The 57,671-nt window shown below is 41.3% G+C and carries 54 protein-coding genes (2 of these 54 only partly in view); 2 read left to right on the forward strand and 52 right to left on the reverse strand.

Going from position 1 to position 57,671, the window contains the following annotated elements:
* Together hutU and ACSSWA_RS04215 are read left to right on the forward strand one after the other, a co-directional pair.
* Positions 1 to 119, forward strand: the 3' end of a protein-coding gene (gene hutU / locus ACSSWA_RS04210; RefSeq protein ID WP_437355315.1) for a urocanate hydratase. 1,540 nt of this gene lie to the left of the window's left edge; 119 of the gene's 1,659 nt are visible here — the last part of the coding sequence; its start codon lies beyond the left edge, outside the window; it ends in the stop codon at positions 117 to 119.
* 28 nt (positions 120 to 147) lie between these two features.
* Positions 148 to 1,335, forward strand: coding sequence for an NAD(P)-dependent oxidoreductase (locus ACSSWA_RS04215; protein ID WP_437355316.1), 1,188 nt, complete (start codon positions 148 to 150; stop codon positions 1,333 to 1,335).
* 56 nt (positions 1,336 to 1,391) lie between these two features.
* Here the strand turns inward: ACSSWA_RS04215 and ACSSWA_RS04220 are convergent, their stop codons facing one another.
* The 52 genes from ACSSWA_RS04220 to murD form a co-directional block, all read right to left on the reverse strand.
* Positions 1,392 to 2,150, reverse strand: a complete 759-nt coding sequence (locus ACSSWA_RS04220) for a hypothetical protein (protein WP_437355317.1) — start codon at positions 2,148 to 2,150, stop codon at positions 1,392 to 1,394.
* A 49-nt stretch (positions 2,151 to 2,199) separates the two neighbouring features.
* Positions 2,200 to 2,547, reverse strand: a complete 348-nt coding sequence (gene rplS, locus ACSSWA_RS04225) for a 50S ribosomal protein L19 (protein WP_437355318.1) — start codon at positions 2,545 to 2,547, stop codon at positions 2,200 to 2,202.
* Between the two features lie 2 nt (positions 2,548 to 2,549).
* Complete coding sequence (gene trmD, locus ACSSWA_RS04230; protein WP_437355402.1) at positions 2,550 to 3,230, reverse strand: tRNA (guanosine(37)-N1)-methyltransferase TrmD; 681 nt, start codon at positions 3,228 to 3,230, stop codon at positions 2,550 to 2,552.
* Positions 3,220 to 3,753, reverse strand: a complete 534-nt coding sequence (gene rimM, locus ACSSWA_RS04235) for a ribosome maturation factor RimM (protein WP_437355319.1) — start codon at positions 3,751 to 3,753, stop codon at positions 3,220 to 3,222. Before rimM ends, trmD begins: the two co-directional genes overlap by 11 nt.
* Positions 3,754 to 3,767: 14 nt before the next feature.
* Positions 3,768 to 4,001, reverse strand: coding sequence for a KH domain-containing protein (locus ACSSWA_RS04240; RefSeq protein WP_014854949.1), 234 nt, complete (start codon positions 3,999 to 4,001; stop codon positions 3,768 to 3,770).
* A 69-nt stretch (positions 4,002 to 4,070) separates the two neighbouring features.
* On the reverse strand, positions 4,071 to 4,514 hold the full coding sequence (rpsP, locus tag ACSSWA_RS04245; protein ID WP_437355320.1) for a 30S ribosomal protein S16: 444 nt from the start codon (positions 4,512 to 4,514) through the stop codon (positions 4,071 to 4,073).
* A 22-nt stretch (positions 4,515 to 4,536) separates the two neighbouring features.
* Positions 4,537 to 5,871, reverse strand: coding sequence for a signal recognition particle protein (ffh, locus tag ACSSWA_RS04250; RefSeq protein WP_437355321.1), 1,335 nt, complete (start codon positions 5,869 to 5,871; stop codon positions 4,537 to 4,539).
* A 79-nt stretch (positions 5,872 to 5,950) separates the two neighbouring features.
* Positions 5,951 to 6,832, reverse strand: a complete 882-nt coding sequence (atpG, locus tag ACSSWA_RS04255) for an ATP synthase F1 subunit gamma (RefSeq protein ID WP_437355322.1) — start codon at positions 6,830 to 6,832, stop codon at positions 5,951 to 5,953.
* Between the two features lie 9 nt (positions 6,833 to 6,841).
* Positions 6,842 to 8,389, reverse strand: coding sequence for a F0F1 ATP synthase subunit alpha (gene atpA, locus ACSSWA_RS04260; protein WP_437355323.1), 1,548 nt, complete (start codon positions 8,387 to 8,389; stop codon positions 6,842 to 6,844).
* A 9-nt stretch (positions 8,390 to 8,398) separates the two neighbouring features.
* Positions 8,399 to 8,971 carry an ATP synthase F1 subunit delta gene (gene atpH, locus ACSSWA_RS04265; protein WP_437355324.1) on the reverse strand — a complete coding sequence of 191 codons (573 nt, stop codon included), beginning with the start codon at positions 8,969 to 8,971 and terminating at the stop codon, positions 8,399 to 8,401.
* A gap of 1 nt (position 8,972) precedes the next feature.
* Positions 8,973 to 9,518, reverse strand: a complete 546-nt coding sequence (gene atpF / locus ACSSWA_RS04270) for a F0F1 ATP synthase subunit B (RefSeq protein WP_437355325.1) — start codon at positions 9,516 to 9,518, stop codon at positions 8,973 to 8,975.
* Positions 9,519 to 9,551: 33 nt separating this feature from the next.
* Positions 9,552 to 9,770: an ATP synthase F0 subunit C gene (atpE, locus tag ACSSWA_RS04275; protein WP_014854956.1), complete on the reverse strand. Its 219-nt coding sequence runs from the start codon at positions 9,768 to 9,770 to the stop codon at positions 9,552 to 9,554.
* 29 nt (positions 9,771 to 9,799) lie between these two features.
* Positions 9,800 to 10,639 (reverse strand): F0F1 ATP synthase subunit A, encoded by an 840-nt coding sequence (gene atpB / locus ACSSWA_RS04280; protein WP_437355326.1) that lies wholly within the window; start codon positions 10,637 to 10,639, stop codon positions 9,800 to 9,802.
* Between the two features lie 6 nt (positions 10,640 to 10,645).
* Positions 10,646 to 11,029, reverse strand: a complete 384-nt coding sequence (locus ACSSWA_RS04285; RefSeq protein ID WP_437355327.1) for a hypothetical protein — start codon at positions 11,027 to 11,029, stop codon at positions 10,646 to 10,648.
* A complete protein-coding gene (locus tag ACSSWA_RS04290) occupies positions 11,022 to 11,261 on the reverse strand; it encodes an AtpZ/AtpI family protein (protein WP_437355328.1) in 240 nt (79 codons plus the stop codon). The genes ACSSWA_RS04285 and ACSSWA_RS04290 overlap by 8 nt, the downstream gene beginning before the upstream one ends.
* Positions 11,245 to 11,613, reverse strand: coding sequence for a bactofilin family protein (locus tag ACSSWA_RS04295; RefSeq protein WP_437355329.1), 369 nt, complete (start codon positions 11,611 to 11,613; stop codon positions 11,245 to 11,247). The genes ACSSWA_RS04290 and ACSSWA_RS04295 overlap by 17 nt, the downstream gene beginning before the upstream one ends.
* Before the next feature lie 8 nt (positions 11,614 to 11,621).
* Positions 11,622 to 12,467, reverse strand: a complete 846-nt coding sequence (locus ACSSWA_RS04300) for a M23 family metallopeptidase (RefSeq protein ID WP_437355330.1) — start codon at positions 12,465 to 12,467, stop codon at positions 11,622 to 11,624.
* Between the two features lie 37 nt (positions 12,468 to 12,504).
* Positions 12,505 to 13,545, reverse strand: a complete 1,041-nt coding sequence (locus ACSSWA_RS04305; protein WP_437355331.1) for a glycosyltransferase family 9 protein — start codon at positions 13,543 to 13,545, stop codon at positions 12,505 to 12,507.
* Positions 13,533 to 14,408 (reverse strand): lysophospholipid acyltransferase family protein, encoded by an 876-nt coding sequence (locus ACSSWA_RS04310; protein WP_437355332.1) that lies wholly within the window; start codon positions 14,406 to 14,408, stop codon positions 13,533 to 13,535. Before ACSSWA_RS04310 ends, ACSSWA_RS04305 begins: the two co-directional genes overlap by 13 nt.
* A 2-nt stretch (positions 14,409 to 14,410) precedes the next feature.
* The gene (locus ACSSWA_RS04315; RefSeq protein ID WP_437355333.1) at positions 14,411 to 15,769 is read right to left on the reverse strand and encodes a GWxTD domain-containing protein; all 1,359 of its coding nucleotides are present in this window, start codon (positions 15,767 to 15,769) and stop codon (positions 14,411 to 14,413) included.
* 135 nt (positions 15,770 to 15,904) lie between these two features.
* Positions 15,905 to 16,933 (reverse strand): PorV/PorQ family protein, encoded by a 1,029-nt coding sequence (locus ACSSWA_RS04320; RefSeq protein ID WP_437355334.1) that lies wholly within the window; start codon positions 16,931 to 16,933, stop codon positions 15,905 to 15,907.
* A 20-nt stretch (positions 16,934 to 16,953) separates the two neighbouring features.
* Positions 16,954 to 20,235: a T9SS type A sorting domain-containing protein gene (locus ACSSWA_RS04325; RefSeq protein ID WP_437355335.1), complete on the reverse strand. Its 3,282-nt coding sequence runs from the start codon at positions 20,233 to 20,235 to the stop codon at positions 16,954 to 16,956.
* Between the two features lie 31 nt (positions 20,236 to 20,266).
* Entirely contained in the window at positions 20,267 to 23,275 is a 3,009-nt protein-coding gene (locus ACSSWA_RS04330) for a TonB-dependent receptor (protein ID WP_437355336.1), read from the reverse strand.
* A 390-nt stretch (positions 23,276 to 23,665) separates the two neighbouring features.
* A complete protein-coding gene (trxA, locus tag ACSSWA_RS04335; RefSeq protein ID WP_437355337.1) occupies positions 23,666 to 23,989 on the reverse strand; it encodes a thioredoxin in 324 nt (107 codons plus the stop codon).
* Positions 23,990 to 24,001: 12 nt separating this feature from the next.
* A complete protein-coding gene (locus ACSSWA_RS04340) occupies positions 24,002 to 25,144 on the reverse strand; it encodes an acyl-CoA dehydrogenase family protein (protein WP_437355338.1) in 1,143 nt (380 codons plus the stop codon).
* A gap of 15 nt (positions 25,145 to 25,159) precedes the next feature.
* Positions 25,160 to 25,981 (reverse strand): enoyl-ACP reductase FabI, encoded by an 822-nt coding sequence (locus ACSSWA_RS04345; protein WP_437355339.1) that lies wholly within the window; start codon positions 25,979 to 25,981, stop codon positions 25,160 to 25,162.
* A gap of 84 nt (positions 25,982 to 26,065) precedes the next feature.
* Positions 26,066 to 29,527, reverse strand: a complete 3,462-nt coding sequence (dnaE, locus tag ACSSWA_RS04350) for a DNA polymerase III subunit alpha (RefSeq protein WP_437355340.1) — start codon at positions 29,525 to 29,527, stop codon at positions 26,066 to 26,068.
* 14 nt (positions 29,528 to 29,541) lie between these two features.
* Positions 29,542 to 29,997 (reverse strand): dUTP diphosphatase, encoded by a 456-nt coding sequence (gene dut / locus ACSSWA_RS04355; protein WP_437355341.1) that lies wholly within the window; start codon positions 29,995 to 29,997, stop codon positions 29,542 to 29,544.
* 93 nt (positions 29,998 to 30,090) lie between these two features.
* Positions 30,091 to 31,554 carry a lipopolysaccharide biosynthesis protein gene (locus ACSSWA_RS04360; protein ID WP_437355342.1) on the reverse strand — a complete coding sequence of 488 codons (1,464 nt, stop codon included), beginning with the start codon at positions 31,552 to 31,554 and terminating at the stop codon, positions 30,091 to 30,093.
* 185 nt (positions 31,555 to 31,739) lie between these two features.
* Entirely contained in the window at positions 31,740 to 32,150 is a 411-nt protein-coding gene (locus ACSSWA_RS04365; RefSeq protein ID WP_437355343.1) for an acyl-CoA thioesterase, read from the reverse strand.
* Between the two features lie 26 nt (positions 32,151 to 32,176).
* Positions 32,177 to 33,127, reverse strand: a complete 951-nt coding sequence (locus tag ACSSWA_RS04370) for an acetyl-CoA carboxylase carboxyltransferase subunit alpha (protein WP_437355344.1) — start codon at positions 33,125 to 33,127, stop codon at positions 32,177 to 32,179.
* A gap of 7 nt (positions 33,128 to 33,134) precedes the next feature.
* Positions 33,135 to 35,135 (reverse strand): glycosyltransferase, encoded by a 2,001-nt coding sequence (locus ACSSWA_RS04375; RefSeq protein WP_437355345.1) that lies wholly within the window; start codon positions 35,133 to 35,135, stop codon positions 33,135 to 33,137.
* Between the two features lies 1 nt (position 35,136).
* Positions 35,137 to 35,853: a polyprenol monophosphomannose synthase gene (locus ACSSWA_RS04380; protein ID WP_437355346.1), complete on the reverse strand. Its 717-nt coding sequence runs from the start codon at positions 35,851 to 35,853 to the stop codon at positions 35,137 to 35,139.
* A 16-nt stretch (positions 35,854 to 35,869) separates the two neighbouring features.
* Complete coding sequence (locus ACSSWA_RS04385) at positions 35,870 to 37,273, reverse strand: sugar transferase (RefSeq protein ID WP_437355347.1); 1,404 nt, start codon at positions 37,271 to 37,273, stop codon at positions 35,870 to 35,872.
* Between the two features lie 17 nt (positions 37,274 to 37,290).
* Entirely contained in the window at positions 37,291 to 38,478 is a 1,188-nt protein-coding gene (lhgO, locus tag ACSSWA_RS04390; protein ID WP_437355348.1) for an L-2-hydroxyglutarate oxidase, read from the reverse strand.
* Between the two features lie 4 nt (positions 38,479 to 38,482).
* Positions 38,483 to 39,616 carry a glycosyltransferase gene (locus tag ACSSWA_RS04395; RefSeq protein ID WP_437355349.1) on the reverse strand — a complete coding sequence of 378 codons (1,134 nt, stop codon included), beginning with the start codon at positions 39,614 to 39,616 and terminating at the stop codon, positions 38,483 to 38,485.
* A complete protein-coding gene (locus ACSSWA_RS04400; protein ID WP_437355350.1) occupies positions 39,616 to 40,719 on the reverse strand; it encodes a glycosyltransferase family 4 protein in 1,104 nt (367 codons plus the stop codon). The genes ACSSWA_RS04395 and ACSSWA_RS04400 overlap by 1 nt, the downstream gene beginning before the upstream one ends.
* 2 nt (positions 40,720 to 40,721) lie before the next feature.
* Complete coding sequence (locus ACSSWA_RS04405) at positions 40,722 to 41,963, reverse strand: O-antigen polymerase (RefSeq protein ID WP_437355351.1); 1,242 nt, start codon at positions 41,961 to 41,963, stop codon at positions 40,722 to 40,724.
* 12 nt (positions 41,964 to 41,975) lie between these two features.
* On the reverse strand, positions 41,976 to 43,409 hold the full coding sequence (locus ACSSWA_RS04410) for an oligosaccharide flippase family protein (RefSeq protein WP_437355352.1): 1,434 nt from the start codon (positions 43,407 to 43,409) through the stop codon (positions 41,976 to 41,978).
* An 11-nt stretch (positions 43,410 to 43,420) separates the two neighbouring features.
* Positions 43,421 to 44,485, reverse strand: coding sequence for a glycosyltransferase family 4 protein (locus ACSSWA_RS04415; RefSeq protein ID WP_437355353.1), 1,065 nt, complete (start codon positions 44,483 to 44,485; stop codon positions 43,421 to 43,423).
* A gap of 31 nt (positions 44,486 to 44,516) precedes the next feature.
* Positions 44,517 to 45,752, reverse strand: coding sequence for a GumC family protein (locus tag ACSSWA_RS04420; RefSeq protein WP_437355354.1), 1,236 nt, complete (start codon positions 45,750 to 45,752; stop codon positions 44,517 to 44,519).
* A gap of 14 nt (positions 45,753 to 45,766) precedes the next feature.
* On the reverse strand, positions 45,767 to 47,230 hold the full coding sequence (locus ACSSWA_RS04425; protein WP_437355355.1) for an SLBB domain-containing protein: 1,464 nt from the start codon (positions 47,228 to 47,230) through the stop codon (positions 45,767 to 45,769).
* Between the two features lie 88 nt (positions 47,231 to 47,318).
* The gene (locus ACSSWA_RS04430) at positions 47,319 to 48,518 is read right to left on the reverse strand and encodes a glycosyltransferase family 4 protein (protein ID WP_437355356.1); all 1,200 of its coding nucleotides are present in this window, start codon (positions 48,516 to 48,518) and stop codon (positions 47,319 to 47,321) included.
* A gap of 15 nt (positions 48,519 to 48,533) precedes the next feature.
* Positions 48,534 to 49,553, reverse strand: a complete 1,020-nt coding sequence (rfbB, locus tag ACSSWA_RS04435; RefSeq protein ID WP_437355357.1) for a dTDP-glucose 4,6-dehydratase — start codon at positions 49,551 to 49,553, stop codon at positions 48,534 to 48,536.
* 12 nt (positions 49,554 to 49,565) lie between these two features.
* Positions 49,566 to 50,294 (reverse strand): hypothetical protein, encoded by a 729-nt coding sequence (locus ACSSWA_RS04440; RefSeq protein ID WP_437355358.1) that lies wholly within the window; start codon positions 50,292 to 50,294, stop codon positions 49,566 to 49,568.
* A gap of 252 nt (positions 50,295 to 50,546) precedes the next feature.
* The gene (ftsZ, locus tag ACSSWA_RS04445) at positions 50,547 to 51,848 is read right to left on the reverse strand and encodes a cell division protein FtsZ (RefSeq protein ID WP_437355359.1); all 1,302 of its coding nucleotides are present in this window, start codon (positions 51,846 to 51,848) and stop codon (positions 50,547 to 50,549) included.
* 23 nt (positions 51,849 to 51,871) lie between these two features.
* Entirely contained in the window at positions 51,872 to 53,113 is a 1,242-nt protein-coding gene (ftsA, locus tag ACSSWA_RS04450; RefSeq protein WP_437355360.1) for a cell division protein FtsA, read from the reverse strand.
* Entirely contained in the window at positions 53,110 to 53,883 is a 774-nt protein-coding gene (locus tag ACSSWA_RS04455) for a cell division protein FtsQ/DivIB (protein WP_437355361.1), read from the reverse strand. Before ACSSWA_RS04455 ends, ftsA begins: the two co-directional genes overlap by 4 nt.
* Positions 53,880 to 55,259 (reverse strand): UDP-N-acetylmuramate--L-alanine ligase, encoded by a 1,380-nt coding sequence (murC, locus tag ACSSWA_RS04460; RefSeq protein WP_437355403.1) that lies wholly within the window; start codon positions 55,257 to 55,259, stop codon positions 53,880 to 53,882. Before murC ends, ACSSWA_RS04455 begins: the two co-directional genes overlap by 4 nt.
* Positions 55,260 to 55,276: 17 nt before the next feature.
* Positions 55,277 to 56,380 (reverse strand): undecaprenyldiphospho-muramoylpentapeptide beta-N-acetylglucosaminyltransferase, encoded by a 1,104-nt coding sequence (murG, locus tag ACSSWA_RS04465; protein WP_437355362.1) that lies wholly within the window; start codon positions 56,378 to 56,380, stop codon positions 55,277 to 55,279.
* Positions 56,377 to 57,489 carry an FtsW/RodA/SpoVE family cell cycle protein gene (locus tag ACSSWA_RS04470; protein WP_437355363.1) on the reverse strand — a complete coding sequence of 371 codons (1,113 nt, stop codon included), beginning with the start codon at positions 57,487 to 57,489 and terminating at the stop codon, positions 56,377 to 56,379. The genes murG and ACSSWA_RS04470 overlap by 4 nt, the downstream gene beginning before the upstream one ends.
* Positions 57,490 to 57,671, reverse strand: partial view of a UDP-N-acetylmuramoyl-L-alanine--D-glutamate ligase gene (gene murD, locus ACSSWA_RS04475; protein ID WP_437355364.1) — the 3' portion only. Its footprint extends 1,165 nt past the window's final position; the window shows 182 of its 1,347 coding nt (coding positions 1,166–1,347); the start codon falls outside the window, past its right edge; its stop codon occupies positions 57,490 to 57,492.

Raw genomic sequence — 57,671 nt, forward strand, 5'->3', positions numbered from 1 at the left:
GGGTTTTAACTTACGACCCCGGCATGGGAATTGTCCGCCATGCAGACGCCGGTTACGACAGGGCAATTGAAAACGCTTTGAAATTTAATATTAATATTCCGATGATTAATAAAAGGTAATCATTAACAAATACAGGATAAATCTAAAATGAAAGTATTAATTGCCGACAAATTTCCCGAACAGTACATTAAAAAACTCGAGGAAGCCGGAATTGAAGTGATCTACAATCCGAATCTGGGAGAAAAAGACCTTCCGGAAGCCGCCAGGGAAGTAGATTGCCTTGTAGTGCGTTCAACAGTAGTCAGCGCCGAGACAATCGAAAAATCGCAGAATCTGAATTTAATCGTTCGGGCAGGCGCAGGCGTAAACAATATCAATATTCCCGCGGCAAACAAAAAAGGAATCTATGTGGCAAATTGCCCCGGCAAAAACGCCATAGCGGTAGCCGAACTTGCAATCGGATTAATGATTGCATGCGACAGACGTATACCTAATAACGTTATCGATTTCAGAGAAGGAAAATGGAACAAAGCCGAATATTCGAAAGCTAAGGGATTGCACGGCAGAACGCTTGCAATCGTCGGTTACGGGCATATTGGCAAGGAAGTAGCAAAACGCGCTCAAGCCCTCGGTATGAACATCTACGCTAAAGATATTTCGAGAATAGAAGGCTACGGAGTTAAAGACTTTTCCGAATTCGATAAAGTTTTGCCGATTGCCGACGTAGTTTCGGTGCACCTTCCGTCAACTCCGGAAACAAAAGGACTCTTCAACGAAAAAATGTTTAATATGATGAAAGACGGCGCGATTTTTATTAATACATCAAGGGCAGACGTTGTAGACGAAGAAGCTCTGATCAAAGCCGTCAAAGAAAAAAATCTACGCGTAGGTCTGGACGTTTTCAAAGACGAACCCGAAGACAAAAAAGGAAGCGTTTCTTCAAAACTTCAGGAACTCGAGAATGTTTATGTAACGCATCATATAGGAGCGTCCACGGAACAAGCTCAGAACGCGGTAGCCGAAGAAACAGTAAATATAATACTGGGCTATATTAAAAGCGGAGTAATTGCCCACTGGGTAAACAAAGCTAAAGCGCCCGACACTCACTATCAGTTAGTGGTTAAGCATTACGACAAACCCGGCGTGCTGGCTTCGGTGCTCGATATTATTAAAGACGGTGACATTAACATCGAAGAGATCGAAAACATAATTTTCGACGGCGGTCTGGTAGCATGTTGTACGATGAAACTTAAAGCTCCTCTCAGCAACGAAATGCTCGAAAAAATCAGAGAAAATCCGAACGTGATAACTTATTCTCACGTTATGCTCGATTAAAAAAAAAAGCTGCCCGCGCGGCAGCTTTTTTTAATAAATTTTTTCAGAAGAGCGCTTTAAACATATTTCACGTCAAAAATATCGTCGATTATACCGTGATAGTAAACTAGCTTTATAAGTTCCTGAACAGCCTCGGTCTCGTTGGGAGTCAATTCGTAATAAATCGAATTAAAATTGTCCGTCAGGAAATTTTTCACTTCATCGTTTAATTCGAGCGCGTTGATAATATCCTCAATATTGTCTTCAATCAACGTGTCTATTTTCTTAAAAGTATTATTGAACTCCTCGAGTTTCTCCCTGTTTTCAGAAACCAACAGATAGTTGACATAGGGCAAGTTAAGAAGGTCGGATATTTCATCCGCCAGGCTGAGTCCTATTTTGAATTTACCGTCGAGGAAATTTTCGTCGCCTGCTATAAGATAATCTTTATCAGGGTCAAGCTCCCGGGATGTATCCAGAATAATTTCAGGGTCTACCGAATAACGTTCCTCGAACAGCATCTTTGAAATCAACGCTTCGTTAACGGATATATCGCCTCGAAGATGAATTTTATCGACAGTTCTTTCGCCTTTTACAAAATAGAGATAAGCCGAAGACAATATGCCGTCGAATGATATTCCGATTTTAGAAGACACAAAGAGTTCTTTATTGTTAATTAAATCGAGCGTGGGAACGAGTCCGATACTATCTTTGTCATTCAGAATATTTTTTACCACCATCGGCGAAGGAGAAGAAATGACATTATAATTCTGTTTAACCGAGGGTTCGTTCGAAAAAATCTGAATAAAGATATTATTTGGCGCGTATAAGTTCATAGCATAGATAAAAAAAGCCGCTCATCAAGCGGCTTTTCTTTTTTTAATATTATCTGACATTCTTGCTTTTAATTTTAGCGGCTTTACCCGACAAATTGCGCAGGTAGTAAAGTTTTGCGCGTCTTACCCTGCCTTGTCGAATTACTTCGATTTTGGCAATTCTGGGCGAGTTGACGGCGAAGATTCTTTCGACGCCAACGCCGCTTGCAATTTTGCGCACCGTAAAAGTTTTAGCGGCGCCGGAGCCGCGTACGTTGATAACGTCTCCTTCGAAAGGCTGAATTCTTTCTTTGTCGCCTTCAATAACTCTTACGTGCACTTTAATTCGGTCTCCGCTTCTGAATTCGGGTATGTCGGTACGTAACTGTTCAGCTGTCAGTTCTTTTATCTTATCCATTGTTACTCCATATTATTTATTTTTTTCCATTTTTCCGTTAATATTTTCGACTGCTCTTCTTTCCACGTCTTAATTTTTTTTTCGTTGCCCGAGCGCAATACTTCGGGTACCTCCATTCCTTTATAGACTGCCGGACGCGTATAGTAAGGAGCTTCGATTATGTCTCCGTCCATGAGCGAGTCGTTCAATGCCGATTCGCTGTCGTTTAATACTCCCGGAATTAAACGCACAACCGAATCGATTATGACTAACGCCGCAATTTCGCCGCCCGTCAAAACATAATTGCCGATTGAAATTTCGTCCGTGGCAAATTTTTGTCTTACGCGGTCGTCAATTCCTTTATAATGACCGGCGATAATCATAATATTTTTTGCCAGCGAAAATTTATTGGCAAGCTTCTGGTTATAAAACTTGCCGCCGGGAGTAGGAAATATGATATGGTCATATTTTCGCTGGTTCAATAATTCTTCAATGCATTCAAAGAACGGTTCCGGTTTAAGAAGCATACCGGGTCCGCCGCCAAAGGGCTTATCGTCTATCTGTTTATGCTTGTCGTAAGCATAATCGCGCAGATTATGGACGTAAATTTCAACTTTTTTTCTATCCTGTGCGCGCTTCAGAATACTCGTATTCAAAGGACTCGTAAGAGAATCGGGCACAGCCGATATAACGTCAATCCTCATTGTCATAGAGCAAATCGCTGTCGTCTGTTAAGTCGAGTCTTTTATTTACAGCGTCAAATTTTTTAATGTAATCTTTAAGCGCCGGAAGAAGAATTTCTTTTCCGTCATTGTCTTTAATTACATAAACGTCATTAGATTTAAGAACCCATACGTCTTGAATAACTCCTACCAAAAGACCCGCACGGTAGACTTTACTACCAATCAAGTCATGAATGAAGAAAGTTAACTCGTCGAGTTCAACTTTGTTTTCTTCATCGACGTATAAACTCTTGCCAATAAACAATGCTGCGTCCTCTGCCGTATCGAAGCCTTTTAATTTCAGCAAGACACGGTCATCCTCAACCACACAGTCTTCGACATCGAAACGTTTAACGTTGCCGAAGAATTCGACATAAACGTACTCGAGGTCGAAAAATCTCTCACTAAAATCGGAATAGGAATCTACCGCAAAAAATCCTTGCTCGTCAGCAACGGATTTAACAACAGCAATTAAGATTAAATCATTTACCGAAGGATGTTGCATCCCGCAGCAAACGATTAATCCAAGATTTTCAATATAGCGCGTTTTCCTTCTTTAGCAGCGATAGCTGTCAGCAATGTGCGCATTGCCTGAGCAGTTTTTCCCTGTTTTCCGATTACCTTACCGACATCTTCGGCGCCGACTTTAAGAGTAAGCTCGATGGTCTTTTCGTCGGGAGTGGATTCTTCCAACTGTACAGTATCGGGATTATCCACAAGGTGCTTTGCGATAAATTCAATAAATTCCTTCATGAGAGTACCTATAATATTGGTAAATAACGGGTACCTAATTTAGAGCGCCTGTTTCCGGCTTTACCGGATTCAGGCTTCATCGGAAGCAGTACCCTGTGCTTCCTGCGAATCTTCGGATTTAACTTCTTCCGGCTTTTTCTCTTCTTTTTTCGATTTAGCAGCTTTCTTGCTCAGTTTGGCTTCCAAACTAGCTTGTTTCATTTTTTTCCATTCTTCGAGTTTGGCTTCGATTTCCTGATCGGACAAGCCTTTTTTCTGGAGCTGTCTTTTCAGGAAAATTCCCTGAGCTGAAAGCAAATTGCGAACAGTCGTAGTCGGTTGCGCTCCGACATTCAGCCAGTAGAGAGCGCGTTCTTCTTTTATTTCAACTGCAGCCGGCTCAGTTTTGGGATTATAAGTTCCAATAGCTTCGATAAATTTACCGTCTCTCGGTGATCTCGAATCGGCAGCAACAACTTTATAGATTGGCTGCCTCTTTTTTCCCATTCGTTTCAGTCTTAATTTAACCGCCAATTTATTTATTCCTCCTTTATGTTTAATTTAATCCAAATTTTTTCAAATTCAACATACCCCTGCCGCCGCCTTGTTTATTGATCATCTTGATCATTTTCTGCATTTCGTTAAACTGTTTTATCAGCCGATTGACATCCTGAATTGTATTGCCGCTTCCCCTGGCAATTCTTTTCCGGCGGCTGCCGTTGAGAATATTAGGATTGCTTCGCTCTTCTTTAGTCATCGACTGAATTATCGATTCGACTTTTACCAATTGTTTATCGTCGATATCCGCATTTTTAATTGCCGAACCGACGCCGGGTATCATTGAAATTATCGATTTCAAAGAACCCATTTTTTTTAGCATCTTAATTTGTTTCAAAAAATCGTCGAAGTCAAATTTATTTGCCATTAATTTTTTCTGCAGCTCTTCGGCTTCCTTTTCGTCGACCTGCTGCTGAGCCTTTTCGACGAGAGAAACAATATCCCCTTTACCGAGAATTCTGGAAGCCAGCCTGTCCGGATAAAAGACTTCGATCGAATCGAGCTTTTCGCCGGCGCTGACAAATTTTACCGGGCGATCGACGACCGCGCGAATCGAAAGGACGCATCCGCCTCTCGAATCGCCGTCCAGCTTCGTAATTACTATACCGTCAAAATCGACTTTTTCATGAAAAGCCTTGGCGGAATTTACCGCATCCTGACCGGTCATAGAATCGACGACAAAAAGAGTTTCGGTCGGATTGACCTTTTCTTTAATGGCGGCCGCTTCGCGCATCATTTCTTCGTCAATATGCAGTCTACCGGCCGTGTCGATAATAACGGTATTCAGTTTATTCTGTTTGGCATAATCAACCGCTTCTTCGGCAATTTTTACCGGATCCTTGCTGCCATCAATCGAAAAGACCGGAACGTCGATTTGTTTTCCGAGTATTTTCAATTGATTGACAGCCGCAGGACGATAAACGTCGGCAGCAACTAAAAGAACATCGCGTTTTTTGCTTTTCAATAACCTGGCTAACTTGGCGCTGAAAGTCGTTTTACCGCATCCCTGAAGACCTATCAGCATTATTGTCGTAATGCCGGAGGGATTAATTCTAATTTCCGCTCCGCTGCCTCCAAGCAGCCTTGTTAATTCATCATATATAATTTTGGTTATAAGCTGACCGGGAGTAATTGAAGCAAGAACTTCTTTCCCGAGCGCTTTAACCTTGACATCTTCGATAAATTGTTTTGCAACTTTATAATTTACGTCAGCATCCAAAAGAACACGACGGATTTCCCGAAGAGTTTCGGATATGTTTTCTTCGGTCAAGCGTCCCTGTCCTGTAACTTTCTTTAATACCCGTTCGAATTTTTCAGTCAGTTCTTCGAGCATAATCTATCAACTCTCGTTAAGATAATAAAAAGGTAATGAATATCAAACTATTTCGGTTCCGGCATCTATTCTAACGGGTTTATCCTTCTTTAAGCGCATTAGCTCCGGATACAATTTCAATTATCTCTCGCGTAATAGTAGCCTGTCGTTCCTTGTTGTATGTAATCTGTAAATTCCTAATCAATTCTTTAGCATTTTCTGTAGCCATATCCATTGCCGTCATTCTGGCGCCCAATTCCGCCGCATATGATTCGAGCAGCGCTCTCCACATTTGCGAATTGAGGTGTTTGGGCAGCAATGAATTGATAATGCCCGATTTATCCGGTTCGTATATATATTCAGCCGCTTTAACTTCGTGGTTTTCTTCGGCAAAAGGCGTAATGGGCAGCAATTGTTCAATAACCGTTTTTTGCTGAATTATCGATCTGAACTCGTTGTAAACAACGACGACCCTGTCGATTTGCCCGTTAATAAATTTATGAGTCAATTCTTTGACCAAGCCGGATGCAAATTCAAATTTCAAGCGTGAAAAAATTCCGGGGTGAGCTCCAGCCACATTGTAATTCCGCTTTTTGAAATAATCGAGTCCTTTCTTGCCCACGCAATAAAGTTCCAATTTCCCTTCGTCATTGTATTTTTTATAATCATCGCGGATCAAGTCCTCGGCGGTACGGATTACATTCATATTAAAACTGCCGCAAAGCCCTCTGTCGGACGTAACTACTACAAACGCCACATTCTCGACTTTACGCTCGGTCAATAACGGGTGGCTGAAATTCTTTTCGATATTTAAGAGGTGCGACAACACTTCGGAAATTTTGCGCGAATAAGGGCGCGCGTTTATAATATTCTCCTGAGCGCGCCGGAGTCGCGCAGCGGCAACCATTTTCATTGCTTTGGTTATCTGCTGCGTGCTTTTTACGCCTACAATTCTTCTTTTTATGTCCCTAAGCGTTGCCATTCTTTACAATCAGGATTTATTGAATTTTTGTAAAAATTCGTCGGCTGCTTTTTTAAGCAGTTCGACCGTGTCTTCTTTAAGTTCTTTTGTGGAACGAATATTTTCATAGATCTGGGGATATTTCAATTCCACATATTCATGAAATTCTTTTTCGAATCTTTTTATGTCTTTAACTTCGATAGTTTCGAGATAATCGTTGGTTCCGATAAAAACGCTTACAATCTGTTTTTCAACCGGCAGCGGCGCATATTGTCCTTGCTTCAACAATTCGACAAGGCGTTCGCCTTTAGCCAGCGTTCTTTGAGTGGCTCTGTCGAGGTCGGAGCCGAATTTAGCAAAAGCTTCCAATTCGCGGTACTGAGCCAAATCGAGTTTAAGCGAGCCGGCAACTTTTTTCATAGCTTTGATTTGAGCGTTGCCGCCCACGCGGGATACCGATATACCGACGTTGATAGCGGGACGAACTCCGGCGTTAAACAAATTCGGTTCGAGATAAATCTGACCGTCCGTAATCGAAATAACGTTCGTCGGGATATACGCAGAAACGTCTCCCTGCTGAGTTTCGATAACCGGCAAAGCCGTAAGACTTCCGCCGCCGAGGTCTTCGCTCAATTTCGAAGCGCGTTCCAACAAACGGGAATGGAGATAGAAAACGTCTCCCGGATAAGCCTCGCGTCCCGGCGGTCTTCTCAGAAGAAGCGACAATTCTCTGTAAGCCGCGGCTTGCTTCGATAAGTCGTCGTATATTACAAGCGCATGCCGTCCCGTATCTCTGAAGTATTCGCCCAGCGCCGTGCCTGCATACGGAGCAATATATTGCAGAGGAGCAGGCGTTGAAGCCGGAGCCGAAACGACCGTCGTATATTCCATTGCGCCGTTTTCTTCGAGCTTAGCCACTACCTGAGCGACCGTTGAATTTTTCTGCCCGATAGCTACATAAATACAATAGACGGGTTTAATGCCGTATTTTTTGGCTTCTTCCGTATGAGTATATTTTTGATTAATAATTGTGTCAATTGCAATGGCAGTTTTACCAGTCTGACGATCTCCGATAATCAACTCTCTCTGTCCGCGTCCGATCGGAATCATCGAATCGATAGCGGTAATACCCGTTTGGAGCGGTTCTTTAACCGGCTGACGTTGAATAACGCCGAGAGCCTTTCTTTCGATCGGAGCGTATTTTTCGAACTGAATAGCTCCTTTGCCGTCGAGCGGCTGACCGAGAGGGTCGACTACTCTGCCGAGAAGTTTATCGCCAACGGGAAAAGAAGCAACGCGTTTTGTTCTTTTAACCGTATCGCCTTCTTTGATTAAGCTCGACTCGCCGAAGAGAACGCAGCCAACGCTGTCTTCTTCGAGGTTGAGCACCATTCCGATAACGTTGTTGGGAAATTCAACCAATTCGCTCGCCATTACTTTCGACAATCCGTAAATGCGCGCAATACCGTCGCCTACCTGCAATACCGTTCCGACGTCATAAACTTCAACTTCGTTATCGTAGCCGGCAAGTTGTTTTCTTAAAATTGCCGATACTTCGTCAGGTCTGATTTCTACCATTTTTCTTTCCTAATTGTTCGATAAACTAATATCTTCGGATAATTTTTTTCTGAGGCGTTCCAATTGGCTCTTTACCGACGCGTCGATAATAGTATCGCCGTACTGAGCCTGGAATCCTCCCAATATTTTTTCGTCAACACTGTAAGAAGGAATTACATTTTTACGAGTGACCCTTTCGAGATTTTCTTTCAACTGGTTTTTCAAATCCTCGGGAATTTCCACTGCGGTAGTCACTCGCGTTCTAAGAATTCCTTTTTTCTCGTCGTAGAGAGAAAGGAATTCGCGCATAATTTCTTTGAGAATATCCTGCCTGTTTTTTTCAAGAACAAAATCGATAAAATCGATAATGAGCTTCTGAGTTTTATTTTCGAAGATCGAATGCAGAATCGCTTTTTTATCGGAATGTTTGACAACGGGATTTTTCAGAATCGCTCTTAGTTCTTTGGAAGCTTCAAGCGTATTATAAACCAAACTTACATTTGAAGCCGCTTCGTCGAGCAAAGCCTCGTTGTCTTTAGCTTTTTCGAGCAACAGTCCGAAAAGCGAATTAGCATAACGATATGCAACTCTGTAAACGCTCATATCAGTTCTTCGACAGGTCTTCCAGATACTTGGCTATAATTTTCATTTGTTTTTCTTTATCGAGATTCTCTCTTAAAATCTTTTCTGCCGCCGAAACGGCAATATCGGCAACCTGGTCTTTCAATTTGGAAAAAGCCTCCGCATTTTTACGTTCAATTTCCTGAGCCGCTTCTTCGATCATTCTTTTTGCCTGTTGTTTGCTGTCTTCGAGAATTTGTTCTCTCAATTTATCGGCATACTGGCGTCCCTGCTCAATAATTTTTTGAGCTTCGGCTTCGGCTTTTTTGAGATTTTCTTTGTTTTGCTCGAAGAGTTTTTCAGCTTCGATTCTTGCTTTTTCCGCTTTTTCGAGAGATTCCCGAATAAAATTTTCCCTTTCATTTAAGGAATTAAGAATCGGTTTCCAAGCGAGCTTCTTTAAAATAATCAACAACAGAGCTACGGTTACGAGCGTCCAGATAATTAGTCCGGGATTAACGTCAAGAGGACTGCCCGGAGCTTCGCCGGCGCTGAAGAGAAGCAAACCTAAAGTCTTTCCAAGTATCATTATAAATATTCCTTAAATAAAAAGAGCAAAGAATTATTTAAGCGCCAGAAGAATACAGATAACCAGCGCAAAAAGCGAAATACCTTCGATTAATGCGGCTGCAATAATCATAGAAGTTCTGATGTCGCCTGCCGCTTCGGGTTGACGACCGCTGGCTTCCATTGCGGAGCTGGCTAATTTACCGATGCCGAATGCACCGCCGATAACTGTTAAAGCTGCTCCGAAACCGGCTGCTAAGTATGCGAAATCCATTTAATTCCTCCTTTAATATCTGTTATTAATTAATGTTCCTGATGATATGCCATCCCGATAAACAAGGATGAAAGCATAGTAAAAATATACGCCTGTATTAAAGCGACCAGAATTTCCAGCAAATAGATAAAGAGAGCAAAGGCAACCGATACAGGCACAACGATATATGTTTTAAGAATAAAAATTAGTCCCAATAACGCCAGAATCACAATATGTCCCGCAGTCATGTTGGCAAAAAGACGAATAGCCAATGCAAACGGTTTTGTAAACAATCCCAATATTTCCACAACAAACATAATCGGTATCAGCCAGAACGGAATACCGTGCGGGATAAGCCCTTTAAAATAACCGAAAACGCCGTTTTTAATCATGCCGCCGACCTGAATTACAATAAACGACATTGTAGCCAGAGTAGCAGTTACGGCTATATTGCTTGTGGCAGTGGCGGCATAGGGCACCAGCCCCAGAAAATTACAAGTAAGTATAAAGAAAAAGACGGTTAACAGATACGGTAAGAATCTCTCGTATCCGCTTCCGATCGTGGGACGCGCAATTTCATCGCGTACGAAAACGACCAGAACTTCCATCAAATTTGAAATTCCGTGCGGCACTTTCGATTTGCGGTAGGCTTTCGAAACTTTCCAGAAGATCAAAATCAACAGCAACGCGGCAAGCCACATAAATACTACGTGTTTCGTAATCGACAGATCGATACCGAAAAGATGGATTTCCGGCAGATGGATAACGCCAAAAGGCTCGAAATCGAGTTCCCTTGAATCGAGTATATGGTGCATTATCCAGCCGGAATCATTTCCTCCCGATTCCGCCGCTTTTAAAGTGTCCGTTACTGCAGAGGTATTATACCACATAATGAATCATTTGCCTTTTATTGCGTCCGCTTTCGCCTTTACGGCTTTTATCTCTACTATCAAAAACAAAATATACCATATAAAGAATGCAAATATAAACCCATATTTATCAATTTTCAAGAATTTTAAAGAAAGAAAAATCAGGAGCAAAACAAAAACCATCCTGAAAACCATTCCTCCGAGGTTATAAAGAAGGAAATTTTTGTTAGATTTACCGTCCGATTTTTTATATAAAATCGAGAAAATAATAAAATTTGCCAAAACGATTCCGCTGGGCGTCATAATTGAGATAAAAAGACCCGTATCAATCGTATCCGTAAGGAAGAGAACAATTACCGCCAGATTCAAAATTAGATAGAGAATCAATATATTTTTTGTCGATTTAATCATTATTTTTTTTCTTGTTCAGAGTCATAACAGCTTTAATAAAATTATAAACGCCGGCAAATCCCCCGAAAAACGAAAAAATTATCGTCAGCCAGGGATGTAAATCGAATTTTTTGTCGAGCCATCTACCCAAAAAGAACATTAAAATAATAGTGGCAGCCAGTTGCGTACCCAATCCGAGATACGGACTGACATTTTTATAGGTCTCGGTCAGTTTATTATTGTTTTTTTTCATCCGTTTGTTTTGAGGCATTCATACTGCTGTTGCCGTCGAAAACCGCTCCTTCTTCCACAATCAACACTCTGGAGACAATATCGCCTTTGACTACTGCTTTCGACTCCAGGCGTAATTTTTCGGCAGCCATTATTTTGCCTTCCACCTTTCCGTTTGTAATAACGTTACGGGCTTTAATTTCCCCGATAACCTGCGCTTGTTCGCCCATAGTTAAGTTTCCGTTAACGGAGAGATTCCCTTTAACTATTCCGTCAATTCTTACATTCCCCTCGCTGTTAATATTGCCTTCTATTTTCACTCCGTTACTTATAATGCTTACTTCTTCTTCATGAATTTCCTTTTTCAATGCCATAGGGTCTCCTATTTTATTTGAATATATTTTTCCGGGTCGACCGGTTTGCCTTTGAACCAGAGTTCAAAATGGAGGTGCGGTCCCGTAGTCTTCGTGCCGGAGTTTCCGCTTAGAGCGATTAATTCGCCGGCGACCACATATTGTTGCGGTTTCTTCAAAAGAGCTGCGCAATGCTTGTACATTGAAATATAATCGTCGTCGTGTTGAATAATCATTGTGTATCCGTATTCTATCGTATAATCGGCAAAGACTACCAATCCGCCAGCGGCGGCATAAACCGGCGTTCCTTCCTTTAAACCCAAATCGAGTCCCAAATGCCCTTCGGCGGGATTGAATTTATTCGTAATAACGCCTCTTGCAGGCGCGAAAAAAGAAATCGATTTGTCGGTATCCGTCTTCTCTTCTATAAATTTAGAGTATAATAACGAAAGCGCTTTCAGAATATTGCCTCCCGGCTCGATTTTTCTTTTAATATTCTTCCTGAGGGAATCGTAAAGAGCCCGCGTTGTATCGGAAGAATCGGCGTTTGCCAGCATCATGGCATATTTTAATTTATCGTTCGTCGACGCTATCTTTTCAAGTTGAGACGTAAGAAAATTTACTTTACCCTGAAGTTCGTTTATCTTTTCGCGCTGTAATTTAAGTTCCTGATTGTCCAGAACAAACATAAAATTTTTGAGAGGAGTTACAGAAAGTATAAAAATCAGAAAGAACCAGGCTACGACGGTATAAATAAAAACATACGCGCTTGCGCGGAGTAAACTGAGCTTGTAGGTCTTTGTGCCCGAATCGGGAATGTTCGGGGTAAGCAGGAAAAAAATTTTTTTCAGTTTTTTAAAGTTAAGCCAGTTCATCAATAGTTCCGTATAAACACGTTCTTAAAATAACAATTTAGATCGATTTTTGCTTTTGAATCAGAAGACGTTCCGTTTCGTTAATAATTAATTCCGGATCGAGCAGATGTCCGCAATCGAACGTTTTAATGGGGCACGACTTATGCCCGTGGATGCCGCACGGTTTGCATTCGAGTCCGTCGTAAGAAACAACCGAACTGAAACGCGTGTAAGGATAAAAACCGAAATCGGGTATTGTAGAACAATAGACGTCAACAACGGGCGTATCGGTTGCCATTGCCATATGCACCGGAGCGCTGTCGTTTGATATCAGAGCGTGGCAGTTCATCAGCAACGCAACGCTTTCAACCACAGTTAATTTTCCCGCCAATGAAATTAGATCCGATTCCCCGTAACCCTCGCTCAGTCTTTCACAAAGCGGAACGTCTTCCCCGCCGCCAATCAAAATGACAAAATAATCTTCTTCAATTAGCATTTTTATCACTTCGTCGAAGCGCGGATATCTTTTGGTAAACCAGACCGAACCCGGCGCTATACAAATTACTTTCCTTTCCGAAGAAGGCAAATATGATTTTATTTTTACAAATACTTTTTCCTCAATTGAAAATTCCGGAAATATTTTCCAGGAATCGTCTCTATTATCAAAACCGGCAAGTCTGAGATTCCTTTGAACTTCGTGAACAGCTTCAGCGTATTGAGCTTGGTAATTATATACAAAGCTCATTACGGCTTTATCGAATCCCGACCTGAATCTTATTCCCGACATCAATGCAATTAGCGACGAACGAAAAGAACGGTGAGGCGAATAGAGTCGTGTATACTTCCTGTTTCGTATTTCTTTAACTACTCGAAACAAAGCTTTCAACGACCTGTCCCTTCTTTTATCGTATAAAATAAGGTCGTTCACATATGGCGAGCTTTCAAAAATTTGTTTTGATTGTGGAATTGTAAGAACGTCAATAACGCTTTCGGGAAAAGTATCTTTTAATTTCTGAATCAGGGGGAGCGTCAGGATTGAATCGCCCAGAAAAGCGGTTTGAATAACCAGTATTTTTTCGTTCCCGTTCAGTATTTCCATATTTTATGCATCCAGAAATACTGGGAAGGATATTTTCTCACGTAGCATTCGAGAAAAGATATGTAATTTTGAGTTATGGCAATTACCTTATCGTCGTAACTTCCTGTCAGCGCATCGTAATCCATTCTATTGGCGTAGATTTTATATTTGAAATCCGGCTGGCGAACGGCAACAAGCAACAGGATATCGCAGCCGGTTTTTAGCGCGAAAGCTGCGGCGCCCGTATTCAAAGCCGTCTGCACATTAAAGAATCGGAATCTGGGCGCGTCTGCCGGTCCTCGCTGGTCGCCGGCAATACCAACCACTTCGCCGTTTTTCAAAGCGCTGAAAATTTGCTTTACCGAAAGCCCCACGGGAATAACCTTTGCGTTGCCTCGCTTTCGCGTGCGTTCGAGCCATTCGGTTATATAGATATTCCTCTGAGGTTTAACAAGGACATTATAAACGGCTTGAATATTTACCGCCAACGCCGACATAATTACTTCCCAATTTCCGAAGTGACCGGTCAATAAAATCGTTCCTTTATCGTTTTTAATTACTTCCTCGATGTGCGATCTGTCGTCAAAGACAATTTCGTTTTTTATTTCGGAATCTTCGAGTGAGGGTAAAATCATCAACTCGGCAAATGTAATCGACATGTGAAGATAGTTTTGCCTGGCTATTTTATGAATTTCTTTTTCGGATTTTTCAGGGAAAGCCTTGCGTAAATTGTTCAGAACCGTCGATTTCCTGACGGGTATAAGATAATAAAACAGATAGCCGATTAACCGCGCCAATTTTCTGGTACGAATAAGACCTATATTATTAAAAAGCGTTACCAGACTTCTGAAAAGGAAGTATTCGATTTTATTTTTGTCGGGCATTCTTATTGAGTGGTTCTTAATCTGTATTGCCAGTTGTCGTCGCGAACCTCGCCGCGTTTGTCGGAATGGAGCAGTTCGTAATTCCCGAAACCGGTTACGTCGCCGAATATAAAAGTAACGCCTCCTTCTATTTGATTATAGAACCAGACTTCGTACGGTTTCATATTCGACTGGTTGGGGTACCTGTCGCGTTGGTCGGGTTCGCCGTAAACCAGATAGACTCTTCCGCGGTCGGTAAGATATCCCGGACGCGAATAGTAGCTGAAATTTTGATTAACGTATTCGACTCGCCTCATATAATCTTCTTTGAATTCATTAATTGGCGTAGACGGGTCGGGATCTCTTCGTTGCCAAAACGTATAGAGGAATTCACGTTTGCCGTTTAAAGAATCGAGCTTTTTATATTGATTAATTTCATTGCCCGAAGCTATATATTTTATCTGGTCGAACATTTTATCGCAATCTTCTGCGTTCATTATAGCAAATTCGCTACCCGCAAATCCCCGGTTAATTCTGTAATTAGTAGTAGTATCGACAAAATCCGGATTATAATAATAAAATCTTTTCGACGATATGTAACCTTCGTTTGTTTTGTTGTCGACCAAACTTAATTTGAGCGTATAGGAATCGGTAGGCAGTTTGGACAGATTAAAAAATCCGATATCCACCGTAGGTTTATCGTTCTGAGCGATTTTCCTCGACTGTCCCCCTACTTTATTTCCAATACCGTTGAAGAGCTCTTTGTAAAGAGTAAAATCGGCGTTCGGGTCGTCAAGTTTCAAATTGTATAACTCCACATAATAAAAAAGCACAGGCATTTTATTGCTGAAAATCATCGAGGGATTCGGAATTACTTCGAGCGTGTTTTTATAGAAAATCGAATTCGGGTTGGCTCCTTCTCTTTTAATGTTTGCGGCAATCTGAATATCGCTCAAAGCGTATTTATAGTTATTAAAGGGAACCGCCTCAATAATCTCGTTGATTTCTTTATAAAACGAAGGCTTGTTCGCGTCGTAGGCTTTTATATATAAAGAATACTTTCCTTTTGGGATAACCATACCTACAACGCCGGTATAAGACTTCAGACTATTAGCGGTATCAACAGTATTAGCAATTTTCCAGTCTCTCTGAAAGAACAGAGTATCGGCGTTCAAATCTTTAATTTCAATATGAACGATCGCTTCAATTTGGAGGTCCTCAGTAGCGGTCATTTTCGTCGGCGTCAAGTCGTAGTAAAATTCCACATAAACAGAAGACGTGTCGTATTTGAAGCGCGCGTAATCGAACTCGAAAGCCAGCTCGTCCTGGGCATTAATTTTAATAACGAATAGAAGTATAAAAATCGAAAGTAATTTTTTCATTACCGGGTAACCTCAATAATAATTTTCATTGTACATATTTAATGAAATGAAAATAGATAATCAAATTTTCATGTTCTATTTAAAAAGCAGAAGCCCTCTCTTCGAGGGCTTCTTGAATTAATTTATGCAGTCGAATCAAAGTCCTAAAGTCACAGTAAATACATGGTTGTCGTTGAAGAACTTCATTTGTCTGAAAGCGTAATCGAGTTTTAAGCCGAGACCGCCCATATTGTAGTTGATACCGAAACCGGCGGACAAACCGTAAGTATTGCTGTCGCTGTCGAGTTCCGGCATGAACATATAACCGCCGCGGATGAAGAACAGATTGTTATAAGCGTATTCTGCGCCGAATCTGTATTCGTCGCCGTAGAAGTTGCTGTTCTGGAAAACGCCGTTCACGATCAAAGAGTTGGTCTCGTTAAACTGATAATTGTAACCCAATGCCAGTTCCAGAGTCGACGGCAACTCGAAGGATGCAGCGTCGATTTTGTAATACTGGGTAGGTCTCGAAAGATCAGTCGAAATAGCTTTTACGTTAAGACCGCTGCCGTCGTAGTCCATTTGAGGACCGAGGTTTTTCAACACAACGGCAAAGCTCAAGCCGTCGATATTTCCGAGGTTTTGATAGGAGATACCGAGGTTAAAAGCAATGCCCGTAGCGGAAACGAGGTCTATTTTTTCGGATACTATATTAGTAGTAAGACCGACCGAAATACGATCGCTCAGCATTCGAGCATATGTCATACCGACAGTGATGAACGAAGGGCTGAAAGTTTGACCTGTACCGTCTGGATTCTGAACCGTAGTAACCGGGATATCGCCGACTGCAATTGATTTAATTGAGAATGCGAGAGCTCCGAGTCCTTCGATGTTTGTCGAAACTGCGCCGTATTCCACATTAATATCTGCAAAGTAGTTCATATGAGAAAAGAGAGCATAAGTATTATACTCGCCGCGGGCCAAATTTGCCGGGTTCCAATAGAGAGCTTCAACGCCCGTAGCATCGACTAAAGTAGCTCCTGCCATCGACACGCCGCGCGCGCCGACGGGAACCAGAAGCTGGGATGCCCCGGCAGTTCCATTACGACTACCACCGCCTGCAAAGAGGCTGCCTGCGGTGAATAGTGTTAATAGCACTAATGTTATTAAATTTATTTTTTTCATTTTCAATCTCCTTCAATTTTTTAGAATCGATCAAGAATTTGCTGTTCTTGAATTATAGCGACTTTGAGAATCTTGGTTTTTCCTAAATCCGGCATATCGATATGTACTACGTACAATCCGCTTGCTACCGGAAGGTCACTTTCATTGTTGAGATCCCATCTGAAGAATTGATCAGGCGTATCTTTATGGAGCGTTCTAACCAGCTGACCGGCAAGGTTGAATATACGGATTGTGGCTTTTTGCGGTAAGTGGTTGAACGTTACGAAACGCTGATACTTGTTGATTTCCTGCGGATTGACTCCGTAGTACGGGTTCGGGAATACGTTGATATCTTCAACGTCTTCCTTAGCCAGTTCGGGATCGTTCACAACTGAAGGAGCCTTGAAAGTATATTTATCTTCTGCACTAATAGGTTTATTATAGTTAATTCTGATTACGGTTCCTGCCGGTGGCATCTGTCCGTCGCCGTCAAATTCACATACGATGAATCTTCCGATCGGATAAACAAAACCGCCGTGGAAGTCTGCGTTATAATCGCCGGCATCCGGATCCGTGTCAAACGCATAGTTGTATGTAGCGCCTGCGCCTCCTGATTGCAGACACGAGTTTTCAAATTGCAGATATCCGGACTGACCGGGGGTTTTGTCTTTCGGATCCATCCAATAGACCCAGTCGGAAGCGGGGTAACCGAAATACGGATCTTCTCCGGTTGCCCATCCCCATTGGTCGGACGTTTCTACATTTTCAACTAAGAAAGGTATCATTCTAACATCGTCGGACGGATCGTCTGGCGTTCCGATACCGATGTTCCAGATTTCAAACGGAACTTTAGCGATTTTATCGTCTGTAAATGCAAAAACTGCATAACCGCCGTTTTCGGTAAATCTGAATTCATAATCATACGGAGCAGCAAAATCGACATAGCGATAGAGACGATCGATAGTGCCGCTGCCGCCGCCTGCCGATACGTAATATCTGTCGCCGCCTGTAGAGTTCAAACTGTGCCATACTTTGTTTCCTTTATACGGAGCGCCTGCGGCGTCGTATTTCGAAGGATCGAGCGGAGCGCCTGCATATGCAACTTCCACCATACCGTCGCCTTCGCCGGGTCCTTTAATCATAGCGGGAGCGTCCTGAACTCCGATCTGGATACCGTCAACGATAATAAATTCATCATCGTCGCCAAAGTGTGTTTGATTCGAAAGCACGGTCTGTCCGTTTTTCAAAACGTTCCAACTTTTGTTACCTTCCGCATCAACATTGAAAGTAACTGTATATTCGGCTCCCGTTAATTTAGTCGGGTCTACCACTACAGGAGTTACTATACCGTCGCTAAATCCTGCCGAATGGGTAACGTCCAGAACCTGACCGGCTTCTCCTTCGTAACGGACGCCGGGTTTCGGAGTTTGCGGAACTACTTCAATAACGTTCATCGGATTTTCAAGCACTCTCGGTACAGCTTCGGGATCGGGATTATAGGCATAAGCTGTAACTGCGAAGTAATATCTGCTGCCGTTATTCAAAGGCAAGCCGCCTTTGAAAACGTCGTTTTTAATGCTGATATATCTTTTAATTCCGGAATCGCTTCCGAATTTAACAACGCGGTCCAAAACAACGCCCGCCGTAGCGTCGAATTCTTTGTCCGTAATTTTAAGCACACCGTCGACAATATCATAAGTGGCAATCAAACGAGCTTCGCTTGCTTGAGCGGTTTTTGTTGGCAGCTGGTATACACAGTAGCCCTGGAATTCGAAGCCGCCTTTGGAGTACGATTCTGTGGCGTTAACTTTTGCAGGGTCGCTTCCCCATGATAAAATAACCTCTTCGTCCATCTCAGCTACTGTAACCGAAGGAGCCGGAGGAGGCGTTGGAACGTTAAAGAAGTTGTCGTAAGCTAACTGAGCCTGCAGGTCGTAGAACTTCAACAACTGAACAGCGCCCAGTCTGTCGACGCCTTCAACAGCGCCGGCTGCAATTTCGGCAACTACAACTTCCTGAGTGTCGCCGTAAGCCATTTCAAACGGACCGGAAACAGAACCCAACCGGCGGTCTCCCGGCGGATGGAGCATACCGTCAATCCAGCCGGTTCCCGTAATTGGATCGCCTGCCAATGTAAATTTAGTAGGCTGACCCGTAGTAGGATCCGTAAACGGATCGCCTGTAGTGGAAACTCTTCCGCGGAAGAGATTATACCACTGCAGTGTACCTGTTTCATAAAGACCCTGGTCGGGGTCGCTGTATACGTTGTCGCCGTTAATGAAGAAATAGAAAGCCGTCATCGGCAAGTTTTTCTTACCCTGAACATATTTGCCTTTATAGATAGCCACGTCGTCAGCTTCGCCGTCTACAAGCGGTCCCTGGAAAAAGTCGAAACCGACAGCCGGAGGCGGAAGCGGATTATAAACTGCGTCTGTAGCGTTAGCGTTGTAAGCATAACCCAAGCTCAATGTGGTATCGCAACCGACATAGTCGTCTCCAGCATCGCCGACGTCAGGATCCGACCACATTGACACGTACATTTCGGTAAAAGGTTTTTGATCAGGATTTTTATTAATAATGATATACTTACGGAAGAACATATTTCCTAAAGCGCCGGTTGCATTGTACCCCCAGATTGTCACCTGTTCTTCAATACCCATCGGAAGCGAACCGTACATAAAGTCGGTTTGAGCGGGATCCAAGTCGTTACATACGAACCAGATTGTTTGGTCTGCGCCCGGTACGCCGGGAATGTCGACTGCGGGATTATATTGTCCGTTTCCGTCGACGTCTTCAAACGGAGCGCCCTGGCTTGCAGGCCATTCGTTCCAGTCTTTTTCGTACTGAGCTCTGATAGCTTCGATCGAAGGACCGTCGCCGTCAGCCAACTCGGCACTTAAATCGCCGTCTTTATAGTCTCTTCTTACACGATAGATTCTTACATCGGGATCGCCGGGATTAGCGGGAGTGCCGTCGGGTAAAATTCTGCCAGGTACGGTTCCCTGGCGATAAACCGAACCGCCTACGCGGAACTGACCGTCTACTTTACCGCCCCAAAGGAAACCCGACTGGAATACTGCCGTTCTGTTACTTCCTTTCGGGAAAACGAATCCGGAGTTGCCGTTTTGATTGATATCGGATTCGCCGTCGTTTTTAATCCAAGTAGAGATATTATTGATATTGAATTTTGTATAAACGGGTTCGCCTAACGCTTTGTAAAGAGAATTGGCTTTTTTATCGCCTCCTCCCTTGGCAAAGGTTAGCGCGGTAAACGCCAACAACATCAGCGTTAAGTTAATTAGTTTAATTAATTTTTTATTCATGTTTTACTCCTCTTTTTTTCAAACTTTATGATTAGTATTCCAATCTAACACCTAATCTAATCTGACGAGGCGGTCCGTACATTAAATTAGTAGCCGCACCCGGTACTCCGCCGTATCCTTGCTGATAATCGACATTGATAGCTTTGTACAAGTCAATATATTTTTCTCCGTAAGTTGCAATCAACTGCTGCGACAATTCGGGGTTGTAAATCACACCGTCGTCTTCAGGAGAACCTGTCCTCAGGAATACGTTGCGTATGTTGAGATTATCGAAGAGATTAATCACATAAACGTAAACGTTCAACGAAAGCTTATCCATAAGTCTGAATGTCTTGTCGATTCTGAGGTCTACCTGGAATTCGCCCGGTGTCGTGGATGTGTTCAACGCTTCGATCGGCTGACGGAAACGCGCGTCGGATTCCGCATTCAAGGAACCGATACCGCGTGTAAACGGGTGACCGCTGTTGAACATTGCAAGTACGGAGACTCCGAAATCATGCAACAGAGCCGGACCGTCGTTCGGACCGAATCGATAATCAACATTAACATTTCCTCTCAATGCCTGGTTGTAGGAAAGTGGACTGATATACTTCGGAACAAAGATTGTGACACCGTCAAGAGGAGCGCCTACAATACCGCTGTTCGAATACGGATTAGAACCGGTACCGCGAGCATCCTGGAACGACAACGAAGCGTTCATTGCCAGTCTTTCGTATCTTCTCATATTCAAAGTAATTTCAACGCCTTTTGTCGTTGCATAATCGCCGTTTGTCAGCACGTTATAGCTCTGGAATGCGGAATTACGGTCTGTATTTTGGAGTGTAAATTGCACCTGATCTTTTATGTCTTTATAGTAACCGGTAATATCGATCGACATGAAGTCTGTCAATTGTTGTGTAAATCCTAATTCATACTGAGTTGTTCTCGTAGGTCTGAGATTGAAACCGGCAGGCTGCGGAATAAAGAAACCGCCTTTGATCTCGAATCCTACTCTGTACAAACCGCGGTAAGCTGTATTCAAAGCCGGCTGCTGAATAAATTTACCGAACTGAGCGTGAAATACCGTTCTGTCCGTTACAGGAAACGAGAAACCTAAACGAGGGCTAACCGCGCTAAAGGTTGGCACTTTTTCCCAGCCTTCTTCGTACAATTCGCCTGTCGTGGCATTTATACCCAAGTCTGGTTTTGCAGGATCAACCAATTTAAGATTGTCGATGTCGATATAGTCAAATCTAACACCCGCGTTGATAACGAGGTCTTCATATTCGATTCTGTCCTGAATGTAAGCGGCAGCAAAGACAGGTTTGTGAGGAGCGTCGAAGAAACCGTCGTCGACTTTATTGCCGAATACATCGTAACCGTAATTATTAACGCCGCGAGTAATAAGAAGCTGACGTTTGTATGCGTTCAACGAAGCTTCGGTACCGTCGTAATTAGAGGAATTGATAAACTGATCAACAGATGCTGCAAGTCCAACCTGTGAAACAGTGCCGAGCGACCAGTTTCTTAATGTATAGGTTTGATATTCGCCGCCGACTTTAAACGAATGATTTTTACCGACAAGGAACGATAAAGACGCATTAAGAGAAATTCCCTGTCTGTCGTTCTTTCCGTAACCAACAGGAACCGTTCCGTCTCTTACAAAATCGAAACCGTATATATTTGCATAAGTCGGACTTACATATCTTCCTACTACTCCGTTTGCAATATCTTTTGCCGTTCTCGGAATAGTCCAGCCGGCTTCGGCATTAGCCACGCTGTCGCCGTATACCCAGATATTCGAACCGAGTCCCGGCGTATATTGTTCGTAATTGGAGAAATAATAACCTGCGGATACTTCATAATACATCGAAGGAGTAAGCACATGAGTAATTTTCAGGTTTAATGCGCCGTCGTTCGATTCGTATTTACCTCTTCTTGTTTGAAGCAAATCCTGAATAGCGCTGTAAGCCGAGGTTGCGCCGTTTGCAGTTGTAAAAGTGCCCGAGAGTCTTATCAATACTGGCTTCAAATCAAAATTCAGCGTACCCGTATAAGTAATAAATTCGCGTTGTTGTCCTTTAAGAGGACCTGCGGGGTAATAAAAATCAATTGTATCATTTGAAATCGGGTCGCTTATGACTCCGAGATTCATTCCCGGCCAGGGCTGCGGTTCGGGATCTCTGTCGTATCTGTAATTAACGTTTGTAAAGAATTTAACTCTGTCTGAGAAGAGAGGACCGCTTAACGTAGCGCTTTGTTCATTGTATCCCCACCAGTGAGCGCCGAGACGCTTTTCGCCGTCGAATGCGTCGCTTTTGCTCTTGAATGTTACGTTGTCCGTAATATATTCATAGCTTGCTTTAAGTTGAGGTCCGCCGGATTTGAATTGTTGACGAATAATACCGGCATTGGCGCCGCCGAATTCAGCGGTATAACCGCCCGCCTGCACCTGAATTTCTTCCAGAGCGTCCTGCGATATAGTAACGCCTCTTCTACCTGTAATTGGATTCTTAATAGAGACACCTTCCAGATAATATCCGACTTCGTCGTTACGACCGCCGCGGATGTAAATTTCGCCGTTCTGTAAAGTAACGCCCGCGGTCAAACCGATAATATTGTTAACGCCGCGCACCGGCAAAGCTTGAATGTCTTCGCTTGTAGTTACGCGTATAGCGTTTGTGTTATCTTTTTGAATCAATGGTTTCTGGGCGACAATTTCAACCGTGCCCACCTGTATGTCTTCGCTCGGCAGTTCGAAATCGAGTTCAGTAGTAAGGTCGGCGCTAACGCGTACGTTAGAAACCGTAACGGTTTGATAACCCAGATATGAAGCTCTGACTTCATAGACGCCGGGTTCCAGGTTGATTAGCAGATATTCGCCGTTTGCATCCGTTGCAGCGCCGATCGTTGTTCCCATAACGATTACGTTGGCGCCGATTAACGGGTCTCCGGTTTGCATATCTACTACTTTTCCTTTAATCCTACCTCTTGTTCCCGCCGATAGCAGCGCAGGAATAAGAGTAAGAAATAGCAAAAAGTATAAAATTCTTCGATGCATACTTTACTCCTTAATTTGTTGGTTTATAAAAGAAAGGATATCTGAAAGGTAATTCAGTAAACATAACTTGCAATAGCTACCTCCTAATTTTGTGAGAAAAAGGAATTTATTTGAAAATCCCAACAAGCCCTAGATAAGAGAAATACACTTAAAAGCTCCTTTTTCGCTTTGCTTTATAATAAGCGTTACTAATATAAAAGAATAACTTTAATTTTGTCAAGCTAATTATAAAGTATTTTCGAAAATAATTACACAACCGTACAAATTTATCTACTCGATACTTAAGTATCAATATTTTTTTGACAAACAACTTTAGAACACAGAAAATAATTCTTTTTGATTTAACTAAGTAAGCTATATTAAAACGTTTTTCTTAATAATTTTATTTTACTATCCCAAAAGTTTTTCTAATTTTTCCACAAAAACGCTTTTCGGGACGGCTCCTATAACAGTGTCTACCACTTCGCCGTTTTTAAAGAAGAGCACTGTAGGAATGCTTCTTACGCCGTATTTGATTGCCGTTTGTTGATTTTCGTCGACGTCGAGTTTGCCCACTTTGACCTTGCCATCGTATTCTTCGGCAAGTTCTTCGATAATCGGCGCAATCATTCTGCAAGGTCCGCACCAGGCAGCCCAAAAATCGACTATTACAGGTATATCCGATTTCAAAGCCTCCGCTTCGAAATTTCCATCAGTAAATGTAAATGGTTTCATGACTACTCCTTTTTATATTTTACCGTTTTTCTTTAAAACATGACGGGCTATTATACCCTTTTGAATTTCATTAGTGCCTTCGAATATTCTGTTGATTCTCGAATCGCGATAAAACCTTTCAATCGGCATTTCGCGCGAGTATCCCATTCCTCCGTGAATTTGCACGGCGTAATCGGCAATTCTGTCGAGCGCTTCGGAACAGAATAATTTTACAATTGCCGATTGATGCGAAATGTCTTTTTTCAAATCGTAATCGACCGCGGTACGATACACCATCGATTCCATTGCGTAAATGAGAGACGCCATTTCCGAAAGCATGAATTGTATAGCCTGGAAATTGGCAATCGTAGTGTCAAATTGTTTTCGCTGTTTTGCGTAACGAGTGGAAAGTTCGAGAAGTTCCTTTGAAGCTCCGAGACATGCGGCTCCGAGTCCGAGTCTGCCTGCGTCCAACGTTTTCATGGCAAGTATAAAACCCCTGCCTTCCTGACCCACCATATTTTCTTTCGGAATTCTTACGTTGTCGAACGTAATCGGATTTGTGGAGCTGCCTTTAATGCCCATCTTCTTTTCGGGAGGTCCTGCGGAAAATCCCGGCCGGTCTGTTTCGACTATGAATGCCGTAATTCCTTTTTCGGTTCTGGCAAAAACCGAAACTATGTCCGCTATTCCCCCGTTTGTAATCCAGAGCTTCTCGCCGTTGATCACCCATTCGTCGCCGTCGAGATGAGCGCGCGTTTTCAGATTAAACGAGTCGGAGCCGGCTTGAGCCTCAGTCAAACAAAAAGCTCCGATCTTCTCGCCTTTTGCAAGCGGGGTCAGATATTTCTGTTTCTGTTCTTCATTTCCGCCGAGATAAATTACATTTGCGCCAATCGATTGATGAGCGCCGATAAAAGTCGCGGTCGACATACATCCGCGCGCTATTTCTTCCTGCATAATACAATATCCTACTTCCCCGAAACCTCCTCCGCCGTATTCTTCGGGAAATGAAATACCGAGCAATCCCAATTCTCCCAATTTTTTAATCAGGGCTTCGGGAATTTTTTCTTCGGCGTCGATTTGCGCAGCAATCGGTTTGATTTCGTTATCGACAAAATCCTTTACCATGCTGCGGAGCATATTTTGCTCTTCAGTAAAGGCGAATTCATTCATTTTAACGTCCTGTATCTATTTATGGCTTGATTTATCGCCGATATAATTTACTATGTATTCGCCGCCGTCGACGCCGATCACATTGCCCGAAATCCAGTCGCATTTTTCGTCGCATAGAGCTACGATTGCTCTGGCTACATCTTCAGGCGTAGTGAGTCGTTTTTGCGGATTTTTTTGTTCAGCCGAGTAGAGCATCTTATCGAAGTTCGGAATTTTACGCCCTGCGGGAGTGTCGGTTACGCCCGCCATTATAGCATTGCAAGCCACTTTCATGCTTCCAAGTTCAACGGTCAACTGCCTGATATGAGATTCCAGCGCGGCTTTTGCCGCAGATACCGCTCCGTAATTCGGAATTACGGTGTGCGAGCCGGCGCTTGTCAATGCAAAGATACGTCCTCGCTCGGCAAGTAGGTTCCGGAATACTAATCCTTGAGTCCAGTAAACAAGCGAATGCGCCATAACATCGAGAGTCATACTCATTTGAGCGGGAGTTATGCATTCGGACGGACTCGAACCGATATAAGGTTTGAGAGTTCCGAAAGCCAGAGAATGAATCAACACATGAACTTTATCGCTCTCTTTATCGGAGGCAAAGCGTTCTTTGATTTCGTCGAGCGTATCGTTAATTTTAATGTGGTCTGCTGCGTTTATATTAAAGAAGACGGCTTGCTGTCCTTCTTTTTCAATCTTCTTAATAATTTTATGAACATTAGGCATTGTCGCCTGGCGGTCGAGATGAATTCCGAAAATACTGTAGCCGGCTTTAGCCAACTCGACTGCAGAAGCGCCGCCAAAACCGCTCGAAGCGCCTAAAATTAATGCCCACTTCTTTTTCATTTACCTTCCCCTAATTGTTAGATGTGGTGCAAACTTAAGAAAATGAAAAAACAATTCAAATCTTTCTTAATTAATAAATTTTTATTATGACGTTATGTAAATAACGTTATCGGCGCCCAGAAGTTTTAACAATTCCTCAATTAACTCGTCGTTCAGTTCAATTTGATAGTCGATTATGTAATCGGTATGATTGCCGTTGTCTTTAATTCTGATAATGACGGGAACATTGCCGCTGAATTTATCAAAAAGATTATGCAGTTTATCAACCGTCGTTTCGTCGTGCGTTTTCGAATTCAAAATAATACCGAGCCGTTTAGTCAATTTTTTTCTCGCTTCGGCAAGGTCGTAAACTTCTTCCACTTGAAGTTTAACGGCGTCGCCGCTGCTTTCCGCCTTTCCGATAATAATAACCGTCGATTCGGATTCGATCAATTTTCCGAATTCTTTGAAGGCTTTCGAAAACATTATACACTCGCAGCTGCCGTAATAATCGTCGAGCCGGAAGAAAGCCATCTGATTGCCATTCTTATCGGTCTTGATATTTACGTTCGTAACTACTCCGCAGGCTCTTACGATATCCTTCGGTATCGAATTGGGTTCGGCGTCGAGTTGAAAAGTCGCAAACGACCTGTATTCGATATCGTATTTGTTAAGGGGATGGTCGCTCAGATAAAAACCGAGCACCTGCCTTTCTTTTGCAAGTCTCTCTTTGCTGTCCCAGGGTTCGACGTCCGGTAATTGAGGTTCTTCATATGTAAATTCTTCGGAGGCGTCCGCAAAGAGGCTGTTGGAATGCGATTCGCGCGCGTTCTTGATTTTCGCGCCGATATCGATGGCTTCCTCGATAGCCGCAAAGTGTTGAGCGCGAGTCCCTCCGAGGGAATCGAAAGCGCCCGCCAGCACAAGTCCTTCAATAGCTCTTTTATTTACAATTCGAGTATCTACGTGAGAGCAAAAGTCGTAGATGCTTGTAAAATCTCTGCCCAGACTTTCGTGCGCTCTTTTGATTTCTTCAACTGCTTGAATGCCGACGTTTTTGATTGCCGCCATTCCGAAAATTATCTTTTTGTCTTTAACCTGAAAATTAACCGTAGGATGATTAATATCCGGAGGCATCACTTCAACGCCGAGCTTACGGCAGTCGTCGAGAAGAATTGTAATTTTATCTGTATTGTCGAATTTATTCGAAAGATTGGCGGCAAGAAATTCTTCCAAATAATGAGCTTTCAAATAAGCCGTTTGATAAGCCACAACGCTGTAGGCGACCGCGTGACTTTTGTTAAATCCGTAATTTGCAAATTTGTCGATAGCTTCGAAAATCTCTTCTGCAATTTTTTTATCGATATTATTTTCAACGGCGCCTTTGATAAATTTATCGCGCTGCTCTTTCATTGCCTCGAGGTCTTTCTTGCCCATTGCCCTGCGCAGTAAGTCGGCTTCGGCAAGACTCATCCCCGCGACTTTATTTGCAATCTGAATTACCTGTTCCTGATAAACGATAATGCCGTAAGTTTCTTTTAGGATCGGCTCGAGCACCGGATGCAAATATTTAATTTCTTTTCTGCCGTGTTTCCTGTCGATAAAATCGTCGATATATTCCATCGGGCCCGGGCGATAAAGAGCGTTCATTGCCGCAAGGTCTTTAATGCTGTTCGGTTTCAGTTTGCGCAAGTATTCTCTCATCGGAGCCGATTCAAATTGAAAGACCGCCGTCGTTTGTCCTTTGCCGAAGAGTTCAAAAGTTTTTTCGTCGTCCGTAGGTATGTTCTCAATATCGATTTCAATCCCGCGGTTTTGTTTTACGAGGTCGATTGTATCTCTGATAATCGAAAGCGTATCGAGACCGAGGAAGTCCATTTTAAGAAGTCCGGCGTCTTCAAGGTCTTTCATATTAAATTGCGTAACGGTAGCGGTTTCGCCCTGGTCGCCGTAGATGGCAAGCGGTACGTAATCGCTAACGTCGCCCGGCGTAATCACAACTCCGGCGGCGTGTTTCGAAGCGTTGCGGTTCATTCCTTCGAGAATTCTGGCATGTCTTATCAATTCCTTCATCATCGGGTCGTCGGTTTTATTAAGCCACTTTAATTCCGGCACTTCTTTCAACGCCTGGTCGATCGAATAAACTTTTCCGAATTTCGAGGGAATATATTTGGTGATATTATCCACCTGAGGAATCGGAATTTTCAAAACGCGGGCTACATCTCTGATAACCTGTTTTGAAGACAAACGGTTGAAAGTAATAATTTGCGCTACCGAATTTTCGCCGTATTTTTCTTTGACATAACTGATGACTTCGCCCCTTTTATCGTCGGCAAAGTCGACGTCGATATCGGGCATCGATCTTCTTTCCGGATTGAGAAATCTCTCAAAAAGCAAGTCATATTCAAGCGGATTAACGTTCGTAATGCCGAGTACGTATGCAATAAGACTGCCGGCGGCGCTCCCTCTTCCCGGTCCGACCGGAATTCCCCGTTTCCTGGATGCGTTTATAAAATCCTGAACTATCAAAAAGTAACCGGCGTAACCCATTTTAATGATTACGTCGAGTTCATATTTCATTCTGTCTTCTATTTCACGCGTAATCTTTTTAAATCTTCTGTGCAAACCTTCATAAGCCAGTTGAGTCAAGTAGTCTTCGAGCGTTTTTGCTTTGGAATCTTTGGGTATCGGAAAGATCGGATAATGGTGCCCTTTGAACTCGAGTTTCAGATTTATCTTTTCTTCGATTTCGAGCGTGTTTTCGATCGCGCCTTTGTATTTGCCGAAGATTTTTTTCATTTCGTCGGCGGATTTGAAATAAATCTGATCCGTGCCGTACCTCAATTCTTCATAATTCGAATTGCCTGTTTTATCGCCGAGCATTATAAGAATATTATGAGAAATCGAGTGTTCTCTTTCGATATAATGAGTATCGTTTGTGGCTACCAGTTTAATTCCTAGTTCGTTTGCCAGTTTAGGCATTCCTTCGAGTATCGGCTTTTCGATATCGATGCCGTGGTCCTGGATCTCCAGGTAAAAATCTTCCCCGAACAATTCTTTCAGTTTAATCGCCGTATCTTTTGCTTTATCCCATTCGTGGTTTATAAGCGGTGTAGAAATTGGACCTGCAGGACATGCGGAAGTGCAAATCAAACCTTCCTTGTATTTGGTTAAAATTTCCCAGTCGATACGCGGCTTATAATAAAATCCTTCCGTATGACCGATGGTGGAAATTTTCATAAGATTTTTATAGCCGACTTCGTTTTTGGCAAGAAGCAGAAGATGGTTATAGTGCTTCGAGCGTTTTCTGCCGTCGGCGGCGTCGGCTTTCTTTTCGAACCGGCTTTTTTCGAAGTCGACATAAGCTTCCATCCCGATGATCGGTTTGATTCCGGCTTTAACCGCCTTTTTATAAAATTGAAGCACGCCGTACATAACGCCGTGGTCGGTTAATGCCACAGCGTGCATGTCGTTTTTAACCGCCGCTTCAATCAGGTCTTCGACTCTGCAGGCGCCGTCCTGCAAACTGTAATGCGAGTGATTATGAAGATGTACAAAATCCGACATCAATAAACTTCTCCTTATTTGCTGCCCGTGTGCCCGAAACCGCCTTCTCCCCGTTTGCTTTCGGTAAGTTCTTCGGTTTCGAGAATATCGGCATAATAAACTTTTGATATAACCATTTGCGCTATGCGGTCGCCGCGGTTTATCACAAAATGCGTTTCACCAAAATTAAAGAGAATCACTTTAATTTCGCCTCTGTAATCCGAGTCGATTGTGCCGGGGGAATTCAGAACTCCGATACCGTGCTTCGCCGCCAAACCGCTGCGCGGTCTTATCTGAATTTCGTATCCTTCGGGAATTTCCGCGCGTAAATTTGTCGGCACCAGCGCGACCCTTCCTTTTTCAATCACCAGTTTGTCTTCTACGGCGGCTCTTAAATCGAGTCCGCTGCTTCCCGGCGTGGCATAAACGGGCAATTCTATGTCGTTAAATTTTTTGTCTATTCTTTGAATTTTAATTTGAATTTTGTCCACAATAGTTCCACAATTTATTGCGAGGTCTGTAATTAAAATCTAGAGAGCTTATTGGCAAAGGTACAAAAATTAAAAGAAAAATTTAGGGGGAATTTATTTCCTTTTTACGATGCGTTTCGTCAAATAGGACAATTCATTGATATCAACAATCCTTGCAATAAACAACAAAGTCAAAAATGCAGCCAGCATAATGATTTTGATATATACGTTGAGTAAGCTATGGTAATATAAAAAATAATAGGCTGCCGAGGCGGCGAAAATCAACAACAGTAATTTTGCAATTTTTCCGTATTCGTATTTAATACGGTAAACTTTTTGAGAAAAATAAAAGAGAGTGAGAGCCATTGTAATATAACTGAAAAGAGTAGCCAGAGCCGCACCCATGATTCCTAAAAAAGGTATCAACAAAAAATTCGAGACAATATTTACAACCGCTCCGCTTCCCGTCACTATCGGAAAATATTTCGTTTTTTCTTCAATGTACAGACCCGCCTGAAAATTGACATACATCCCGTGGAAAATATAAGCTAGCAATATTATCGGGACAATAGCCAAGCCGCTCCAGTATTTATATCCGATAAGACTCACTCCGTCCCAGAAACGAATTGTGGCTATGTCTTCAATGAATAACGACAATGCAATCCACATTACGGACGCGGCTATCAGAAACAAAGTCAAAACTTTTGAAAAAATTTCTTTGGCATTTTCTTCTTTTGAATTAATCAATAAAAAAGGCTGCCAGGCAAACTGGAACATCTGAACGATCAGCATCATAAAGATTCCGAGTTTGTAACTCGCCTGATAAATACCGAGAGTTTTCTCGTCGGTCAGAGCCAGCACAATCGGACGGTCTACCACCTGCACCAGCGTCGCCGCCATGCTTGCAGGTAAATAAGGTATTGCAAATTTTAACATCAGTTTCAGATAATTTCCGTCGACGCGAAATTCAAAGTTTCTGAATATATCGGGCAGCAATACGATTAACGAAAAAGCCGATGCCGCCAGATTAGCTATGAATATTGCTTCAATGTCCATCTTTAATCTAAGAACTAGAACAAGATTGAGAACAATGTTCAACGAAATGTTGCCGAGTTTTATCAAAGTGAATTTGAGCGACTTACGCTGCAAACGTAAATTTGCAAAGGGCACTATCGCCAGCGTATCGAAAAGAATTATGAATATCAGATAGTTGTAAAGATGCTCGTACGAATGCGGAATTTCCATCAGACGGATCATACCGTCTCTGCTCAAATAAAGGAGAACGGACAAAGTTAACGATGTAAACGTCAAAAATATATAAGCGGTTGAATATGTAAGTTTTTTGTCTTTTTCGTCTGCCGCTGAATTATATTTCATAAATGCGGCGTCCATTCCGTAGATAAACACGACGTTCAAAAATGCAATGTAGGCGTAAATGTTCGAATAGATGCCGACGTCCCGGGGCTCGAATACATTCGTGTAAAACGGCACGAGAAGGAAATTCAGAAATCTTCCCACTATCGTGCTGATGCCGTAAATGACAGTGTCTTTTGTTAATTCTTTTATTTTATCGAACATAACAGGTTGAAAATAATCGTTAAAAATTACGAAAAATAATTCATATTAACTTTCAAAGGTCTGGAGTTTTGGGGTTTGGAAGTTTGGGAGTTTTGGGGTTGGGAAGTTTGGGAGTTTTGGGGTTTGGGGGTTGGGAAGTTTTGGGGTTGGAGTTGGCGAGTTGAAATGCCAGGCAGCTGCAATTTTCATTCGAAATATTTCTTCAACGCATCGACGTAAATTTTGGGAGGGCGAACGGCTTTTTTGGTATCCGCTCTGATGAAGACGTGCGTAGTATAACCTTTTGCAATAAGCGTTCCGTCTTCTTTGCGTTTAATTTCGTATTCGATATGGACTCGAGGCGAATGCAGTTGATTTAGCGACGCGGTTATTTGAAGTATATCGTCGTATGTGGCGGGCGAAAAGTATTGAACTTTAGCTTCGATGAGCGGCAGCTGATAACCGTTTTTTTCCACTTCCGAATATGCCAGTCCGGTCGAGCGGAGCAGTTCCGTTCTGCCGACTTCAAAATATTCGAGATATTTGCCGTTATAGACAAACTGCATTTTGTCCGTATCGGCGTATCTTACTCTGATTTCCGTGGTATAAGAGAGCATCTGAGGTAACCGTAATTAGTCCAAAATTACTCTTCGTAAACGCCCATTTTCCCGAATTTTTCCAGTCTGTTTTGTATTAACTTATCGGGTTTAATTTTAATAAGGGCATTCAATTCTTCCAAAAGAATGTTTTTCAAAATGTCCGCCATTTTCTGCGGGTCTTTATGAGCACCTCCGAGAGGCTCCGGAATTATCCTGTCGATAATCCCCTGCTCGAGAAGATCGTCGGCTGTTAATTTAAGGGCTTCAGCCGCCTGCTCCTTAAAATCCCAGCTGCGCCACAAAATACTGGAACACGATTCCGGACTTATAACCGAGTACCAGGTATTTTGCAGCATTAAAATCCTGTCGCCCACACCGATGCCGAGAGCACCGCCGCTGGCTCCTTCGCCGATAATAACGACTATAATCGGAACTTTAAGCCTGCTCATTTCGAGCAGATTTCTGGCAATTGCTTCGGCTTGTCCTCGTTGTTCGGCTTCCAATCCGGGATACGCGCCCGGCGTGTCGAGCATAGTAATTACCGGTTTGTTGAATTTTTCGGCAAGTTTCATCAGTCGAAGCGCTTTACGATACCCTTCCGGATTAGGCATACCGAAATTACGGTAAAGATTCGATTTTGTGTCCCGCCCCTTTTGATGACCGATTATCATTACCTTCTGACCGTCGAGTTTTGCAAAGCCGCCGACAATCGCTTTGTCGTCTTTGAAAAGCCGGTCGCCGTGCAATTCTACGAAATCGGAAGTCATCATATAGATATAATCGAGAGTAGAAGGTCTTTCGGGGTGGCGCGCCAGCTGAACTTTCTGCCAGCGCGTTAAGTTTTGATAAATGTTCTTTTTCAGCTCTTCTACCTTTTCTTCTAATTTTTTTATTTCGCCCGATATATCGAGTTGTCCCTCGTATTTTTTCATTTCTTCGATTTTATTTTCCAATTCAACGATTGGCTTTTCGAAATCGAGAGTGTTCTTTGCCATTCTTTTTTTACTCCGTCCTTAATATCATTTTGGAAAATGTCCTGCCCAGTATTTCCAGATCGAGCCATATATTCTGGTTCTTAGCGTAAAACAGGTCGAGACTTTTTAGTTCCACTTCGTCGTCGGGATTAATATTTTCAACATACCAGAGTCCCGTCAATCCGGGTTTGCCTACGTAGAGGTCGCCGTAATACGAATTATTTTTCGGACCCACAAAACTCTTCCCGCCTTTAAGAACCTGCGGAATTTGCAGAACAAAATTTCTGAATTCTCCTTTAGAGCCTTTTCCCTTCCTGAATTTTTCGGCTAAATATATAAAAGGATATACTAAAAGCAAAATGAAGATTAAACTCAAAATTTTATCGAATATCAGTTTGGTTACTCGATGTCCGAATGAAGAAATGTTATAATTTATTTTTAAGAGCGGCAAATCTTCGAGCATCGTTACGGAAGATTTACCCACAAGATAATCGAGCTCTTTGCCGGAAACCATAAAATCGACATTTAAACCCTGAGATTCCGAGACTGCAAAAAATATCTGGTCGTAATTAATTTCATCCGAAGAAAAGATAACCTTTTCTATTTTATATTCGGCGATAATTTTGCGTAAATTATCGAGCGAGCCGATAACTTTATAACCGCCGATCACCTCGCCTATTTTTTTTCTGTCGGTAGAAATGAAACCAGTAACCTGATATAACGAAACGATGTTCGATTTGAGTTTCGAAGCGAGCTCGGCTGCTTTAGCGGGCGAAGCCACTATTAGAGTTTTTGCTTTGCGCGATTCGCTTACAAGTCCCAAACCCGTAAATACTTTGAAAACTATACGCCATATTGAAAAAGTAATAAAAGAAAAACCGTAAGTAATAAGCACCACGGCGCGACTGAATGCGAATTGCTTGAAGAAATAAGTCAATGCCGAAAGAATAATCAAGCCGTATACGAGCGCAATCAAACTCCTCAGAACCGATAGCGCATTTTTTTTGTACGCCCCCGCAGCGGCGGAAATAAATATTTGCAATAATGCAGGAATAAAATAGACCCACGGTTTTGCATAGCCGGGAAATCCGAGCCAGTGTTCGTTCGCATAAATTTTTTCCGCAAGATAAACCGCCCCGCTCATTAATATGAAATCGAAGAGAACGCTCAACAGCACGAGTTTATACACATTGGCAAAGGCAATCAGTTTGCGGAAGAAAATTGCCAATCTCAATATCCATTGAACGATAAACGAAGAGGACAAATGCTTTTTGACGAACAGATGCATCGCATCGTAAAAATATTTTGTTTCGTCAATACCGCTTCTTTTTGTGCTTTCGCCTTTATAATGAAAAATTTCGGTAGAGTGGACGTAATAAACTTTATATCCCGCTTTTTGAGTTCGGTAACAAAGGTCCAAATCCTCGCCGTACATAAAAAACTGAGGGTCGAATCCGCCTATTTTATCGTAAACTTCGCGCCGCATCATCATAAAAGCGCCGCTTACCGCGTCCACTTCGTAAGTTTGATTTTCGTCCAGATAAGTAAGGTTATATTTTGCAAACAGTCTGCTCTTGGGAAAGAGACTGCTGAGTCCCATCACTTTCGTAAACGACGTCCAGGGACCGGGGAAACTGCGCCGGCAGGCGAGTTGAAGCGTGCCGTCCGGATTCAATACTTTACAGCCTGCGATTCCCGCGTCGGGATGATTTTCGAAAAATCCGATCATCTCCCTGAAAGTGTCTTCTTTAACAATTGTGTCCGGATTGAGCAAAAGAATATATTTGCCGCGCGCTTTTTCAAGAGCAATGTTGTTCGCCGCTCCGAAGCCTACGTTTTTTTCGTTGGCAATTAAAACTACCTCCGGGAATTTGGTCTTAATGGCTTCTACGCTGCCGTCTTCCGAAGCGTTGTCTACCACTATCGTTTCAATCGAAAGATTATCCGAAGCCTTGCGTATCGATTCGAGGAGATTGAGAAGGAATTCCTTTACGTTATAATTTACTATTATTATCGAAAGGTCGATCATTTTAGTTTTTCAGTCCGAATAAACTTTGAAAGCGAAGTTTCCAAACCATGAATACGGCTTCGCGCACAATTTTGCGCGACATTTTTGACGTACCCTGCACTCTGTCTGCAAAAGTAATCGGAATTTCCGTAATCTTGAAATTCTTTTTCCACGCGTGGAAATTCATTTCAATCTGGAACGAGTAACCGTTTGACTTGATTTTATCGAGGTCGATAGACTCGAGCACTTCGCGCCGGAAACATTTGAATCCTCCCGTCGCGTCTTTTACCGGCATGCACGTAATTACTCTTGTATAAACATTTGCAAAATAACTCAACAGCAGTCTGCTTATAGGCCAGTTGATGACTCTTACTCCGTTAATGTAGCGGCTTCCTATTACAAGATCGTAATCTTTAATTTTTTCGAGAAAGTTTTCTATTTCATCAGGGTCGTGCGAAAAATCAGCGTCCATTTGTATAACGGCGTCGTACCCGTTTTTAAGCATAAACTTAAAACCTTCAACGTATGCCGTGCCGAGTCCCGATTTTTTTTCTCTTTTAATAAGAAAAACCCTGTTGTCTTTATCGGAAAGTTCCTTTACGTAATCCGAAGTTCCGTCGGGCGAATTATCGTCGACTACCAGGACATTCAGCTCCGGGTATTTTTCGAGAATATAAGGGATGAGTTTCCGGATATTATCGAGTTCGTTATAAGTCGGTATTATTACAAGAGTTTTCATAATTAAATTTCATTTGTTATTCGTAATGACCTTTACCGAACAATACTACAAAGACTGTCCGTAAAATTATCTTGAAGTCGAGCCTCAAGCTCATATTTTCGATATAGAAGAGATCGTAGCGCAATTTGATTTTTACGTCTTCGATCGACTCGTCGTATTTATGTTTAACCTGCGCCCAGCCGGTCAAACCGGGACGCACTTTAAGTCTTCTCTTATACAACGGAATTTCTTTGGAAAGTTTCTCAACGAAATAAGGTCTTTCTGGTCTAGGGCCCACAAAACTCATGTCGCCTTTTAGAACATTGATAGCCTGCGGTATTTCGTCCAGTCGAACTTTGCGCAGAAATTTTCCGACATTTGTAATACGCGGGTCTCCTTTGGACGACCATACAGGGCCGGTATGTTTTTCGGCGTCTTTAATCATGGTTCGGAATTTAATTATCTTAAATATTTTACCATTCATACCGACGCGTTCCTGTTTATAAAAAACGGGACCTTCGCTTTCGAGTTTAATGGCTATTGCAGCCAGAATAGTAGCCGGCGATGTAATAATTAGCAGTAAAAGAGAAAAGAAGATATCCATTATCCGCTTGATTTTCTTTTCCCATTCTGGCATCAATTCCGGCATAACGTCGATCAGCGGGGAACCGTAGAGTTGCAAAATTCTGGCTTGTCCGCTAATAATATCGTAAAGGTCGGCGACCATTTTAATTTCGACTTTCGTGCTGTCGCATTTATCGATAACCTTAATTATCAGTTCTTCGTCGTGTTTGTCCAGAGCTATAATAACGTTGCGAATGTCGTTCCGTTCGATAATTTTTTCAAGCTCGTCGATTGTGCCTTGCACTTCAATATTGTCGTGAGTTTTGCCGACATGTCCTTTGTGAGCGGCAACGAAAGCCGCTACGTCCAATCCGAATTCGGGGTGGCGCTTGATCGAATGCAGGATTTCTTTTGCCTTATCGTTAAAGCCGACAATGAGAGCCTTCCTGCGTCCGATGCCGTTAATCAGCAAACGGCGCTGCAAACTTCGCACGAACAATCTTCCCGAGCCGACAAAGAAGAGGAAAATTCCCCAATAAAGCAGAATGAATAAACGGAACGACGTTCTGCCGTTAGTCGAGTAGTCGTCCATAACAATTAAGAAGAAGAGTATAAAAATACCGACGAACGAGGCTTTAAAAAGAGTGGAAATTTCGTCGAAGCGGGAGAGCGCAAACCATGTTCTGTACATTCCGACAAAGATAAAAATTAGCAGCCAATAAAAATAAACCGCAATCATCGGCAGGAAAAAATCCGGCTGCGAAATCAATTCGAACCAGCCAGTATTAACCCGCAAATAAAAGAAAAGAAACCAGGTCAGATTAATGGTAATAAAATCGGTAACGAGCAGAAGAATTTTTTCTGTCTTTTTATTCAAACTTTTCTCCGAAGTAACTATAACTTGTTCAATATTGTTTTCGAAATATGTTCGCCGATAGCCAGCGACGCTGTCGCGGCAGGCGAAGGAGCGTTACATACATGCACGACTCTTCTGTCTTCAAGAATATAAAAATCGTCTAGCAGACCTCCGTTCCGGCTGCATGCCTGAGCTCTAACGCCCGCACCGCCGGGAATCAAGTCATCTTCCTGGATCGACGGCATCAATTTTTTCAACTCTTTTACAAACGCTCTTTTGCTAAAAGAACGGTAAAATTCGCCAAGTCCCACTTTCCAATACTTAAACGCAATTTTATAAAAACCGAGCCACGAAAAAATATCAAAACTATCTTTAAGATTAAAATCGAATTTAGAATAGCCTTCCCGTTTGAAGCTGAGCACCGCATTGGGACCGGCTTCCAGCCCGCCGTCTATCATACGCGTAAAATGAACTCCGAGAAACGGGAAAGCCGGATTGGGCACAGGATAGATCAGTCCGTTTACAACGGATTGATTTTTGACTTTGTAATACTCGCCGCGAAAAGGGATTATACGTACATCCAGATTTGGATGAGTCAATTTGGCGATTCTGTCCGAATGCAAACCCGCGCACGACGCCACGCATTTCGAAACGAACGTTCCCTTATCGGTGATTACTTCGCATTTGTCCGTCTTTATTTTAATGTCTTTCACGCTTGCATTTAATTCTATTTTACCGCCGAGTTCGAGTATTCTTTCGAGATAAGCCGCCGCTACTTTTTTAAAGTCGACGATTCCGGTTTGAGGCACATAAATTGCTTTGACACCGGCGGCGTTGGGTTCTGTCTTTTTAATTTCATCCGGGTCGATAATTTTGAGTCCAGTCAGCCCGTTCTCTATGCCGCGGTTGTAGATATTCTCGAGCAGTGGAATTTGATCCTTCGATACCGCAGTGATTATTTTACCCGTCAGTTTATACTCGATATTTCTTTCCTCGCAAAATTCGAGGAGCATTTGGTAGCCTCGTCTGCAATTCAGGGCTTTTAGACTGCCGGGTTTATAATAAATTCCGGAATGAATAACGCCGCTGTTATTGCCTGTTTGATGCGCGGCAATACGGGATTCTTTTTCGATTAAAAGGATTCTCAGATTCGGATTAGTTTCCAGCAATTTCAATCCGGTAGCAAGTCCTACAATCCCAGCGCCTATGATGATGATGTCGTGCATAATGTTATTGTTTTAAAAGTCGTCTGTAAATATTCATATATTTTTCCGTCATTACATCCAATCCGAATTTAGATTTCAATGATAAATTATGATTAACTATTAGTTCTTTATTGTCTTTAATAAACAATAATTTCTTTATAAAATCATCAAAATTATTTAATTCGTAGAGCTGTCTTGTATCGTTATTAACAATTTCGCGGTTGCCTCCTACATCCGTTGTAAGTATAGGCAGTCCGGCAAAAAGAGCCTCGAGAAGACTTATGGAAAGGCCTTCGTATCTGGAAGGAAGCACAAACACGTCGAAAGCTTTGATGTATTTATACGATTCTTTAATTGCGCCCACAAAAAAGAAATCTTTTTCTGCGCCCATTTGTTGAATTTTCTTTTTGTAATCACCGCCAAAAGGCCCGTCGCCTATGATAATTAATTTTAACGAGGGTAATCTTTTCTTAATTTCGACGAAGTTGTCTATTAAAAAATCATAATTTTTTTGATACGACAATCTTCCGGTTGAGCCGATGATAAAGCACTCGTCAAATGTAAATCGGCAAAGATTATTGAAAAATTCGACGGCTTGTTTTTTAGAAAAGTATTCCAATCCTTCTTCCGGCAATCCGTTATAAATCACCTCTCCGGATTTTACAATATTATAATTTACCGCTTCCTTATAATTAATTTCACTTACAAATACGGATGCGTCCAACATATGCGACAACGCTTTAAAGTAATACCTGGTAACAAGCTTCAAGATTTGAGGCGACTGATAATTTTTGTCCAGCAAAGAAAGTCCATGAAAAGTAAATACGATTTTGGGCTTATATTTTAAGAACAACGCCGATATTACGGAGAGAAGAGTATTCGTACTATTGAGGTGTACGATCTGGAAATTATTTTTTTTTAGCAGTAGAAATATATCAAAGATAAAATAGAGAGCATTAAAAATATTTACGTCTCGTTTTAGGGACTTTAAATAATAATGCTCAACGTTATGTTTTTTCAGTTCCTCAAAAAGATATCCTCCGTCGCCTGCCGCGACTGCAACGTCCACGCCTCTTTTTTTTAATTCTTTGGCGAGGTTTAAAACAAAAACCTGAGCTCCGCCGATTTCCGATTTTGTGATAACAAGGAGAAGTTTCATTATTTCAATTCATTTATTACTGTAAAAAATTTATGAGTTATATTGTGAATATTAAATTTATCAGCCTGCTCCAAGGCTTTCCTTTTCATTGTAAAATATCTATCGTTATCCTTTAATAGCGATATTATTGTATCTACAAATGCATTGACATTATTGGGGTCTATTTTAAAGCCTCCTTCACCGACAACTTCCGGGAGAGACGAAGTATTCGAGGCGATGACCGGCAAGCCGCACTTCATCGCTTCGAGGGGCGGTATCCCAAAACCTTCATAGAACGACGGGAACAAAAAAATAAATGCCTTATTGTAAAGATAATTCAATTCTTCGTCGCTAACGTGAGTGATAATCAAAATACGTTCTTTTCTCTTTTCTAACTTTTTTCTTATTTCCTCATAACCGTAATTTGCCTTTCCTACAATAACTAACGGCAAATTATAACCTTTACTCCATAAAGAATCTACGATATTAATTAGACCAAGAATATTTTTTCTTTTTTCTATTGCGCCGACGTATAACAAATATTTCTCCGGCAACTCGAGTTTAATTTTTCTTTCATCCGAGGAATAATTCATTGGATAAAAACATTCATTAACTGTATTGTAAGTAACATCTATTTTATGACTCGGGAAATCGAAAAGTCTTTCTATATCCTTTTTTGAATGTTCCGAAACAGTTAATACCTTATCCGCCACTTTCAAGGCGCGAGGAACAACAATTTTCAGATATGTCCTATAGCTAAGAGAATAATATTCTTTATAGATGAAAGGGATAACGTCGTGAATTACCGTAACGTATCTTACATTATCAATTTTATAAAACGGTAAATTAATATTGGGCGAAATAAATATTTCTATTTTGTATTCTTCCAGCATTTTTGGAATTACAAGATTCATCCAAAATGGCGAAAATATTTTATAAGGAAACCGGAAGTTTCGTTTAATTATCCTGTAATAATCCGTATCAACATTTAAATCTTTGGTTGTAAACAAATAATATTCATTGTTCTTATCAATTTCAGGAAGCTTTGCTAATATATTTTGCAAAAAACGACCAGTGCCGGTCAGTCCCTTATTTAGTACCCTGCAATCAAAAGCTATTTTCATACTTATTGTTTAGTTATATATAAAGTTGTAACGTATAATACTATAATATCAAATACAAAAAAAAGCCAGCTTAACATAGGATTAAAAAACGAAAACATTATAACCATCACCATGATTCCATACATAGTAATAGAATTTAGATCAGTTTTTGTTCGCATTCTATAGTAAACAAAAGCAGTTATAAAACCGAATAAATAGGGCAACACTAATATTCCAAACACATAAAAATCTCTAAAATTTACGAAAAACATACCATAGGTATTATAGTTGTAATTTATTAGATACGGATTTTCAATAAAATGAATGTATTCGTGCAACCAATGCTTTATACCGCTTATTGCAAATAAAAAATCAAATGAAGCCAATCCATATGTAAAATCCTTTAATTTTATGGTTGCATACGCATAGTTTTCTAAATTCATAGCAATATACATATAAGGTTCGGTAAAGATAGAATACCTTGCGCTATATTTCATTTGAGATACTTGGTGAAAGTACTGAAGTATCAAATTACCCGCTCTTAAAGACAGTATTAAATAAGAAATGCCCGTTAAAAATACAATTAATATTAGGGCTGTCTTAATATTAAATTTATTTGTTCCATAATATAAAAGCACAACAGTAAGGATTATTGTAATAAACACTCCAAACCGTTGTAGCAAAAAAAGGAAGGAAATTAAAGTAACAAAAAACAATAACAGCAATAATGATTTTATATAAACCCGGCTTTTAACAGTAATAAAGTAAGCAATAATAAAATATAAAATTAAAGGCGCTAAATGTATCAACAATCCTACTCCAAAAAGGCTCCAGCGAGTTCTTGCTTCATTGGGATATTTTGTAAAAAGAGGAATAAATCCGACATATAAATAAATTACCAGATACGATATTGCATATAAGACAAATAATATTATGACTACATTGACAAGCTTTTTATCAGCAAAATTGATTGACTTAAAACTGTTCCTTATGTATTCGAGAGTCCGTATCTCTTTGTCAAAATAAATTACATATACTGTAAATATTCCCGCCAGTACTGAGAAAACCGGTATCAGCAAATATACCCAACTAATTATCGGCCACTCAAATTGTAAGCGGCTTAATTTAAGATTAGTAACTCCTAATGCCAGCAGCCACACCATAGAAAATAATTTTCCAGGAGACAATAGATCTAATCTTCTTGTTAATGAAAATATCATGATAAATAATAATAATACCAATGACGAGAAACTTATAACATTCATATGTCCAGTATTTTATTTATAAGCTTTTATTAATTCTTTTTCATCTTTATTCAAAAATATAAAGTAACCAAAAGTAACTAAATATATTAAGTAGAGTAAAAACTGAACAATAAGCAGTTTAATAAAAAGTACGGTTATACCAAATAAAATTACTGAAAAAATGAAGTAAACAAACTTTGTATTGACATACCACTTTTGGCAAATCTCATAGCTGAAGAAAATATACGTTATAAGAATTATTGAATTCGTCACAAAACCAGTTAAAACAACCCCTAGCACGCCATATTTTTGAATTAATACTATATTCATGGCGATACTGATAATGGTAACAAATAAAACCGTATAGGCCCTGATATGCTGTTTATTTGAAGTAGTAAGCAACAATCCCAAAGGCTCTATCATAAATCTAATGGTAATAATCAAAACATAGTACTTCAGCACCTCTGCAGAATAACTATATTGACTATCTGCATAGACAGTATCAATTATATTATGTGCATTAGTAAAAATTAGTATTGCCGCGGGGAAAATGATTATCATCAATAATTTATTAAATAAACTTGAATAACTTTCCCAAATTAATTTATTTTCATTATTTAACCGGGATAACGCGGGTAATAAAGCATTAATAATGATCTCTGGGATTATTAGTAGAATTACTAATAATTTGAAAGCAGCTTGGAATATTCCCACGGATTTTTCGCCTATTAAATATGCCAACAATACGGTATCAATATTATAATATAGATAGTTAAAAATATAGTGAGTCCCGAAAACGCTAACTTTGTCTTTATATTTCTTTAGTAAAGCAAAATTAATTTTTATTCTAATTTTATCAATATACTTTAATGACTTTAGAAGAGCTATATATAATGCCAATAATCTAAAAAGCACCAAGCAAACAGCTAAATACACAACATCTAACTTGAAAAAATACAGCAGCGAGACAGTAATAATTACAAAGAGATTATAAATAAATGTTATTTTCGTTTCAATTTCTAATCTTTCTTGTGCCCTAAAAAAAGCAAATAAGTAATTTAAAAATGACGTAGCGATTAAATAAAAATTTAATATTACCAGCAAATGAAAAACATCATTACTTATTTTTACTAGGAGTGCATACACAAAAAGCAATAAAGATGAAATACAAATAAAAATAATCTTAATAGTTAGAAGCTCATTGAATACAATATTAAGTCGGCTTAGATCTTTAGGCAAATCAGTAGTTAATAGGATATCAAGGCCAAAGTCTGCTAAATAAAGAAATATTGTAATAACGGTAAAAGCATATGTAAATTGACCAAAAATTTCGGGTCCATAAAATCGTGCAATTGTCCAGAATAGAAAAATATTAGCAATCACTCGAAGAGATGTGGTAAGGAAAGAAAAAAAAGAATTTTTCTTTATGCTTTTTTCATTGTTTATATCTAAATCTGGTTTACTCACGCTCTTATAAATCAAGATAGTATTTTATAAATATTCAGATGTTCTTTAGCAATATTTTCGTAATTGTATAGTGACAAGTCGCCGTAATTTAGATTTTTTCGGATATCTTCGTTGTTTATTTCAACTTCTCTCAGCGTGCTAAGAAAAGAATCCTCATTATTTAAGTCGAATACCTTCATTTGGTTATTGTGTCTTATATTTAATTCAATCGATGTGGGAATATTTGATATAATTATCGGGACTTTCTGGCTCATAGCTTCTATGATAGGCATACCAAAGCCTTCATATATTGAAGGAAAAATAAATGCCCGGCTATATCCGTAAAGCGCGGGAATGTCCTCATCATCAATATACCCCAAACTTAATATTCCATTATCTTCATTTATTAATTCTTCAAATTCGCTTGAGCCCCACCATTTATAGCCTCCTAAAACAAGCAGCGTGTCTTTAGCTAAAATCTTTTCTTTTTTAGCTTTGATAAAAGATTTCAACAAAAAGCCGGTGTTCTTTCTCTTAGACAAACTTCCCAGGAAAAAATAATAGCTATAGGGCTTTAATTTATATTTATTCAGTTGTTCAATTTTAGGAATTGCGGTAAAAAAAATATCTCTGATGCCGTCATAACTAACAAATATCTTATCTTCATATTTTTTTCCGAACATATTTAATATTTCGTTTTTTACCGATTGAGATGGAGTAATTATTCCATCAGCTCTTTTAAGAGCATTTTTTACAGAATGCCGGTTATATTCTATATAAACAAAGGGGACTGTTTTTGGGTATAAAAAAACTCCCAAATCATGAATAGTCACAACTTTTTTACTTTTTCCCTCGGTAAATGGAACAAAATTATTTTGATAATGAATTATATTATAATTACGATACGGGTGAACTAGGTTTATGTAAGCATCTATTGAAAGCTTTCTAAATCCTTTCGGGAAGTATTTAAAATATGTATAGTCCGTTATTGAACAATTAGTAATATTTTTTAAATGATTATAAAGATTTATGGCGTGCAGTCCTATCCCTGTAGGATATCTATATGTTGACATTCCTTCGTCAATAAGTATTTTCATTTTATCCGACATACAAGATTCACTGTAGAAATTATAAATTTTTCTTTTTACTTATCTTAATCCAGCTTGTCAATTCTTCATATTTTCTCGGATTAACAGACTTAATTTTACTTAATAATTCAGCGAAAAATACTATAAACATACCCAAGATTACCGAAGCTACAAAACTAACCGCCGCATATATACTTCCCTTCGGCTTTGCTTTTCTGTCTGCCGGACCGGCTTTATCGAGCACAAGCACGCTTGGCGTATTTCGCACTTCTTCAACTTTAGCCTGCTCGTACAACGGCTGAATAAATTCTAATATTTTGTATTGGATTTCCAAATTCCTGTAAATTTTCAGATATTCATTGCCCAATTCAGGGGCTTCTTTAAATGGTATTAACAGTTTTACTTCTTTTTGAGAGGCGTCTTTGCCTGTGTTTAGCAGGTCAATCTTCTTTTTAAGCTCATTTAATTCTATTTGAGTAGTATGAGCAAGAGGATGATCGGCTCCGTACATTTGTTTGACGACATTATATTCAACTTCCTTGCGATACATATCGAGGTAAATGCCCGACATTGACTTAACGGTTGCTTCCAATTGTTCCGGCACGGCTATCACACCGTATTTTTCCTGGAATTTCTGCATTTCCGCTTCGAGGTTCTTAATATCTTCCAGGTTTTGCAAATATCTTCTTTCAATAAATTCCCTGTTTGCCTTGGCGTTCGTAACGCTCAATTGCGTATTGATTTCATTAAGTTTATCTACCATATAATTGGCTATATCGGCGGCTTTTTGCGGATCCTTGTCGTACACTGTAATCGTAAGATTGCCTTCGTCCTGAATTTCCAACTCGAGATTCGACTGCCATTCTTTGACTACTTTTTCGTAGTAGTCGTCTTCCATGTCGTATTCTTCTCGCAGCTTAAATCTTTTGATAATATCGTCTGTCAAAGTAGCGCTTTTTAGAATTGCAATGTATCGATCAGTTTCCGTAGTACCGCCGGTCAAAGCGGCTAATCCTTTACTTGCCGAAAAACCTTTTGCCAGACTCGACAAGCCGGATAACGTAGACAACAAATCGTTTCTTTCCGCCGCCAATACCGAAGCTGTCGATTTATACCATTTAGGAGCGAGCAAAGCATAAGCCGTTGCTCCTACAGTTATCGTAAAGACAAACCAGAATAAAAACTTTCTGTATTTTACAAGCACCGTTAAAAATTCTATAAACGTAGCGCCCACTACTTCCGTTTTTTGTTCGGATGGTTGATTTACTTGATTCATAATTCTTCCGTAATTTATTTAACTACCTGTAAAATCAATATTACAATTGTCGCTATGCTGCCGACTATGCTAAGCACATTGCCTGTCCTTTCCACATAGAACCAGGTCGTTCTGGGAATTTCTTTCGGCACATAGATATAATCGCCGGGTTCGATTTTCAGTTTGTCGATTTCTTTTGTAACCCAATTCTTCTCTTTTCCTTTTATTACCACTATCTCGTCTTCGCCCTTGGCTGTTTCGGCAAGTCCGCCGGCTTTTTCTATATAATATTTATAATTCATATCGGGCACATACTTAAAGTAACCGGCTCTGGGCACCTGCCCGAATACGTAAATATATTCGAATTTCGAAGGTATCAGAATCACGTCGCCGTCTTTAATTAAAAATTTCCCTTCGTCGGAATCCGGATCGCTGATTTTTGTGAAATCGACTAGCGATTCGGCTCCCAGCACTCTCAATTGATTGTCGATATTAAAAAAGAGAGAATCTTCTTCCGTGATATTGGCAAGTCGCAGCATTTCCAACAGTTCCTTTTGCTGCTGAAGACGGAGTTGCGTTTCCGGCTGCAGTAAATCGTTACGGTTTTCAACAAATTCCCTTGCGAGCTTATTCTTTCTCAATATATTGTCGGCGGTATAATTTCTCATTACCTCGGCTCTGTATAAATCGGCGTTTGGAGTAAATCCTCCCGCCCTTTGAATAACTTCGCTTACGGGCAAACCTTCGGCGGTTAAATAAACATAACCCGGATTTTTCACTTCGCCAAGCACGAGAGTTTTATAATCGTGGCGTTTATTTTCCCCGGCAATAATTCTTATCCTGTCGCCGCGCATCAGTTCAATGTTTTCGGAAATGACTGTTTGAATAATTTTTTCCGATAAACCGTCCTCGGAGAGTCGATAGATTTCCGCCATTTCCACTTTATCATACGCTTTATTGATTCCTCCGGCAAACAAGAGAGCGTCGGACAATCTGTCGCCCTCTGCAAACTGAAATTTTGTCGGTTTGTTGACCGCGCCGGATATATCGATAAAATCTTTTTCTTCGTCGTAGTCGGGAAATATTATAACATCGTCGTTTCGCAGGTACGGATTATACTTGAAATCGCCCGTCAATCTGAATTTAAGCAAATCGATATTCAGCTTTGTGCCGTCGGCGCGTATCAGTTTTATTCCCCGCAGCGGATAACTTTCCAGCTGTTTCTTTACAACATTGATTGTCTCGAGCTGGGTTAACGACGTAAGCGCCTGCTGCTGCGCTTCGATAAAAAGCGTAGTTATAAAATGATCGAGCCTTTGAACAGGGAAAGCCGTAAAAGATCCGGTTACAATAAAATTGCCGCCGACCGTGACTGTTATCGGCTGCGATAACAACAGTGATTTGTCCGTTTTCGAAGTATTGTAGTCGTTTAACTGAGCGGATATTATAGTAGAGATAAAAAGTAACAGAATTACGAGAAATCTTTTTTGTATTCTCATTTTTCCAATGCCGGTTAATTTTAAAATATTTTCGGATATCGACCCAAAAAATAGAACATTTAACGCACCCAAACAAATATTTTCAGTTCTAATTTGCCTTTGCCGTTTTTTCGTAAACTCTTATTAAACTTTCATAATGAGAGACCGGATTGAATTTGTTTTTAGCCGTTTGAAGAGCACGTTCGCACATCTTCGCATATTCCCTTTCCTCGAGTTCATAAGCCTTATAAATCGAATCGGTCAGCGCGTCGATGTCGTTTGCTTTGTATAAAAAACCGTTTTTTCCGTTTTCAACGATTTCGGGAATGCCGCCCGCATCCGGCGCAATTACGGGTCTGCCTGAGGCAAAAGCTTCAATTACAGCGTACGGATTGTTTTCATAAACTCTCGACGGAATAATTACAAAATACGATTGTATAATTTTTTCTCTTATTTCGCTTCTGTTTAATCTTCCCAAAAACTTAATGTTGCTTTTAGCTGAATTTTTAAGAACGTTATATAAACTTCCTTCTCCCGCAATTTCGAGTTTCGGTTTTACCATTTTTCCAAAAACCTCTGCCAAAATATCGACGCCTTTAGCGTATTCGATTCTTCCGACATAAAGAAATATCTTTCCGGACGGGACGGTAATTCTGTCTTCTATCTCCTCTGTAAAATTGTACAACACCTCCGACCTTTTTTCAATTTCCGGGAACAGATTAATAAATTTACTTCTTGTAAAAGCGCTCACAAAAAGAAAATAATCGAAATATTTTCTGAAATTAAGAAACGCGTCCCTGAAGTAACCGTCAACAGCCAGCATTATGCTCCTGATCCGACCTCTTGCCGAGCAGTTGCGCAATATGCAGTTATAATATTTTCCCCCGGCGCATTTTTCGCATACGCCGTGTTTCCTGTTATAAAATTCCCATACCGGACATAAATATTTGAAACCGTGTATTGTTGCGACTATCGGAATTTTGTTTTTCTTTAATACTGGCAATATCGAGAATGTAATTCCGCCGTTTATATTATGAATGTGAGCAATATCGGGTTTGAATTTATCGATTGCATTTTGCAGCGCGGCAGCCGATTTAAAAGAATAAAAAGAATCGAGCGTTATTAAAAATTTGGCGCGCGGACGCGACGGGAAATATTCTAAAAACTCCGATTCGTAATTCTCCGGAGATTTCAGACTAAACGGTATTACTGTGTGCTCTTTTGCTTTGAGTAATTTCCCGGTATAAAAGAACAGAGTTTCAACTCCTCCGCAATGGTAATAATTTTTATTGCAGAGTAAAATTTTCATCTATTAAGAAATAAATTAATCCGATCCGTACTGCGTTTTATAATAATTTTGGTACTCGCCTGAAATCACGCGTTCCCACCACGCTTTGTTTTCGACATACCAATCGATCGTGTTATCGAGGGCGGTTTCGAACTCGCGCTCTGGTTTCCAGCCGAGTTCATTCTGAATTTTCGTCGAGTCGATGGCGTAACGGCGGTCGTGACCCGGTCTGTCCTTCACATATTCAATCAGGTCATCGGGCTTATTCAATTTTTTTAATATCAGCTTGACTATTTCTATATTCTTCATTTCTCTGCTTGCGCCGATATTATATACTTCTCCCGGCTTGCCTTTTTCGAAAACCAATTCCACGGCTCTGTTATGATCAGCCACATGAATCCAGTCCCGCACGTTCAAGCCGTCGCCGTAAACGGGTAATTTCTTATTGTTGAGCGCGTTGATAATCATTAACGGTATTAACTTTTCAGGAAATTGGTAAGGACCGTAGTTATTCGAACATCGAGTTATTACCACCGGAAGCCCGTAAGTATGATGAAATGCGAGAGCCATCATATCGGCGGCGGCTTTGCTCGAAGAATAAGGACTGTTGGGCGATAAAGGCGTCGACTCAGTAAACAATCCTTCGGGACCCAAACTGCCGTAAACTTCGTCCGTCGAGACCTGCAAAAATTTTTCCGCTCCGTACCTGCGCGCGGCTTCGAGCAATACGTTCGCGCCAATAACGTTTGTTCTGTAGAATACTTCCGAACCAAGAATGCTTCTGTCGACGTGCGACTCGGCGGCAAAATTGATGACATACTTGATATTGTATTTAGTAAACAGATAATCGACCAGTTCCCTGTTTGCAATATCGCCTTTAACAAAACAATAATTCCTGAAGCTCTCGACCGGTTTAAGGTTCTCCAGATTCCCCGCGTAAGTCAGCTTATCCAAATTTACGACGAACCAATCGTCGTGTTCCGGCAGTAGATTATTGATGAAGTTGCTTCCGATAAATCCAGCGCCGCCGGTAATAAGAATAGATTTTAAACTCATCGTTTTACCCTCTTAATAAGAAAAGAATCCGAGATAAATTCCCGTTTGAATAAAAAACGTATTCGAATTTAAGTCCGAAGGCGCTCCTTCGATATTTTTGCCGTTGTTAATTTTCCAATCGCCTCCGAATGTAAAGCTGTATCCGCCTCCGATTCTGAAAGCAATAAACCGATTGAGAGGAATATCGAAATTTAGAGTAGGCGCAATCAGAAAGGAAGTTTTAGTCAGTCGATCGCTTACCTCGCGGGTCATTACGTTGCCGCTTACTTTTTGCCAAATATTATCCCACGTGTAGTTCGAGCTCGACTGGTAAATTTCAATTTCACTCGAAGCTATTCCGATAATTCCCCCGAAGGAAACGGCTATTCTGTGAATTGAAGGGAGCGTATATTCGACTGTAAGCCCGCCCAGTCCGTATCCGTATTTAACTTCTTTATCGAAATCTCCTACTCTGCCGGAAGCGCTCATCGAACCGCCGAGTCCTATTCCGCCGATTCTGAGATTTTCTACAAACATTATATAAGCGTAGCCGCTGCCGCCCCAGGCAATCATTCCGCTTTCGGACAATCCGCTCAATCCGGCGTTCTTAATTTGCTCGTTAACGGGATCGACGTTTGGAAACAAGTAGACGGGATTAACGCCGCCGGCTAATCCGAAACGCGCTACCCATCCTACTTCGGCATTTTCCTGCGCATGGATAACCGAGAATGAAATCGTCAGTAAAATCAGCAGTCTTTTCATATTATTCTTTCCGAATTGTTTGTGGCAAAATAAGAAATTATCGAATAAACTTAAAAGCCGCGCGTTACTATTCTTTCGGTCGGCTATGGCAGAAAAAGAAATTGTTATTGACCTGTCGGTTTAATTTAATTATAAGGGTTAAGAAGGAATGATTTTTATAATTTCATTATATCAATAAAAAAAGGCCGGATTGATTTTTTTAGATTTCTCTCGTCACCACAACAAGGATAATCAAATCCGGCCCGTTTTATTTTAGTCCATTATTTTTCTTAAGAACGAAGACGAGTCTTCGTCGTCGTTGTTTTTGTTTTCGTCATAGTCGTTTTTATTTTTTGATCTGAATCCCGACTGAATTTCTTCCGTTTCGGGGAAGAGATTCATATCCCCGCGCACCCGGGAAATTGTCGGTATGTTCAAATCCTGTTCTTCAATATTAGATTCGTTCAAAATAATTTTTTCTTTTGAAAAACCGCCGAACGAGGGGACGGATTTTTTGTCCTTTCCTGAACTTTTGCCTTCTTTTCTAAAACTGCCTATCCCGTTAGTATCGAGGTCGTCGCCGAATCCGGTTGCGATAACGGTATAGGAAATATAGTCGTTCATATCTTCTTTGTTGACGATTCCGAAAATAACGTTAGCTTCTTCGCCGGCTGCTTCGAAGATTATATTGTTTCCGGCTTCGACTTCCTGCATGGTCATATTAGACGAGCCCGATACGTTGAGCAGAATATTTTTTGCGCCTTTAATCGAAACGCCTTCGAGCAGAGGCGACGAAATTGCTTTTTGAGCCGCTTCGACCGCGCGATTTTCTCCGCTTGCGATTCCGCAGCCCATCAAAGCATGACCGCTGTCGCGCATGACCGTCCGGACGTCGGCAAAGTCGACATTTATAATTCCGGTCATCGTAATAATGTCGGCTATACCGCGGGTAGCTTCGTAAAGAATTTCATTTGGTTTATCGAACGCGGCTCTTGCCGCCGTAGCTGTGTCGATTATACTGAGTATTCTGCTATTCGGAATAACAATAAGACTGTCGACATATTGTTTCAGTTCTTTAATGCCTTCTTCGGCGTTTTTCATTCTCTTTTTGCCTTCCCAGCTGAATGGCTTGGTAACAATTCCAACGACCAGAGCGCCTAGACTTTTGGCAATCGAAGCTACAATTGGAGCTCCGCCGGTACCAGTGCCGCCGCCCATTCCGGCCGTTACGAACACCATATCGCTGCCGTCGAGAATGCGCGTAATTTTTTCCCTGTCCTCTTCGGCGGCTTTTTTGCCAACGTTGGGATCGGCGCCCGCGCCGAGTCCGCGGGTAACGTTTGTTCCGATTTGAATTTTATGATGAGCGGAACTGTTTTGAAGAACCTGCGCGTCGGTATTGATTGCCACGAATTCGACTCCGGTCAAACCGCGGTGAATCATACTGTCGATTGCATTGCAGCCGCCTCCGCCGATTCCGACTACTTTCAGAACCGCGGACAAATTTTGCGTATCTTCCCTGTCGAGAGTTACAAATTTGAGTCTTTCTTTTCTTCCGTCGGTATAGTCAGTCATATTTCCTCCTTGTTGTGGTAGTTTTATAAATTCTCAAAAAACTCTTGTATCTTTTTGAATAAATTTATTTTAATCGGTTTCTTTTCTTTACGAATATCTTTGGCTTCCGAATACTCGGTTGCCGATTTGCCTGGCATTCCTTTAATCAAACCTGCGGCTGTGGCAAATTCCGGACTTTCGATTTCACCGGAGAGTCCCGTGCCCAATTCGAGCGGCACTCCGATTCTTGCGGGCAGTCCGAAAACTTCTTCAGCCAGTTCGGTGGACCCTCTCAAAAGCGAACCTCCGCCCGTAAGCACAACTCCCGCTTTTATTTTATTTTTCAATCCGGTCTGCCGCAGTTCATTATCGATCAGCATAAAAAGTTCGCGCATTCTGACGCTGATAATTTGAGTAAGCAGCGTCAACGGAATTTTAATATTCCCCCTAGCGCCGACGCCTTTTATATAAATATCTTCGTCTTTAATTATAGCGCTTTCGAGCGCATAGCCGTATTCTTTTTTCAACTTTTCGGCGTCGGCAGTAACAATGCCGAGAGTTTCCCGGATATCGTTCGTAACCTGATTTCCGGCTACGCCGATTACTTTCGTATGTTTAATCGATTTATGATGAAATACGGCGATGTCGGTCGTTCCTCCGCCGATATCGATCAACAAAACGCCGAGGTCTTTTTCGTTTTCTTCCAGCACGGACAAACTCGAAGCGATCGGTTGAAGAATCAGTTCTTTAATTTTATAACCGGCGCGTTCAACCGATTTTTTAATATTTTGAATTGCAGGCGACGAAGCCAGAACTACATGATTGACGGCTTCGAGCCTGGAACCGCACATGCCGATCGGGTCTTCGATTCCTCCCTGATAGTCGACGAAAAATTCTTCCGGTATAATGTGAAGTATTTGTCTGTCGGACGGAATTCTTATAGTGTGAACGTCCGACTTGAGACGGTTCAGGTCTTCTTCGGTTATTTCCCGTTCGGGATTATTGATCGTTACATAGTTTCGATGCCTAAGACTCGTAACATGCTCGCCGGCGACGCCCACATTGATTTCTTCAACGCTCAAACCGGCTCTGTTGATTGCGATATTCATTGCTTCGCTAATCGCTTCGGCAGTCTTGGATATATTCGCCACAAGACCGCGATTCAACCCTTCCGAGGGAGCAACGCCGAATCCCAGTATGTTGATATTGTCCTCCGCGTGCTCGGCGATAACAGCGCAAACTTTCGTAGTCCCCAGATCGAGTCCGGCTATAATATTTCTTTTCATGTTTGGTCTTCTCCCGATATTATACTATCTGCGGCAAAGCCGAAATAAATATGTTTGTTATACCTCAAATCGACATACTCGATTAAATTATTTGCTTCTTTACCTTTCAGATAATTCCAAAGAGCATTGAAATAAACTATTTTTCTCGCTTCGTCTCCCCTGCCGAATACGACGGGATAGTCGAACAAAGAAAAAGTCATTACCACGTCCCCCCCGTTCCTCATATCGATAACAGAAATATTGCCGTAGAGCTCGGGGTTGACGAGTTTTATCCCGCTCAAAATTTTTGAGGCGGTCGCTATGTCATTATTTTTTTTCAAACTTATAAACGGTTTTATTTCTCCGTCCAGATAAGGATTAGTAATAACCGGATAATCTACGCGCTCGGTTCCTTCAAGCAACGGCACAGGCTCGAGTTTGTCCGTAATCAGAAAATGCTTTTGATTGTCGATTAATACCGCGTCGAAATTTTTCTCGTGAAGTATAACCGTAACCTTTCCGTTGTTTGTATAGCTTACGTCCGCATATTGTACGTACGGATGCTTTTCAAATCTGTCTTTTATAATCTGCAGGTTTAGTTCGTTATAATTTTTTCTATCCAATAAATTTGCAAAGTTCAGGTACTTTTCTTTAGAAAGATGATTGTTGCCTTCCAGCGTTATCAAATCGATTTTATAATTCTCCTTTTCCAGAGTAACCGCAAAATATCCGATAATCGTAATCAGCAGCGTAAAGAATATAATACCCGCTATGTATCCTTTGTTTTTCATTTATTTTGGGATTTTAAAAATTCGACAAATTTTTCGCCGTATTTCCAGATGTCTCCCGCGCCGAGCGTAATGATAATGTCGTCCTTTTTATAAATCGATTTAAGCAGCTCCGGTATTTTATTTTTATCGGCTTCGTAAATCACATTTTTATGACCGAATTTTTTTGCAGCGTCGGCAATCATCTGCCCGGAGACGCCTTCGATCGGTTTTTCCCTTGCCGGATAAACGTCGGTGCAAATAAAAACATCGGAATTAAGAAACGAGCGTCCGAATTCAAGATAAAAATCGCGCGTTCTCGAATAAAGATGCGGTTGAAACACGGCTACCAGCCTTCTCTTCCAGCCCTTTCGTATCCCGTCGAGCGTTACGTTAATTTCCGTCGGATGATGCGCGTAATCGTCTATAACCATTACGTCGTTATCGTACTTTTTCTCGAAGCGGCGGTATACTCCCGTAAATTCTCCGAGAGCTTTTTTTATCGTATCAAACGGCACGCCGAGTTCTTTTGCAATCGTAACGGCTACAAGCGAATTTTTTACGTTGTGAACTCCCGGGACGTTAAGTTTAATCCTTCCGAGAATTTCTTCTTTATAGACGACTGTATATTCGGAAGAATTTTCTTTATGAGAAATATCGACTGCCTGAACGTCGGCTTGAGGCGAGAGTCCGTACGTAAAAATTTTCTTTTTAATCAAAGGAATAATGTCTTGCAGCGCGGGCTCGTCGAGACAAAGGACTACAAAACCGAAGAACGGCACTTTGTTGGCAAATTCTACAAAAGCCGATTTAATGTCGTCCAGGTCTTTATAAGTATCGAGGTGTTCCTTTTCCAGCGTTGTAATTGCCGCAATTACGGGAGTTAACATTAAAAAAGTTCTGTCGAATTCGTCCGCTTCGACAACGATGAATTCGCCGTTTCCCAGACGCGCGTTCGTGCCTCCGAGACCGCTCAACTTGCCGCCGACGATAATCGTGGGGTCGACGCCCGCTTCGGTCAAGACTAATCCGACCATTGAAGTTGTAGTCGTTTTACCGTGAGTGCCCGCAATGCCGATTCCGTATTTCATTCTCATGCATTCGGCAAGCATTTCGGAACGCTTTATAACGGGAATCTTTTTTTCGATAGCGGCGCTTACTTCCGGATTGTCTTTATTTACAGCAGAAGAATAAACCACAACGTCGGCTCCTTCGATGTTTGCCGGATCGTGACCTTCGTAAATTTTTATTCCGAGAGATTCCAGTCTGTCTGTGATTTCCGTCTTGTTCAAATCGGAACCGGTAACATTGAATCCCTGATTCAATAATATTTCCGCAATCCCGCTCATGCCGATTCCGCCAATGCCCACAAAGTGTACGTTTTTTACGGTTTTCATCATCATAAAAAATCGACTCCTTAATTTATTTGTTCCGCCATGCCGATTGCCTTTTGGGCAATCACAGAGGCGGCTTCCGGTTTTGAAAATGTTTTTATCGCATCGGATAATTTTTTAAGTTTTTCGTCGTCTTTGATTAATTCGATCAATTTGTTTTTCAGCTCCGACGTTAAATTTTTGTCTTCAATTAAAACAGCCGCATTCGACTCAGCCAGGGCAAGAGCGTTGAAATACTGATGATTGGCGGCAACATTCGGAGACGGCGCAAGAACAGCCGCTTTGCCGAGAGCCGAAAGTTCGGCAATTGTAGTAGCTCCCGCCCTTGCAATTACAAGATCGGAAGCCGAATAAGCCGCCTGCATGTCTTCGATAAACGGCATAATTTTTATTTTTTCCGCATTATATTTTTTATACTCGTCATAGTAGAGCTTGCCCGTCTGCCAGATTAATTGCAAGTCTTCCTTTTCAAACAAATCCACAATTCGAGCCGCCGATTCGTTTAACGACCTGGCTCCCAGGCTGCCTCCCAAAATCAACACGGTTTTTCTAGCGGGGTCCAATCCGAATTTTTTTGCAGCTTCATTTTTATCGATCAGGGACAAATCAACCCGTACGGGATTTCCCGTCGCATAAATTTTATCTTTAAAGCGGAAATATTTTTTGCTTTCCTCAAACGTCACATGAATTTCGTTTGCCTTTCTTTCCAGCAGTCTGTTTGCAATACCCGGATAACTGTTCTGTTCGAGCAGTATGATTTTAGAACCGATAACGGAAGCCGCCCAGATAACAGGTCCCGAAACATATGCGCCGCAGCCGACGGCTACGCGGGGTTTAAACCGCATCATAAACAACAGAGATTGAAATGCGGAGACAATAAGTTTAACCGGGAACAATAAATTCCTTAAATCGAACTTGCGATAGAATCCGCTTATCCAAATACTTCTAAATTCAAAACCGTACTTAGGAACCACCTGCGATTCGATTTTATCTTTATTCCCGAAAAAGACGATTTCGGATTCGGGATGTAATTTCTTAATATACTGAGCCACGGCAATAGCAGGATAAAGATGACCGCCCGTTCCGCCGGCGGCAAATACAAAACGATATGGATTCGTATTCTTCATCCTACCTGAGCCAATTTTAATTTTTCCGTTTGCATAGTTTGATAAGCAACGTTAATAATGATCCCTATCGAAACTCCCATAAAAACTACCGACGTACCGCCGAAGCTGATGAAAGGCAGCGTAATGCCGGTAGTCGGAAACAAACCGGTTACCACAGCCGCGTTGATGAATGCGCTTACAAGGATATTAAAACCGAGTCCGAAGACGAGCAGCTGACCGAATTTATCCTGAGCTTTTTTGGCAATTATCAGACAAATAACAAAAAGAGCGAGATAAGTGAACAAGATTAACGCCGTTCCGATAAATCCTGTTTCCTCGCCGATTATCGAGAAAATAAAATCGCCGTATGATTCGGGCAGAAAGAGGTCGCTCTGCCTGCTGTGACCGAAACCCAATCCTTTCAAACCTCCGCTGCCCAATGCAATCTTTGCCTGAGTCACCTGAATATTGATATCGCTTCCGGTCATAATACTGTTAATAAAATCAAAAAGCCGCTCGCGCGAATGTTTATACAACATTACGGCAGAGCCCACAAAGAAAATTCCGACTGACAGAATTCCGGAAATGTGTCTGAAACTCGCTCCTCCCACGTAAAGCAAAACAAATGAAGTAAATGCGATTATCAAACTCGTGCTTACGTTCGGTTGAAGAATAATCAGTCCGCACACAAGACCGATCCAAACGAGAGCATATACAAAACCTTTCTTGAAATCGGCAATCAATTCTCCTTTTCTTTCAATCAGAGCCGACAAATGAATTATCAAAAGAATCTTGACAGCTTCCGAAGGTTGAAAACTAATCAGTCCCAGGTCGAGCCACCTGGCCGCTCCTTTTACTTTCGGCGCGAAAATCAAAGTGGCAATCAACAGAACGAGCCCGGATATCATCATATATTTGCTGTATTTCCGGTAAAGGTCATACGGCGTTAATGAAAACGCCGCAAGAGCGAAGAGAGCCAGAGCGACTTTCAAAATATGCGACTTGAACATCGAATAGTAATCGTTGTATCTGGTCATGCTGTATGTGCCGCTGGCTGTAAATACCATAATGGCGCCGAGAAGCACAAGAGCGATTACGATGATAATCAATATTTTTATTAGCGTTTTCATTTATTTCAAATTATTAACCGCTTCTTTAAAAACTTTTCCGCGATGTCCGTAATTGTCGAACATATCGAAGCTGGCGCACGCCGGCGACAAAAGGACCACCGACCCGGGCTTGGCTTCTTTTCTTGCCGAAACAACGCAGCTTTCCAATGATTGTTTATATTCCGTAGGAACAATATCCTTGA

The organism is Melioribacter sp. Ez-97 (genome assembly GCF_051488665.1).
Classification (GTDB): Bacteria; Bacteroidota; Ignavibacteria; order Ignavibacteriales; family Melioribacteraceae; genus Melioribacter.

What these genes read in the sequence shown, in the direction of transcription:
- ACSSWA_RS04215 (WP_437355316.1), top strand. Translation starts at nt 148, where the DNA reads ATGAAAGTATTAATTGCCGACAAATTTCCCGAACAGTACATTAAAAAA.
- ACSSWA_RS04220 (WP_437355317.1), bottom strand. Translation starts at nt 2,150, where the DNA reads ATGAACTTATACGCGCCAAATAATATCTTTATTCAGATTTTTTCGAAC.
- rplS (WP_437355318.1), bottom strand. Translation starts at nt 2,547, where the DNA reads ATGGATAAGATAAAAGAACTGACAGCTGAACAGTTACGTACCGACATA.
- trmD (WP_437355402.1), bottom strand. Translation starts at nt 3,230, where the DNA reads ATGAGGATTGACGTTATATCGGCTGTGCCCGATTCTCTTACGAGTCCT.
- rimM (WP_437355319.1), bottom strand. Translation starts at nt 3,753, where the DNA reads ATGCAACATCCTTCGGTAAATGATTTAATCTTAATTGCTGTTGTTAAA.
- ACSSWA_RS04240 (WP_014854949.1), bottom strand. Translation starts at nt 4,001, where the DNA reads ATGAAGGAATTTATTGAATTTATCGCAAAGCACCTTGTGGATAATCCC.
- ffh (WP_437355321.1), bottom strand. Translation starts at nt 5,871, where the DNA reads ATGCTCGAAGAACTGACTGAAAAATTCGAACGGGTATTAAAGAAAGTT.
- atpG (WP_437355322.1), bottom strand. Translation starts at nt 6,832, where the DNA reads ATGGCAACGCTTAGGGACATAAAAAGAAGAATTGTAGGCGTAAAAAGC.
- atpA (WP_437355323.1), bottom strand. Translation starts at nt 8,389, where the DNA reads ATGGTAGAAATCAGACCTGACGAAGTATCGGCAATTTTAAGAAAACAA.
- atpH (WP_437355324.1), bottom strand. Translation starts at nt 8,971, where the DNA reads ATGAGCGTTTACAGAGTTGCATATCGTTATGCTAATTCGCTTTTCGGA.
- atpF (WP_437355325.1), bottom strand. Translation starts at nt 9,518, where the DNA reads ATGATACTTGGAAAGACTTTAGGTTTGCTTCTCTTCAGCGCCGGCGAA.
- atpE (WP_014854956.1), bottom strand. Translation starts at nt 9,770, where the DNA reads ATGGATTTCGCATACTTAGCAGCCGGTTTCGGAGCAGCTTTAACAGTT.
- atpB (WP_437355326.1), bottom strand. Translation starts at nt 10,639, where the DNA reads ATGTGGTATAATACCTCTGCAGTAACGGACACTTTAAAAGCGGCGGAA.
- ACSSWA_RS04285 (WP_437355327.1), bottom strand. Translation starts at nt 11,029, where the DNA reads ATGATTAAATCGACAAAAAATATATTGATTCTCTATCTAATTTTGAAT.
- ACSSWA_RS04290 (WP_437355328.1), bottom strand. Translation starts at nt 11,261, where the DNA reads ATGAAAAAAAACAATAATAAACTGACCGAGACCTATAAAAATGTCAGT.
- ACSSWA_RS04295 (WP_437355329.1), bottom strand. Translation starts at nt 11,613, where the DNA reads ATGGCATTGAAAAAGGAAATTCATGAAGAAGAAGTAAGCATTATAAGT.
- ACSSWA_RS04300 (WP_437355330.1), bottom strand. Translation starts at nt 12,467, where the DNA reads ATGAACTGGCTTAACTTTAAAAAACTGAAAAAAATTTTTTTCCTGCTT.
- ACSSWA_RS04305 (WP_437355331.1), bottom strand. Translation starts at nt 13,545, where the DNA reads ATGGAAATACTGAACGGGAACGAAAAAATACTGGTTATTCAAACCGCT.
- ACSSWA_RS04310 (WP_437355332.1), bottom strand. Translation starts at nt 14,408, where the DNA reads ATGCCCGACAAAAATAAAATCGAATACTTCCTTTTCAGAAGTCTGGTA.
- ACSSWA_RS04315 (WP_437355333.1), bottom strand. Translation starts at nt 15,769, where the DNA reads ATGAAAAAATTACTTTCGATTTTTATACTTCTATTCGTTATTAAAATT.
- ACSSWA_RS04320 (WP_437355334.1), bottom strand. Translation starts at nt 16,933, where the DNA reads ATGAAAAAAATAAATTTAATAACATTAGTGCTATTAACACTATTCACC.
- ACSSWA_RS04325 (WP_437355335.1), bottom strand. Translation starts at nt 20,235, where the DNA reads ATGAATAAAAAATTAATTAAACTAATTAACTTAACGCTGATGTTGTTG.
- ACSSWA_RS04330 (WP_437355336.1), bottom strand. Translation starts at nt 23,275, where the DNA reads ATGCATCGAAGAATTTTATACTTTTTGCTATTTCTTACTCTTATTCCT.
- trxA (WP_437355337.1), bottom strand. Translation starts at nt 23,989, where the DNA reads ATGAAACCATTTACATTTACTGATGGAAATTTCGAAGCGGAGGCTTTG.
- ACSSWA_RS04340 (WP_437355338.1), bottom strand. Translation starts at nt 25,144, where the DNA reads ATGAATGAATTCGCCTTTACTGAAGAGCAAAATATGCTCCGCAGCATG.
- ACSSWA_RS04345 (WP_437355339.1), bottom strand. Translation starts at nt 25,981, where the DNA reads ATGAAAAAGAAGTGGGCATTAATTTTAGGCGCTTCGAGCGGTTTTGGC.
- dnaE (WP_437355340.1), bottom strand. Translation starts at nt 29,527, where the DNA reads ATGTCGGATTTTGTACATCTTCATAATCACTCGCATTACAGTTTGCAG.
- ACSSWA_RS04360 (WP_437355342.1), bottom strand. Translation starts at nt 31,554, where the DNA reads ATGTTCGATAAAATAAAAGAATTAACAAAAGACACTGTCATTTACGGC.
- ACSSWA_RS04365 (WP_437355343.1), bottom strand. Translation starts at nt 32,150, where the DNA reads ATGCTCTCTTATACCACGGAAATCAGAGTAAGATACGCCGATACGGAC.
- ACSSWA_RS04370 (WP_437355344.1), bottom strand. Translation starts at nt 33,127, where the DNA reads ATGGCAAAGAACACTCTCGATTTCGAAAAGCCAATCGTTGAATTGGAA.
- ACSSWA_RS04375 (WP_437355345.1), bottom strand. Translation starts at nt 35,135, where the DNA reads ATGATCGACCTTTCGATAATAATAGTAAATTATAACGTAAAGGAATTC.
- ACSSWA_RS04380 (WP_437355346.1), bottom strand. Translation starts at nt 35,853, where the DNA reads ATGAAAACTCTTGTAATAATACCGACTTATAACGAACTCGATAATATC.
- lhgO (WP_437355348.1), bottom strand. Translation starts at nt 38,478, where the DNA reads ATGCACGACATCATCATCATAGGCGCTGGGATTGTAGGACTTGCTACC.
- ACSSWA_RS04395 (WP_437355349.1), bottom strand. Translation starts at nt 39,616, where the DNA reads ATGAAACTTCTCCTTGTTATCACAAAATCGGAAATCGGCGGAGCTCAG.
- ACSSWA_RS04400 (WP_437355350.1), bottom strand. Translation starts at nt 40,719, where the DNA reads ATGAAAATAGCTTTTGATTGCAGGGTACTAAATAAGGGACTGACCGGC.
- ACSSWA_RS04405 (WP_437355351.1), bottom strand. Translation starts at nt 41,963, where the DNA reads ATGAATGTTATAAGTTTCTCGTCATTGGTATTATTATTATTTATCATG.
- ACSSWA_RS04415 (WP_437355353.1), bottom strand. Translation starts at nt 44,485, where the DNA reads ATGAAAATACTTATTGACGAAGGAATGTCAACATATAGATATCCTACA.
- ACSSWA_RS04420 (WP_437355354.1), bottom strand. Translation starts at nt 45,752, where the DNA reads ATGAATCAAGTAAATCAACCATCCGAACAAAAAACGGAAGTAGTGGGC.
- ACSSWA_RS04425 (WP_437355355.1), bottom strand. Translation starts at nt 47,230, where the DNA reads ATGAGAATACAAAAAAGATTTCTCGTAATTCTGTTACTTTTTATCTCT.
- ACSSWA_RS04430 (WP_437355356.1), bottom strand. Translation starts at nt 48,518, where the DNA reads ATGAAAATTTTACTCTGCAATAAAAATTATTACCATTGCGGAGGAGTT.
- rfbB (WP_437355357.1), bottom strand. Translation starts at nt 49,553, where the DNA reads ATGAGTTTAAAATCTATTCTTATTACCGGCGGCGCTGGATTTATCGGA.
- ACSSWA_RS04440 (WP_437355358.1), bottom strand. Translation starts at nt 50,294, where the DNA reads ATGAAAAGACTGCTGATTTTACTGACGATTTCATTCTCGGTTATCCAT.
- ftsZ (WP_437355359.1), bottom strand. Translation starts at nt 51,848, where the DNA reads ATGACTGACTATACCGACGGAAGAAAAGAAAGACTCAAATTTGTAACT.
- ftsA (WP_437355360.1), bottom strand. Translation starts at nt 53,113, where the DNA reads ATGAAAAGAAATATTATAGCCGGACTCGATCTGGGGACTACGAAAGTT.
- ACSSWA_RS04455 (WP_437355361.1), bottom strand. Translation starts at nt 53,883, where the DNA reads ATGAAAAACAAAGGATACATAGCGGGTATTATATTCTTTACGCTGCTG.
- murC (WP_437355403.1), bottom strand. Translation starts at nt 55,259, where the DNA reads ATGATGAAAACCGTAAAAAACGTACACTTTGTGGGCATTGGCGGAATC.
- murG (WP_437355362.1), bottom strand. Translation starts at nt 56,380, where the DNA reads ATGAAGAATACGAATCCATATCGTTTTGTATTTGCCGCCGGCGGAACG.
- ACSSWA_RS04470 (WP_437355363.1), bottom strand. Translation starts at nt 57,489, where the DNA reads ATGAAAACGCTAATAAAAATATTGATTATCATCGTAATCGCTCTTGTG.